The sequence below is a fragment of the Haloferula luteola genome, assembly GCF_014201715.1.
Classification (GTDB): domain Bacteria; phylum Verrucomicrobiota; class Verrucomicrobiia; order Verrucomicrobiales; family Akkermansiaceae; genus Haloferula; species Haloferula luteola.
This window is the reverse complement of sequence record NZ_JACHFD010000007.1, coordinates 115,344-173,014: the sequence shown is the minus strand read 5'-3', so window position 1 is coordinate 173,014 and position 57,671 is coordinate 115,344. Positions and strand designations below refer to the sequence as shown.

General features: G+C 58.9%; 49 protein-coding genes (2 of these 49 cut by a window edge). 24 read left to right on the top strand and 25 right to left on the bottom strand.

The window, feature by feature from the left end:
• From HNR46_RS08820 to HNR46_RS08810, 3 genes are all read right to left on the bottom strand, one after another.
• Positions 1-412 carry the 5' portion of a PEP-CTERM sorting domain-containing protein gene (locus HNR46_RS08820; RefSeq protein WP_184017878.1) on the bottom strand. The gene continues 395 nt to the left of window position 1, outside the view, so only the first 412 of its 807 coding nucleotides appear in the window; the start codon lies at positions 410-412; the stop codon falls past the left edge of the window.
• A gap of 252 nt (positions 413-664) precedes the next feature.
• The gene (locus HNR46_RS08815) at positions 665-1,489 is read right to left on the bottom strand and encodes a hypothetical protein (RefSeq protein WP_184017876.1); all 825 of its coding nucleotides are present in this window, start codon (positions 1,487-1,489) and stop codon (positions 665-667) included.
• 130 nt (positions 1,490-1,619) lie between these two features.
• Positions 1,620-2,633, bottom strand: coding sequence for a metallophosphoesterase (locus HNR46_RS08810; RefSeq protein WP_184017874.1), 1,014 nt, complete (start codon positions 2,631-2,633; stop codon positions 1,620-1,622).
• A 158-nt stretch (positions 2,634-2,791) separates the two neighbouring features.
• On the opposite strand from HNR46_RS08810, the gene HNR46_RS08805 reads away from it, so the two are divergent.
• The 6 genes from HNR46_RS08805 to HNR46_RS08780 all read left to right on the top strand — a co-directional run bounded on the left by HNR46_RS08805 (position 2,792) and on the right by HNR46_RS08780 (position 11,492).
• Complete coding sequence (locus HNR46_RS08805; protein ID WP_184017872.1) at positions 2,792-4,606, top strand: sialate O-acetylesterase; 1,815 nt, start codon at positions 2,792-2,794, stop codon at positions 4,604-4,606.
• A 19-nt stretch (positions 4,607-4,625) separates the two neighbouring features.
• Entirely contained in the window at positions 4,626-6,848 is a 2,223-nt protein-coding gene (locus HNR46_RS08800) for a GH92 family glycosyl hydrolase (RefSeq protein ID WP_184017870.1), read from the top strand.
• Complete coding sequence (locus HNR46_RS08795) at positions 6,845-7,945, top strand: glycoside hydrolase family 130 protein (RefSeq protein ID WP_184017868.1); 1,101 nt, start codon at positions 6,845-6,847, stop codon at positions 7,943-7,945. Before HNR46_RS08800 ends, HNR46_RS08795 begins: the two co-directional genes overlap by 4 nt.
• A gap of 75 nt (positions 7,946-8,020) precedes the next feature.
• Positions 8,021-8,551, top strand: coding sequence for a hypothetical protein (locus tag HNR46_RS08790; RefSeq protein WP_184017866.1), 531 nt, complete (start codon positions 8,021-8,023; stop codon positions 8,549-8,551).
• Between the two features lie 107 nt (positions 8,552-8,658).
• Positions 8,659-9,333 carry an MBL fold metallo-hydrolase gene (locus HNR46_RS08785; protein ID WP_184017864.1) on the top strand — a complete coding sequence of 225 codons (675 nt, stop codon included), beginning with the start codon at positions 8,659-8,661 and terminating at the stop codon, positions 9,331-9,333.
• Positions 9,334-9,407: 74 nt separating this feature from the next.
• Positions 9,408-11,492, top strand: a complete 2,085-nt coding sequence (locus HNR46_RS08780; protein ID WP_184017862.1) for an endonuclease/exonuclease/phosphatase family protein — start codon at positions 9,408-9,410, stop codon at positions 11,490-11,492.
• 19 nt (positions 11,493-11,511) lie between these two features.
• On the opposite strand, the gene HNR46_RS08775 is transcribed toward HNR46_RS08780, so the two are convergent.
• Complete coding sequence (locus HNR46_RS08775; protein ID WP_221285083.1) at positions 11,512-15,336, bottom strand: S8 family serine peptidase; 3,825 nt, start codon at positions 15,334-15,336, stop codon at positions 11,512-11,514.
• A gap of 125 nt (positions 15,337-15,461) precedes the next feature.
• Between HNR46_RS08775 and HNR46_RS08770 the strand changes: the two genes are divergently transcribed.
• The 8 genes from HNR46_RS08770 (at position 15,462) to HNR46_RS08735 (ending at position 23,297) form a co-directional block, all read left to right on the top strand.
• Entirely contained in the window at positions 15,462-15,782 is a 321-nt protein-coding gene (locus tag HNR46_RS08770; protein ID WP_184017858.1) for a DnaJ family domain-containing protein, read from the top strand.
• A 79-nt stretch (positions 15,783-15,861) separates the two neighbouring features.
• Positions 15,862-17,307: a glycoside hydrolase gene (locus HNR46_RS08765; protein WP_184017856.1), complete on the top strand. Its 1,446-nt coding sequence runs from the start codon at positions 15,862-15,864 to the stop codon at positions 17,305-17,307.
• Positions 17,308-17,441: 134 nt separating this feature from the next.
• The gene (locus HNR46_RS08760) at positions 17,442-18,347 is read left to right on the top strand and encodes a DUF4114 domain-containing protein (RefSeq protein WP_184017854.1); all 906 of its coding nucleotides are present in this window, start codon (positions 17,442-17,444) and stop codon (positions 18,345-18,347) included.
• An 8-nt stretch (positions 18,348-18,355) separates the two neighbouring features.
• Complete coding sequence (locus tag HNR46_RS08755) at positions 18,356-20,284, top strand: tetratricopeptide repeat protein (RefSeq protein WP_184017852.1); 1,929 nt, start codon at positions 18,356-18,358, stop codon at positions 20,282-20,284.
• The gene (locus HNR46_RS08750) at positions 20,259-21,062 is read left to right on the top strand and encodes an archaeosortase/exosortase family protein (RefSeq protein WP_184017850.1); all 804 of its coding nucleotides are present in this window, start codon (positions 20,259-20,261) and stop codon (positions 21,060-21,062) included. Before HNR46_RS08755 ends, HNR46_RS08750 begins: the two co-directional genes overlap by 26 nt.
• A 1-nt stretch (position 21,063) precedes the next feature.
• Positions 21,064-21,564 (top strand): hypothetical protein, encoded by a 501-nt coding sequence (locus tag HNR46_RS08745; RefSeq protein WP_184017848.1) that lies wholly within the window; start codon positions 21,064-21,066, stop codon positions 21,562-21,564.
• The gene (locus HNR46_RS08740) at positions 21,533-22,120 is read left to right on the top strand and encodes an exosortase-associated EpsI family protein (protein ID WP_184017846.1); all 588 of its coding nucleotides are present in this window, start codon (positions 21,533-21,535) and stop codon (positions 22,118-22,120) included. The genes HNR46_RS08745 and HNR46_RS08740 overlap by 32 nt, the downstream gene beginning before the upstream one ends.
• A gap of 67 nt (positions 22,121-22,187) precedes the next feature.
• Positions 22,188-23,297, top strand: coding sequence for a glycoside hydrolase family 43 protein (locus HNR46_RS08735; RefSeq protein WP_184017844.1), 1,110 nt, complete (start codon positions 22,188-22,190; stop codon positions 23,295-23,297).
• Positions 23,298-23,368: 71 nt separating this feature from the next.
• Here HNR46_RS08735 and HNR46_RS08730 read toward each other — a convergent pair whose 3' ends face one another.
• The 6 genes from HNR46_RS08730 to HNR46_RS08705 all read right to left on the bottom strand — a co-directional run bounded on the left by HNR46_RS08730 (position 23,369) and on the right by HNR46_RS08705 (position 29,943).
• Positions 23,369-24,022: a DUF1294 domain-containing protein gene (locus HNR46_RS08730; protein WP_184017842.1), complete on the bottom strand. Its 654-nt coding sequence runs from the start codon at positions 24,020-24,022 to the stop codon at positions 23,369-23,371.
• 137 nt (positions 24,023-24,159) lie between these two features.
• Positions 24,160-24,948 (bottom strand): PEP-CTERM sorting domain-containing protein, encoded by a 789-nt coding sequence (locus tag HNR46_RS08725; protein ID WP_184017840.1) that lies wholly within the window; start codon positions 24,946-24,948, stop codon positions 24,160-24,162.
• Positions 24,949-25,042: 94 nt separating this feature from the next.
• Positions 25,043-26,005, bottom strand: a complete 963-nt coding sequence (locus HNR46_RS08720) for a glycoside hydrolase family 43 protein (RefSeq protein WP_184017838.1) — start codon at positions 26,003-26,005, stop codon at positions 25,043-25,045.
• A 62-nt stretch (positions 26,006-26,067) separates the two neighbouring features.
• A complete protein-coding gene (locus HNR46_RS08715; RefSeq protein ID WP_184017836.1) occupies positions 26,068-27,414 on the bottom strand; it encodes a cytochrome P450 in 1,347 nt (448 codons plus the stop codon).
• The gene (locus HNR46_RS08710) at positions 27,411-28,121 is read right to left on the bottom strand and encodes a TetR/AcrR family transcriptional regulator (RefSeq protein ID WP_184017835.1); all 711 of its coding nucleotides are present in this window, start codon (positions 28,119-28,121) and stop codon (positions 27,411-27,413) included. The genes HNR46_RS08715 and HNR46_RS08710 overlap by 4 nt, the downstream gene beginning before the upstream one ends.
• Positions 28,122-28,224: 103 nt before the next feature.
• Complete coding sequence (locus HNR46_RS08705; RefSeq protein WP_184017833.1) at positions 28,225-29,943, bottom strand: GH39 family glycosyl hydrolase; 1,719 nt, start codon at positions 29,941-29,943, stop codon at positions 28,225-28,227.
• Positions 29,944-30,020: 77 nt separating this feature from the next.
• Here HNR46_RS08705 and HNR46_RS08700 point away from each other — a divergent pair, with 77 nt between their 5' ends.
• Positions 30,021-31,352 carry a glucosidase family protein gene (locus HNR46_RS08700; protein WP_184017830.1) on the top strand — a complete coding sequence of 444 codons (1,332 nt, stop codon included), beginning with the start codon at positions 30,021-30,023 and terminating at the stop codon, positions 31,350-31,352.
• A 14-nt stretch (positions 31,353-31,366) separates the two neighbouring features.
• Here HNR46_RS08700 and bla read toward each other — a convergent pair whose 3' ends face one another.
• Entirely contained in the window at positions 31,367-32,344 is a 978-nt protein-coding gene (gene bla, locus HNR46_RS08695) for a class A beta-lactamase (protein ID WP_184017829.1), read from the bottom strand.
• A gap of 44 nt (positions 32,345-32,388) precedes the next feature.
• Between bla and HNR46_RS08690 the strand changes: the two genes are divergently transcribed.
• On the top strand, positions 32,389-33,594 hold the full coding sequence (locus tag HNR46_RS08690) for a PA14 domain-containing protein (protein WP_184017827.1): 1,206 nt from the start codon (positions 32,389-32,391) through the stop codon (positions 33,592-33,594).
• A gap of 27 nt (positions 33,595-33,621) precedes the next feature.
• On the top strand, positions 33,622-34,728 hold the full coding sequence (locus tag HNR46_RS08685) for an endo-1,4-beta-xylanase (RefSeq protein WP_184017825.1): 1,107 nt from the start codon (positions 33,622-33,624) through the stop codon (positions 34,726-34,728).
• A gap of 38 nt (positions 34,729-34,766) precedes the next feature.
• Here HNR46_RS08685 and HNR46_RS08680 read toward each other — a convergent pair whose 3' ends face one another.
• The 5 genes from HNR46_RS08680 to thrS all read right to left on the bottom strand — a co-directional run bounded on the left by HNR46_RS08680 (position 34,767) and on the right by thrS (position 40,614).
• Positions 34,767-36,332 (bottom strand): NAD(P)/FAD-dependent oxidoreductase, encoded by a 1,566-nt coding sequence (locus tag HNR46_RS08680; protein WP_184017823.1) that lies wholly within the window; start codon positions 36,330-36,332, stop codon positions 34,767-34,769.
• A 1-nt stretch (position 36,333) separates the two neighbouring features.
• Positions 36,334-37,140 (bottom strand): DUF4339 domain-containing protein, encoded by an 807-nt coding sequence (locus tag HNR46_RS08675; protein WP_184017821.1) that lies wholly within the window; start codon positions 37,138-37,140, stop codon positions 36,334-36,336.
• Between the two features lie 81 nt (positions 37,141-37,221).
• On the bottom strand, positions 37,222-37,917 hold the full coding sequence (locus HNR46_RS08670; protein ID WP_184017819.1) for an HAD hydrolase-like protein: 696 nt from the start codon (positions 37,915-37,917) through the stop codon (positions 37,222-37,224).
• On the bottom strand, positions 37,917-38,564 hold the full coding sequence (infC, locus tag HNR46_RS08665; protein ID WP_184017817.1) for a translation initiation factor IF-3: 648 nt from the start codon (positions 38,562-38,564) through the stop codon (positions 37,917-37,919). The genes HNR46_RS08670 and infC overlap by 1 nt, the downstream gene beginning before the upstream one ends.
• Positions 38,565-38,739: 175 nt before the next feature.
• Entirely contained in the window at positions 38,740-40,614 is a 1,875-nt protein-coding gene (thrS, locus tag HNR46_RS08660; protein ID WP_184017816.1) for a threonine--tRNA ligase, read from the bottom strand.
• Positions 40,615-40,739: 125 nt separating this feature from the next.
• Between thrS and HNR46_RS08655 the strand changes: the two genes are divergently transcribed.
• Both HNR46_RS08655 and HNR46_RS08650 read left to right on the top strand, forming a co-directional pair.
• The gene (locus HNR46_RS08655) at positions 40,740-41,969 is read left to right on the top strand and encodes a hypothetical protein (protein ID WP_184017814.1); all 1,230 of its coding nucleotides are present in this window, start codon (positions 40,740-40,742) and stop codon (positions 41,967-41,969) included.
• Complete coding sequence (locus HNR46_RS08650) at positions 41,966-43,219, top strand: hypothetical protein (RefSeq protein ID WP_184017812.1); 1,254 nt, start codon at positions 41,966-41,968, stop codon at positions 43,217-43,219. The genes HNR46_RS08655 and HNR46_RS08650 overlap by 4 nt, the downstream gene beginning before the upstream one ends.
• A 219-nt stretch (positions 43,220-43,438) precedes the next feature.
• Here the strand turns inward: HNR46_RS08650 and HNR46_RS08645 are convergent, their stop codons facing one another.
• Entirely contained in the window at positions 43,439-43,933 is a 495-nt protein-coding gene (locus HNR46_RS08645; RefSeq protein ID WP_184017810.1) for a CYTH domain-containing protein, read from the bottom strand.
• Positions 43,934-44,012: 79 nt separating this feature from the next.
• Here HNR46_RS08645 and HNR46_RS08640 point away from each other — a divergent pair, with 79 nt between their 5' ends.
• Positions 44,013-44,759, top strand: coding sequence for a class I SAM-dependent methyltransferase (locus tag HNR46_RS08640; protein ID WP_221285082.1), 747 nt, complete (start codon positions 44,013-44,015; stop codon positions 44,757-44,759).
• A 15-nt stretch (positions 44,760-44,774) separates the two neighbouring features.
• Here the strand turns inward: HNR46_RS08640 and HNR46_RS08635 are convergent, their stop codons facing one another.
• Positions 44,775-47,363 carry a hypothetical protein gene (locus HNR46_RS08635; protein WP_184017808.1) on the bottom strand — a complete coding sequence of 863 codons (2,589 nt, stop codon included), beginning with the start codon at positions 47,361-47,363 and terminating at the stop codon, positions 44,775-44,777.
• 233 nt (positions 47,364-47,596) lie between these two features.
• Between HNR46_RS08635 and HNR46_RS08630 the strand changes: the two genes are divergently transcribed.
• Both HNR46_RS08630 and HNR46_RS08625 read left to right on the top strand, forming a co-directional pair.
• Positions 47,597-48,139 carry a hypothetical protein gene (locus HNR46_RS08630; RefSeq protein WP_184017806.1) on the top strand — a complete coding sequence of 181 codons (543 nt, stop codon included), beginning with the start codon at positions 47,597-47,599 and terminating at the stop codon, positions 48,137-48,139.
• A 36-nt stretch (positions 48,140-48,175) separates the two neighbouring features.
• Positions 48,176-48,460: a hypothetical protein gene (locus HNR46_RS08625; RefSeq protein WP_184017804.1), complete on the top strand. Its 285-nt coding sequence runs from the start codon at positions 48,176-48,178 to the stop codon at positions 48,458-48,460.
• A 41-nt stretch (positions 48,461-48,501) separates the two neighbouring features.
• Here HNR46_RS08625 and HNR46_RS08620 read toward each other — a convergent pair whose 3' ends face one another.
• The 5 genes from HNR46_RS08620 to HNR46_RS08600 all read right to left on the bottom strand — a co-directional run bounded on the left by HNR46_RS08620 (position 48,502) and on the right by HNR46_RS08600 (position 53,760).
• Positions 48,502-52,248 (bottom strand): FtsK/SpoIIIE domain-containing protein, encoded by a 3,747-nt coding sequence (locus tag HNR46_RS08620; protein WP_184017803.1) that lies wholly within the window; start codon positions 52,246-52,248, stop codon positions 48,502-48,504.
• Positions 52,232-52,447: a hypothetical protein gene (locus tag HNR46_RS08615; protein WP_184017801.1), complete on the bottom strand. Its 216-nt coding sequence runs from the start codon at positions 52,445-52,447 to the stop codon at positions 52,232-52,234. The genes HNR46_RS08620 and HNR46_RS08615 overlap by 17 nt, the downstream gene beginning before the upstream one ends.
• Positions 52,444-52,956 (bottom strand): hypothetical protein, encoded by a 513-nt coding sequence (locus tag HNR46_RS08610; protein ID WP_184017799.1) that lies wholly within the window; start codon positions 52,954-52,956, stop codon positions 52,444-52,446. Before HNR46_RS08610 ends, HNR46_RS08615 begins: the two co-directional genes overlap by 4 nt.
• Before the next feature lie 7 nt (positions 52,957-52,963).
• A complete protein-coding gene (locus HNR46_RS08605; RefSeq protein ID WP_184017798.1) occupies positions 52,964-53,236 on the bottom strand; it encodes a WXG100 family type VII secretion target in 273 nt (90 codons plus the stop codon).
• 86 nt (positions 53,237-53,322) lie between these two features.
• On the bottom strand, positions 53,323-53,760 hold the full coding sequence (locus HNR46_RS08600) for a nucleoside deaminase (protein WP_184017796.1): 438 nt from the start codon (positions 53,758-53,760) through the stop codon (positions 53,323-53,325).
• An 85-nt stretch (positions 53,761-53,845) separates the two neighbouring features.
• Here HNR46_RS08600 and HNR46_RS08595 point away from each other — a divergent pair, with 85 nt between their 5' ends.
• Positions 53,846-54,925 carry a TIGR00730 family Rossman fold protein gene (locus HNR46_RS08595; protein WP_184017794.1) on the top strand — a complete coding sequence of 360 codons (1,080 nt, stop codon included), beginning with the start codon at positions 53,846-53,848 and terminating at the stop codon, positions 54,923-54,925.
• A gap of 55 nt (positions 54,926-54,980) precedes the next feature.
• On the opposite strand, the gene HNR46_RS08590 is transcribed toward HNR46_RS08595, so the two are convergent.
• Both HNR46_RS08590 and HNR46_RS08585 read right to left on the bottom strand, forming a co-directional pair.
• Positions 54,981-56,081 (bottom strand): pyridoxal-phosphate-dependent aminotransferase family protein, encoded by a 1,101-nt coding sequence (locus HNR46_RS08590; protein WP_184017792.1) that lies wholly within the window; start codon positions 56,079-56,081, stop codon positions 54,981-54,983.
• A gap of 16 nt (positions 56,082-56,097) precedes the next feature.
• Entirely contained in the window at positions 56,098-57,273 is a 1,176-nt protein-coding gene (locus tag HNR46_RS08585; RefSeq protein ID WP_184017790.1) for an adenosine deaminase, read from the bottom strand.
• Between the two features lie 94 nt (positions 57,274-57,367).
• On the opposite strand from HNR46_RS08585, the gene uraH reads away from it, so the two are divergent.
• Positions 57,368-57,671, top strand: the 5' portion of a protein-coding gene (uraH, locus tag HNR46_RS08580; RefSeq protein ID WP_184017788.1) for a hydroxyisourate hydrolase. The gene runs 20 nt beyond the window's last position; 304 of the gene's 324 nt are visible here — the first part of the coding sequence; the start codon lies at positions 57,368-57,370; the stop codon falls past the right edge of the window.

Sequence of the window (57,671 nt, the reverse complement as noted above, 5' to 3'; positions counted from 1 at the left end):
TCAACCACGTTCCATTCGAGCCAAAATCCGAACTCGCGGGCCGATCAAACGCCTGGAGATAGTCCGTGGTCGAAGTGAAGGTGCTCAGATCACTATCGATCCGGAAGTCGAAAGACAGCTGATGGACAGCCGACAAATCCACCGAGCCTGAGGTTTCGTAGGCCCGCTGCACACCCCCCTTGGACGTCCCGCTGCCTCCGATAAGGACGGTGCTCAAATAATCCCCACCTGAGTTCAGGGGGCTGCTGCCGAGAACTGAACTCGAAAAGCTCGTTCCCCCACTGGTCCCCGCGGTGTTGGATTGCCAGGCCCCCGCCCATCCGCCTCCAGCGACTCCCGTAAACTGATCCACAGAGTCACTGCCATTTCCGCCGGAAAAATCTGCGGTGATCGCGCCCTTCAAACATGGCACTGTCCCCCCCGCTAAAAGGGCAAGAGAAAGAAACGAGGAAGCCCTGAGGCTCCCTCCTGAAAACTGAAATCGCTGGGTTGGCTTCATATTGAGGGACACATGGGTTCATCATCCTTCTTGTTCCGAAGGACGAAGGTGAGCTTGGGCAGAAAAGGATCCGCCCATCTCCTCATGCGACTCTCGTCTGCCAAACCCGACAAGAGAGTTCACTGGAGGCGAAGAAATCCGCGAGTTCTTCGCCTCCGGATCGTGTCACTCGTTCTCGCGAACTCGGTAAAAGCGCGATTTCACACTGCTTTCCACGGCCTCAGTGTAGCTCGTGGTCTCGCCCTCACTCGCTTCCACCGAGGCATCGATCGCCATCAATGATCCCTCCGTTAGCGAACTCCCCGCTTCCAAGGTGTAGGTTTTACCCGGCTGAGACGTCCACTCCACCGTCACTTCACCGCGTTGGACGTTCCGCAAAATCCCGACCACCCGCAGCGTTCGGATCTCCCCCGAACTCGTTTCGTACGTATAAGTCACCACAATGTTTCCCTCCACCGAGGCCACGAGATCCGACATGTTGTTATAAAACACGTTCATAGGACTGTCGTAGATCACCTGGTAAGGAGAGTCTCCCGTCACCACCTCAATATAGTCCTCATCAAACGGCTCGGAGACCTGAAACAATTCGTCCAACGGACTGATCGAAAAAGGCACCTCCACCTTGGTTCCGGTCAGCCCCCCGTTTCCATATCCTCCTCCGGCTGAGGCGAAATACAGGTCATTCAGAAAGAAATCCCCACTGATGGATCCCGATGTCGAACCGGAAGTCCCGTTTTCTCCCACGGTGCCCCCAATCGCCGCATCCATTTCCGCACTGACCGAAAACGAAATCAGTGTGCCCAGTGCCTCATCAAAAGGTTGGAGGGTCGCCACAAAATAATCGGATCCCACCAGTTGCTCATTTCCACTCCCTTGATAGGGAGCATCCGCATTGGATTTGGAAAAATAAGTCGGGTGAACTTGAGTCGCCGCCGGCAACAGAGACACAGCGGGAATCACAACCATCGGCCATTTCAGCAGAGTCTTCATCCCTGCCGCAAAAGCACATTTTATACCATCTCCTCCGTGCATCAGACTTCTTGAATCCGTGACGGAAGGAGCCAGGAAACCCGAGCTAGCGGTTTATTGCCAGAAAGCCTTCGGTCCCCTCTTGGAGCCATCAGCTCTTCAGCGGAAGAATCTTCATTTTCCCCAGAAGATCCCTCTCAAAGGCATGAATCAAATCTCCCTCGGCATTGATAAAGTTCACCGCCACCCGATCACGGGTCACATGAATGTGATTGAAGCCACGGGTCTTCATCGAGAAATCCTCACCCGCCTCGGCCACATCATGACGACTGGCACCACCACCTCCAGAGACGATGAAATCCTGCTTCAGTCCTTCGGCGCGAAGATGCTGGAGGGTATGATCGTGCCCTGCGAGATAGAGCGAAATCCGAGGATCGTGGAACGCCTCCTTCCATTCCTTCATGAGATGCTTGCGCTCGCCTTCCCGCCCAGGATTGGCATGGGAGAACACCGGATAGTGGGACACCAGCCACATCCAACGAGCTTTCGTGGGCCGGTCCAGTTCCTCCGCTAGCCAACGCCGCTGGGCGATCTTTTCCTGAGGAGTCATGGCCCCTTCGAAATAGTTTCCATCCAGGAAGATGATCTTCACCATCGGATCCTCCTTCGGACCGAACTCCCGCGCATACCACTTCGCGGGCATCTTCCACCGAGACCCCGGATGCGCCACCGAATAGGCGAGCTCCATCTCAGCCTTCGCACGCCCCTGCTTCGAATCGTAACCCGGGCCGTAATCATGATTCCCTAGAACCGCATAGAACGGCGCATCCAATTTCGACTTCGGATAGTAGCCACTGAATCGGGGGTGAATGGTATCGGGAGTCAGGTGACCGTAAAAGTTGTCTCCAAGCGCCAAAACTGACGCCAAGGGCGCACCAAGCTGATCCGCAAATGCGACCATCGAGTCAGCCACTTGCCGCTGCTTCCCATTGTTTGTGCCGAAATCGCCGACCGTGAGAAAATGGAGACCCTCGCCGCCGACCTGGGACTTCAGCCGGTCGGCGGCGTGCACTTTGAAGGGCTGCATGCCCGCAAGCAGGCCGGAACTGAAAAGAAGCGTGGTTTTGAGGGCGTCGCGGCGGGTCAAAGAGACGAGGTCAGACATGATGCTGGTCGGGCTGAAAGGCCCATTTCTACGCGCCCATCGGCTCCAACATTTCGCCCGATCCTCCGCCCCCCGTGAACCCAGAGAAATATCTGAAAGCCAGCCACTGAATCACTCGTTCAGTGATCGAACGTCGAACCTTGGCCCAACCCATCCCCATGAATCGCTCTTTGGCTCTCCTACCCCTATTGGCTGCGACCCTGAACGCAGCGGTGCTCGATCCCGTGTTTTCGTCCGGCATGGTGCTTCAGCGCGATCAACCCCTCCGCCTCAGCGGCAGCGGAAATCCTGGCGAGACCTTGGAAGTTCGACTCGGAGAGCAGTCGGCCACCACCGAAGTGGACGAGCACGGCCGCTGGAAGACCGTCTTGTCCGCCTTCCCGGCTGGTGGTCCCTACCAATTGACCGCCGGGGACTCAACGGCCCAAGACGTATGGATCGGAGACGTGTGGTTGTGCTCCGGGCAATCCAATATGCAAATGGGTGTTCGTGAAATCGAGAGCGCCCGCGAATGCTTGGCCGCCCGCCCGACCCAGGTGAGATTGCTAACTCTCCCTCGCGGCGGTGCGGATTCCCCCCGATATGAAGGCCCTGCAGAATGGGTCGCCCCTGACGCCACCACCTTGGCGGATTTCTCGGCCGTCGCTTGGTCGTTCGGACTGGCCCTGCGCGAGGATCCCACGTTGGCCCATGTACCGATCGGCCTGGTGAACGCCAGCTTTGGAGGCACTGCGGTGGAAGCATGGCTCGCCTCCCAACCCGAGGTCCCCAAGGAGCAGATCAGTGGCTCGATGTTCGACATGGCGCCGACCGTTCTTTACAATGGGATGATCCATCCCATCACCCCCCTCACCGTCAAAGGAGCCCTATGGTATCAAGGAGAATCGAATTCCGGGCACCCCGAGGCCTACGCAGAATTGCTTCAACAGATGATGCGCGATTGGCGACGGGCGTGGCACCAACCGGAAATGCCCTTCTTCATCATTCAGCTGCCCGCCTTTAGCGGCCGCATCAACGGGCTCGATTTCTCCTGGTTGCGCGAAGCCCAGGCAAAAGCTTGCCAACAAACCGATCACGCCTGGTTAGTAGTCACCTACGATACCACCGATGGCTTTGACCTTCACCCGAGGCAAAAACGCGAAATCGGGCGACGTACCGCTTTGCTTGCCCGTCGTGAGGTACTCGGTGAATCCCTGCCATCCCAGGCGCCACAACTGGAATCGGTCCATACGGAAGCTTCTCAACTGCACCTGACTTTCGACCAGCCCTTGGTCGTCAGCAAAGGCTTTCACCCAAACGGATTCATACTAGCCGGCAAAGACGGGGAGTTTCACCATGCGAAAGCCGTCCTGCATGGAGACGAAGTCATTCTGGAATCCGACGCCGTCAACGACCCCCAGTGGGTGCGATTCGCCTGGGGGCCGATCCCCGAAGCCAATCTCACCAACTCTGCCGGCATCCCCCCCGTGCCGTTTCGCACCGACTCACTGCCTCCAGATTCAATGGTCTTCCAACCGCTGCCCACAAGCTACCAACTCGAAACCCCAAGATATCGGCTGGAAACGGGCGCACTCGGCGCCGTCACCTCGTTCCAAGTTCAAGGCAAGCCTTTCATTGCCAGCGGACCTGGAGGAGGCACTTGGATCCCCACTCCCTTTGGACCGCGAAACCTTTCCTCCACCATCGTGGACGGCCCTCGCCGCCTCATCCTCTCAGAAAGCACGATTTCGCTGACTCTCACCGGCGATGCAGCCACCTCGCTCTGGATCGTCGCCAACGATGGAAACGACCCCATCGATTTTCACATCGCTCTCGATCCTGCCGTCTCCGTCGATCTCAAGGGCACCACCGCCAAGCTCACTCGCGACGGCACCTCGGTAACCATTGAGGGGATCAGTCAGCGTGATGGCGAATCAACCCTGATCGTAAAAGTTCCAGGTCATGCCCGACAGGAAATCCGATGGATCCCGTAATTTGCCATCACCCGTCCCGATGAGAATTCCGCTGATGGGCCTCTTTCTGGCCACCCTTTCCCACGCCGCCGCGCCATTGACCGGCGATCCGGTGGACTGCGTGAACCCTCTTTCCGGCACCGATGGCGATGCCGAGTTTTCCCGCGGCAACACCCTTGCTGCCATTGTCGCTCCGTTCGGAATGACCACTTGGGCTCCCCAAACGGAAGAAAATGCGGGACCTTTCTACCAGATGAAGCACCAGCAATGGGAAGGCCTTCGCGCCACCCATCAGCCGAGCATCTGGATTCGCGACTACGCCAATTTTTTGATCACCCCCGTGGTGGGACCGTGGAAAGGAACGGTGAGAGATCGCGCGTCCACCTTCAGCCACGATCGCGAGGAGGCCCGCCCCTATCACTACTCGGTTTTTCTCGATCGCTACGAGACAACCTTTGAAATCACTCCCAGCGAACGTTGCGCGCTGCTGAGAATCACCTACCCCGCCACCGACCAAGCAAAACTGGTCTTTCACACTGAGGGAGAGTTGGAAATCGACGCGGCTCGTGGAGTGCTACGAGGAAAAGCAACGCATGTCACCTTTGGCGCACCGGACGGGTTCGGCAAATACTTCGTCGTTCATTTCGACCACCCGATCGCATCCAGCGAAATCGAGCGCGATGGCAACATCAGCACCCTGGCGGTCGCCTTCGCGCCCCTTGCAGACGGCGATCCCGTGCATGCCCGAATTGGAACCTCGTTCATCGACTCCGCCCAGGCAGAGAGGAATTTGGCCTCCGAACTCCCCGACTTCTCCTATGAAGCTGCCAAGCAGAGAGCCCGCGAAATGTGGTCACGCGAGCTATCGCGCTTTGCGATCCAAGGTGCCAGTGACGATCAAAAATCCACATTTTATACCGCCCTCTATCGGTCGTTCCAGTTCCCCAGGATGTTTCATGAACGCAACGCCGAAGGTCAATGGGTTCACTACAGCCCATTCGCTCAGGGACAAACCTTCAAAGGTCCGCTCTACACGGACAACGGACTATGGGATACCTACCGGGCGGCGTTTCCCCTCCTTTTGCTGGCCGCTCCCGACCGCTCCGCAAGCATCCTTGAAGGTTGGCTGAACGCCTATCGTGAAGGAGGTCGGCTTCCGAATTGGCCGAGTCCCGGGAATCGCCCGTGCATGATCGGCTCTCACAGCGACTCCATCTTCGCCGATGCCTGGGTGAAGGGCCTGCGCACCTTCGATCTCACCGACGCCTGGAATGCGACGCGGAAGAATGCCTACGAAAATGATCCGGCTGGTTGGGCTGGGCGCGATCACCTCGACGAATATCGCGAGCTCGGCTTCGTGCCTGCCGATCGTCGCAAGGATGCTGCAACCTCCTGCACCCTTGAGTATGCTTACGGTGACTACTGCGTTTCTAGGATCGCCCGCGCGGCAGGCCATGAAACAGAGTTCGAGGAACTGATGAAACGTGCCGGTAACTACCGCCACGTCTGGGACCCTGAGACAGGGTTCATGCGCGGTCGCCTGTCCGATGGGAGCTGGCAGGAGCCCTTCGATCCTCTCGCCTGGGGAGGGGCCTTTGTCGAAGGCAACGCCTGGCAATGGCTGTGGTCGGTTCAACACGATCCGTATGGCCTAATCCAATTGCTCGGTGGCCCTGAGAAGCTGGCCTCCAAGCTCGACGCCTTTCTTGCCCTGCCATCCACCCCCGTCGTGGGCAGCTACGGCCATCTTATCCACGAAATGCGCGAAGTTGAGAAAGCCGAGATGGGCCAGTATGCCCACGTCAACGAGCCCGATCACCACGTTCTCTTCCTCTACTGCTTCGCCGGACAACCTTGGAAAACGCAGAAAGCGGTTCGCCGGGTAATGGACGAGCTCTACGATATTCACGGGATGTTCGGCGATGAGGATACCGGGCAAATGTCGGCGTGGTATGTTTTCAATGCCGCTGGATTCTATCCCTTCTGTCCGGGTTCTCCTCACTACCTGATCGGCAGCCCGTTGTTCGAGGAAACGTCCCTTCAACTCCCCGGGGGTGCTTCCTTCACCGTGCGCGCCCACCACAATCAGCCCGATCACCCCTACATCCAATCCGCCCGTCTCAATGGGAAACCCTTCACCCGCAGTTGGATTTCGCACGAAACACTCACTGCCGGAGGACTCCTCGAATTCGAGATGGGCCCGCAACCCAATCCTCAATGGGGCAGCCAACCCGCCGATCTTCCACCCAACGACTTCCGATGAAATTCATTCCCACCCGCCTGTCCACCCTGCTCTTTGCCTTCCCGATTCTCCATGCTGCCGACTTGCCTGCTTGGGCTCTCGGGCCTTTCGAGCGCCCCACCGACGCCCAGCCGGTGATCCGCCCCATCTCCGAATCGCGGTTCAAAGATCCGATCACCGGCACTTCGATCGCCTGGGAAAAACTGCACACCTTCAATCCCGCTGCGGTGGTTCACAACGGAACGATTCACGTCCTCTACCGCGCTGAAGACGACAGCGGAGACATGAAAATCGGCGGCCACACTTCTCGCTTCGGGCTGGCAATGAGCGAAGACGGCATCCATTTCACTCGCCGCGACACCCCGGTTCTCTTTCCCGCCGAGGATGCCCAAAAGGCCCACGAATGGCCCGGCGGATGCGAGGACCCTCGCCTCGCTACTCATCCGGACGGGGGCTACGTCGTCACCTACACCCAATGGAATCACCAGGACTTTCGACTCGGTCTGGCCACCTCCAAAGACCTGATTCATTGGCAAAAACAAGGATCTCCCTTCGAAGGCAGTGCCTACGAGAACCTCCGCACCAAGTCGGCCGCCATCGTCCATGAACTCCGCGATGGAGTCTTGGTGGCCAGCCGCATCGATGGCAAATTCTGGATGTACTTCGGTGAGCGGCAGATCAATATCGCCACCTCCGAGGACCTTATTCATTGGACTCCAGTAGTCGATGATTCGGGTGAGCTCCTTGTTTTGATCCGGCCACGCAAAGGGAAATTCGACAGTGCCCTCACCGAAGTCGGCCCCCAAGCCGTCAAAACCGAACAGGGCATCGCACTCATCTACAACGCGAAGAATGCGACCGACAGCCATCGAGATCCCAACCTCACCCCCGGTGTCTACGGCTGTGGGCAGGTCGGCTTTGACGCCCAAGATCCCACACGAGTGATCGGCCAGCTCGACGAACCTTTCTTCCAGCCCGAACTCGATTGGGAAAAGACCGGCCAGTATGCCTCAGGCACGACATTCGCCGAGGGCCTCGTCTACCACAAAGGCCGTTGGATCATCTACTATGGCTGTGCGGATAGTTTCGTCGGGGTGGCTATGAGCCCTATCCGATAGGCCGGAAATCCCCATAAATAGGTGAATCATCCATTGCACTCGCCCTCATCGTCGCTCAGCCTCCTCCCGCAACCTATGGACACAATTCCGTCAGACACCCTGCAACAAGTCATCGCCCTCCGGGCTGAAAACGGCCTCGAAGCCAACGAATCCGCCGTCTACGACGACCTTGCAAAAAGCAAGTGCAAGTGGACGCTCGCCGAAACTCCACGCTATCGTCAAGCGGGCCGCTCACCGATTTTCATCTCCGGAAAATACCTCACCGCGACCGGCATCTGCCCGGCTACCGGAGAGAAGGATGACCGCGCTCCCAAGACTTCCACACGTGCCGCCAGCACCAGCAGCGCGTCGAAGCCGGAATCAAAAATCGACGAGACGGTGTTCTACAAAGTCCTCCACGGCAAAGGCTTCTCGGTGAAAATCACCCAGGACCTGCTCAGCGGAGCCTTGGAAACTCAAGTGCCTGCTTCCATCACCAACCTTGGCCTGAAGTTTGCCCCGATGCCGTCCAACGCGACCGACATCCACGTGGTGCAAACCTCGCCCCAGGTGCAGGTGTCGATGCCGCTCGACAAGTTCCTCGAGCTGGCAGGCATCAAGCCCTGAATCCCTCTTTCGGCGGGCAGGATCTCCTGCTCGCCGGAAAAGTCCTCACTTTTCCCGGCATCTGCCGTGGATCATCCCCATCGGAAGTGCGAGGGGTGGGAGCGAATATGGACGAAATTCTTCCCCACCTATGGCACCAGCACTTCCGGTTTTCGGTGCTCGGCGTCGACATCGGCCGCAATGTCACCGCCATCCGCCTCTCCGATGGAGACGTGCTCGTCCACTCCACCGCCCCTTTCACGTCCACCCAAGTCGCTGAAATCCGAGCCTTGGGCCCGGTGCGCTGGCTGACCGATCCGATGATCGATCACGACACGTATTCCCGCGAGGGAATCGCCGCGCTCCCTGAAGCTGAATACTTGGCCCCGCCCGGATTGGGAAAAGACTGGGAAGCCCCACCTCGGCCTCTCCTTCCTGCACCCCTTGCCTGGGAGGGTGAACTCGAAGTCCTCCCCCTCGAAGGCGCGCCTGGGTTCTCCGAACACGTCTTTTACCATCATCAAAGCCGCGCCTTGATTGTGTGTGACTTGCTCATGAATTTCTCGCCCCGACGCCCCATCTGGCAGCGGTGGCTGCTGGGAGCCTTTTTGATTCCCGCCCTCAATCCGGGAGTCTCTCGGCGACTTAAAGGAGCCATCACGGATCCAGCAGCCTTCAAACACTCCCTCCGGCGCATCATGGATTGGGACTTTCAAGCCATCCTCGTCGGGCATGGAGAACCTCTCCTTCAGGATGCCAAGTCGCGGGCAGCCGCGGCCTTCCGCTCTGCCGGCTGGCTCTAAAATCCGCAGAACCACGGGCTTTCGCGGGATTTCCAATCTTGCTCACCGGAACGTTTTGCCTTCAATGCGCGGCGTTGAAAGCCGCACTTCCATTCTTCTCAGGGCTGGGGCTCACCCTCCTGGCACTGCCCCTCCGCGCGGATATTGCGGAAACCTTCGACGCAGGTTGGTCGGATGCTTCCTACTCCAATATCTCGACTTGGGACCATAGCGGCGTCGGGATTTGGGAAAGCAACGACGCGGTAGTGGCCACTCAAAACGCCCGCACGGGCAGCTCCGTCCGCCTCAACAAAAGCTCCGCCGCTTATCTCGAATTTAAGGGCTCCGACGGTCAGGGAGTCGATGGAGGTATCGGCACGGTATCCTTCTGGGTCCGACATTGGAACGGTGACGGCACTGAAATCACCTTCGCCATCGAGGTCAATGCCTCCAACACTGGCTGGGCCGAAGTCGCCACCGGAAGCACCTCATCCACCAATTACGAGGAGTGCCGTCGATCCCTGAACCTCACCGGCGACGACCTCCGCATTCGCATTCGTCCTACCTCAGCTCCCGAGCGCCTGGTGATTGATGACTTCTCGCTGACCACCGAAGGAGGAGAGCCAGAACCCGACCTGCCCGAGATCGCCTTTGCATCGCCGACCTCGACTTTCCTCGAATCCGGTGGAGCTATGAGGATCCCGGTGACCCTATCAGAAGCCGCGACCGCCTCCGCCCAAATTCAGATCGTAGGTGGCAGCGCCTCGACTCCAGACGATTTCGTCCTGCGCTCCACCACCGTTACGTTCGATTCCGATACCACCACGCAATGGGTCGAACTTGAGGTCACGAACGACGACCTCGCTGAAGGCCCCGAAACCATCGATCTCCGCCTGACTGCTGCCAGTGGTGCGACGGTCTCCACGACTGGGCATACCGTCACCCTTCTCGACGACGATAGCGCCTCTTCTAACACCGGAGAAACTCTTGTCATCGCCTCAGCCAACATCACCAGCGGTAATTACCAGGAATATGAAGCTGCTGGAGATCGCATCCTTCAGGCGATTGGCGCCGACGTCATCGGCATTCAGGAACTGAATGTTCCCGACTCTGGCGGAGTTCGCGATTGGGTCGATCGGGTGTTCGGCGCGGATTTCCACTACATGATTGAACCGGGCAGTGACTCCATCCCCTGCGGAGTCATCAGCCGCTACCCCATCACCGCGTCAGGAGAGTGGGACGACCCCCAGGTTTCGGATCGAGATTTTGCCTGGGCGACCATCGATATCCCTGGCGAGAAAGATCTCCATGTGATCAGCGTCCATCTCCACGGTTCAGGTGGCACCGGATCGAGAAACACGGAAGCGGGCGTCCTCGTCGAACGAACCCGGGCTTCCTTTCCAGCCGACGACTACATTGTCCTTTGCGGAGACTTCAATACCACCACTCGCACCGAAAGCGCCGTCACCACCCTCAAGCAAATCTTCTCCGATGATCATGTTCCGGTGGGTCGAGACGGCAACGACAATACCAACCTCAACCGGAACAAACCTTACGATTGGGTCATGCCCAATGCGGCGCTGGAGGTCCTTCATCAAGCCTATACCATCGGCGGCATCACCTTTCCCGATGGATGTGTCTTTGATACCCGAGAGTGGAGTCCGACCCCAAGCCCAGCGCAAATCGGCGATTCCGGAGTGAGCATGATGCAGCACATGGCAGTCGTGAAAGCCTACCAACTGCCGTCAGAGACTGAGAACTCTCGGACTTCCCACGGCACCCCTCAGTCGTGGCTCGAACTTCACCAACTGGGCCCCGACTTTGAATCCTCTGACTTGCTCGATTCAGACGGCGATGGTCAGCTCAACTGGCAGGAGTATCAGGCCAATACCGACCCCCTCGATCCTCAGTCCCACTTTTCCATCCTCTCCGTTCAAGCAGCTCAAGGGGGTGTCAGCGTGACCTGCTCCACCCGCCCGGGCAGGGCCTACACCATTGAATTTTCAGACGATCAACTCACCGAGTGGACTCCTTTCCTTCAGAGTTCCTTGGCGACCTTCGTCGAAACCTCAGCCGTGTCGGCCACCCACACTTTTGTCGACGATTTCTCAGGAACCACCAGTGGGGCAGCGCCGATTTCGGGCCGGCGATTCTATCGAGTCGGCGTGGCCATCCCTTGATGACCACCCGACGCCGTGATCATTCCACCCGAATGCGCACGAACCGCCGATTTGTTCCCGCAGGAACCGTCGCAGTCATGGTCGCCTGGGCACCGGAGGATGCGGTCATCTGAGTCTCCACATCGTCCGTCTGCCATTGGACGAGATCGTCGGACCACTCCACCACTCCATCAACGTCGAGATTCGCCAACTGACGGGGGAACGAAAGCACCCACTCACCGTCCACCGATTCCCAAGTCACCAAAGCTTGGGCGATTCCAGGGTCGGAGCCGAAGTAATACTCCAACAAATTGCTGTAACCATCTCCGTCGGGATCACCCGTGGGATCGATCGAATCCAGCGTGAAGCCCGCGATCCATTCCTGATAGCTCAAGCTCTCGGTCACAGTGAGGGTGAAGGACTGCGAAACCACTTCACCGAAACCATTCGCTCGCTCAATCGTCACGGGATAGGCGCCCGATGCGCCGGTAATCGTCCCCGAAATCGTACCTGTCGCCGCGGCGAAGGTAAGACCTTCCGGAAGTGTGACTCCATCTGCCAATCGAAACACCGCAGGCTCCCCAAACACACCACTGCGCAAATCCGCCACAAAAGCCGCGTTGTCCATGGGATTTCCAGCCGCCGGGGTCACCCCGACGGTAGATCCATTCGCGGCGATCGTGGTGGCATCCGTCACGGTCCAATTGGCTGATGTCGCCAAGCCTGATTCGGTATTGGATTCGTAGTAGAGCGCTTTTCCCGAAGAGATACCCGCACCACCGAAATGGAGCGCGAGCTTGGTCGCCGAACCGTAGGAGAACGAGGTCATGACGGCTCCGGAAGCATCCTTCAAAAGCACCGCATCTCCACTGTTGGAATATCCCGGCCAGGTTCCAGTAAAGCGACTCGTGTCGGTACTGGAAACGACCAGCGCTCCATCCGTGGCGTCGCCATCATCCGCCGGCAATAGTGAGTCCTTGGAAAGTCCATAATAGACGACCACCAAGGTTCCCGGACTCAGGTCATCCCATACCTCGCTGTCGGCAAACGTCAGGGAATTCCCCGCCGCGTCCATGAGGCTCCAATTCCGAAGCGAAGCACGTCGCAACATCAGGATCTCCACCCACTCGGCCAATCCACTGCTCGATTGGCTGAACTCATTGACGATGGCCTGCTTCTCAAAGTCGCCATCGTCTCCTCGCAGCACCAGGCCACTCGTGTAGGCGTAACTGCTGCCCATTTCCACCCACTCGACCGGGCGCTCGAACACGTTGACCGGCCCCAAATCAAGCGGATCAGAAATGAGGTTGCCGTCGCTCGCCGTCACCCGGCACAACCACAATTTGCCAGCTCGCGAGGCTTCCGCCGGCAGGGTGTCCGAGGTCTCCCCAGAGCCATGCCACGTCAAACCATCGGTCGAATACTGCCAATCATAACTCACGGTCACATCCGCGCCCTCAGGGTCGGTGGCCACCAAGCCCGTCACGACCAAATCCTCATCGGAATAAGCAGGATCGACTGGGAGAATCTCGCCACCCGAGAAAATCGGCGCACGGTTCTTCACTTGGATGGTCACCGCCTCGGATTCTTTGCGAGCCCCCTCGGAATCCGTCGCGAGGACCGTCAACACGTGCTCCCCTTCGGCCGGGGCAAAGGTAAAGGAAAACGGCTCCGTCGTATCGGTCGCAATCGTTGTCCCGCCATCGCGGAGTTCCACACTGGCCACCGTGCCAACCTCCCCGAATCCGGTCAGGTCCGTTGCACTCACCAGCACTTCCACCTCACTCCCAGGGCTAAATTCCTGACCGTCAGTCGGCGAATCAATCGTCACCGTCGGTGCAGGATTCACTGGGCCGGCCACCGTGCCATTCAAGGTGATGCTCGCTGCCTTCAAGGTGCCGGTGTCATCCGGAGCAAGGTCCGCCACTTTCAAAGTCCACACCCCCGTCGAACTCTCGCCCCAATGCCGGACACTGGTGAAGGTCCAGGCGCTGTAATTGGCCGCACCATCTTCGTGATTCTCCGCCAAACGACTGACCGTGCCCGAGGGTGAGGTCAGCGTCACTGCGAGGTCGCCTCGAAACGTGTGGTTGACCGTTAAGGTCACCTCCACCTGCTCGCAGCGGACATTGGTCTCCGTGAAATCGAAGGTCCGCGTCACACCAGTCGAGCTTTCGTCAGGAATCGAGTCGGAAAGCCCGGTGAGGCTCGAGGTCAAGGTGGTGGCCTCCTCAAGAAGGGTCCAAGAGTCCGCCAACGCCACAGCCGCTTCGGCATCGACCAAGCCTGCACCGAATTTGTGGTTGAAGTGGAATCCTCCCCCATTGGTCGTCCAATCGGAATCCGTCGGCCGGAACTTCGCTGCACTTTGAATCAGAATCTCCTGAACATCTCGCCAACCCAACGAGGGATTTCTTTCCAACATCAGGGCCACCACGCCGGACACCACAGGCGTCGCCGACGAGGTCCCTCCAAATTCATCGGTATAGTCTCCTCCCGATGCAGAACTAGAGGTGTTGTACCCCTGGTTTCCCGACCGGTCCGTCGTCGTGATCCCCATCGCCGATCCAGAGCCATCCGACGGCGCCGCCACCAGGATATTGGCTCCAGGCTCCGCATAATAAGACTGCCGGCCCAGTGAATCCACCGCAGTCACCGCAATCGTATGAATATCATTCGCATAGCCATCGTAGTTGGAGTTGTCGTTCGCCTCCAAACCGTTGCCTGCTGCCCACACAAAAATCGTCCCCAGTCCGCCGCGCCCATTTTCGGCAGCGTTCGCAAAAGCCGCACGAGTCAAGGGGCCCGGCGCTTCCAGGGTCACTCCATCATCCGCGGGACCCCAAGAGTTGGATTTGATGTCGATGAGATCAGGCAAATAATTCATCGCCGAAGCCTCCTGGCTGTCCGTCGTCGCCGCGGCAATCAACCGCATCCCAACAAGCGTCGCCTCTGGTGCGGTTCCCGTGACACCAATCCCATTGTTGCCCCGCGCCGCCACATTTCCTGCACAAGCCGTCCCGTGATCATCCCCCGAACCCGGGTTCGGGTTGTCGTCATTACCATTCCAGTCCCAGTCGTTAACGGTGTCGATGTTCCCGACAAAATCCGGATGTCCGGTTTCTACCCCATCATCGACGACCCCTACGACCACACCCCCACCTCGAATCCCGCCCGTTCCACCATAGGCCCACACCGGTTCAACACCGATATCCGTTCCGGCACTCGAACCATTCGCTTGCTGATATTGCCATTGATTGACCACCAATGGGTCGTTTGGAAGCGACCGCGGGGTGTGCTGGCGGGCGAGTTGAACCTCCGCCATCGCAATCGACGAATCGTCACGCAGCCCATCGACTGCCGCCAGCGCGGCCATGGGATCCTCGGCACTCAGCACGAGAAAGCCGGGCGCATAGTCAGGCCGTTCTTTGACCTCCAAGCCTGCAGGCAGATCCGGCTCCCGGACGCCATCCGCCAGTCGCACAGTGATGTCTCGTGTCACTGCCCACCAGCGGTCGGGTTGCGCCTCGGGGCGACAAAGTGGCAGAACCTGCCCCCCCATCTCCGAAATCCGCCGCGCTAAGGTTTCTTTCGTCGCGACCGGATCGAGAACCACAACCTCATCCTTTCCATCCTCACCGCGAACCAAAACCCGATCCAAAATCAGATCGAACGACGTCGAAGCCCCCTCGGGACCGTTCGCTTGAAAGGGAGCAGGCTCCTCAATCGATCGACCCGAAGAAGGACGATCGTCCCGACTGGAAGCGGGCTGCGGTAAAGTCGGAACGTCAGACGATCCGTGCCTCAAGAGGACCGCGGAGATCGCCGCGAGGCCCACAGGGAGAATGAGGTGCGCTTTTTTCACAATGATATTTGGAAGATGCTTCAGAGCTTGGAAGGAAATCCGACCGGGGAAAAGCCCCCATTGCGCCTGCATGTTTTGCATTCCGAGCGTGCAACCCATCACCGAATGAGCGAATCCCGCTGGGGATGAGCGAACTTTCCAAGATAGGCGAAAGCCTCATTGATGAGGCGATCGCCTCCGGAGCCCTTCAACCCCCACCCGCGGGTACTCAGACTGACCACGAGAGCTATTTTGCCACTCCCGTGGAATGGAGAGCTAGCTTTTCGATTTTGAAGGGCAACGGCTTCACTCCCCCGGAAATCGAGTGGCTCCGCCAGGCAGAACGCCTTGAGTCGGAACTGGTGGATTGCACCGATCCTCAAGAACGTCTCCGCCTGCGGCGTGAAATCGCCGAACGACGCGCAGGATTCCAAATGGCACTGGAACGATCGCGAGGCCGACCCTGACCCAGGAAGACCACAAGAAACGATCAGTGATCGATTTCCTGATGCATCCGGCGCGTCACCTGCGTATTGGGAGGCACACATGACGTTTCGAGGAATTCTGACCCCTTTGCTATCCCTTTTCGCCCTCTCGGGTGCTGCCCACTCCGCCACCCGGGACATTCACATCGACCCCTCTGAAGACCGCGGCACCTGGGAAGCCTGGGGATGCTCGCTGGCGTGGTGGGGGAAGGTTTTCGGCGACCGCGAGGACCTCGCCGATCTGTTCTTCACCACCCAAAATGTCCCTATCCTGGGTGCCGAGCAACCCGGTCTGGGAATGACCTTTGTTCGCTACAACGCGGGTGCTTGCTCTTGGAAGGAAGTCGAGGGACGCAAGATGGGAGTCTCCAAGATCATCCTGCCCTATCGTCAAATGGAGGGATTTTGGCTCGATGGTGCCGACCCCGATCCCGATTCCGCAAGTTGGGATTGGTCCGTCGATGCCAATCAGCGGCAGATGATGCAGATGGCCAAAGCACGCGGCGCCACTCACTTCGAACTCTTCTCCAATTCCCCCATGTGGTGGATGTGTCGAAATGACAACCCCTCCGGCGCAGCGGATGCCAGGGCCGACAATCTACGAGAGGATCAGTATTCCAACTTCGCCCATTACCTCGCAACGATCGCCCGGAAAGCTAAGGATGAATGGGGGGTTCCTTTCACCACCGTCTCTCCCTTCAATGAACCGATCTCCGCGTGGTGGTTTGCCGATTGCAAACAAGAAGGCTGCCACGTTTCACGCGAAGCACAGGAGAAGATTCTTCCCCTGGTCCGCAAAGCCCTGGATAGCGAAGACCTTCACGATCTCCCCCTCGCCGCCTCCGATGAAAACACGTACGACGAGGCCATCGATACTTGGCGCAGCTTCCGGCCTGCCGTGCGCAAGCTGGTCGAGCAAATCAATGTCCACGGATACCAATATGGCCAGGGCAGCCGCGATCGTCTCCAGCGAATCGCCGAGAAGGATGGCAAAAAACTATGGAACTCGGAATACGGCGATGGAAATGGCGACGGCATCGAAATGGCTAAAAACCTTCTTCTCGATTTCGAATATCTCCGACCTACCGCTTGGGCCTACTGGCAGCCTCTCGACGGTGGGGGCTGGGGTCTCATCGATGCCGATATGCCACGTGCCGAACTCAAGGCCGTGAATCCGAAACATCACGTTCTCGCCCAGTTCTCCCGACATATCCTGCCCGGTATGAATATCATCGGCACCAGCTCTCGGGAAGCCGTGGCGGCCTACAGTCGCGACCTTCGCCGACTCGTTCTCGTCACTCTCAATGAGGGCGACGAAAAAGAGATCTCCCTGGATCTTTCCTCGTTCCGCACTGGCCAAGCCGCCGCCGCTCGTTGGATCACCGAACCCCGCGGGGCCGCACGATACGAATTCCGCCGTGACCTCCAGGTGGAGCAAGGCGCCATGAAATGCACCCTTCCTGCCGACTCCATCGTGACGGTCGAAATTCGCAATCTGGATCTCTAACCATCACTTCGTGTCACCACCCCGCAATTGAGGGAAACGTGATCGTGGCATAGCCTTTCACGCCCTCCAAAGGCAGGATGACGCTCGTCCGCAACGGGATCCCCCCCTCCCCGTCGGGCGTTCTCCCTGCCCCCATGAAAACATCCCCCCTAATCTCTCACTCCCCCGCTTCCTACTCCCGAGGGCTCTTCCTCCGGGCCATCGCCCTCGGGCTTGGCACTGTCAGCTTGACCGCAGCGCAGGCTCAGACCGAAGCCAGCTTTCAAGACGCGGCCCGACCCTTCGGACTCGAAGTGGCGGGCCCTGTGATGGCCGCAGGCTCAGACGAAGCCTCCGCCAGTTTCCAAACCACCGACCTCCCGGTCCTTCTCAACTTCGTCAACCAGAACCTAAGTGAGGCGACCGCTCTTCAGGACATCTCCGCCGTCAGCTTGGATCCCGCTGCGCTCACGCTCGGCCAGGATTCCTCCGTGCGCGTCTACTTCCTTAGCGAAGGGGCCGGATATCTGAACACTCTCGGCTACACGACCGAGAGCGTCGCCAACGGAACCACCAGCGATCCACTACTCATTTTCCCCGACGCATCCTCGGACAACGTCTACTATTCCGACCCGACATCTTCCGATATCACCCGCAACGACAGTGTGCCGATCACTCCCGGCGACTTCGTCGACCTCGGCACAATCGCCGCGGGGAACTTTCTCGACTTCTTCCTCATCGCCAACGGTGCCTATGGTGGCAGCGATGTCTACACGGCCGATGCCGCATCCAATCCGGATTCTCTGCAGCACCTCGTCGCCTTTGCCCTTGAGGGCAGTCCCTACCTACTCATCGGATTCGAGGACCTCTACGGCGGAGGCGATCTCGACTTCAATGACCTCGTCATCGCCATCGACATCGGCGCTGCCAACGTCGCACGCCTCGCCAATCCCGAACCGTCCTTCTGGATCATGATGGCCGCGCTCGTCGGCATCGGCTTCTGGCAACTTCGGCGCCAACCAAAGGCGGTGCCCGTTCCGGTTCGGATCACGGATTCCTGACCCCACTCATGAAAACGTTTCTCAGGCTTGCACTCGCCGCCATTGTCCTCGCCATCTTGGGGACGGGCGGCTTCTACCTCCATCGCCAATCGACTCAAAAGGCCGCGCAGGTGGCTCGCCAAGGGGTGGTCGATCAAGCCAGGAAACTGCTTCAAACGGAGAACCCGGGTGAGGCCCTCAAGCTCCTGCAGGCTCATTTCAAGGCCGACCTCGCGTTTTCCGATATGGCAGAGTGGCCGAGCCTGATGGTCAACGCTGCGGCAGAGTCGAGAGACTACGGACAATTGGAGTCCTTGGTGGGTCGCTATCCATTTACCCTGCGTGAATGCGAATCCGCCGCTCTTTGGTGGATGCGCATGAAGCTCCACCGCGGGCAATGGGACACCGCCCTGCCTGTGCTCGAACTTTGGCCGCCAGAAAAGCGCCAGCAACCCCACGCTTGGAAGCTCCTCGAAGCGGATCAATGCATCCACGATGGCCGTCGCCGCGAAGCTCGGGAATCTCTCGATACCTGGAAGGCCGAGGGCAATGACGAGGTGAATCGCCAGCTTCGGCTCGCCCTGCTCGCCGATAAGGATCCCGCCACCGTCACTCGCGCCCTGAATGCCGCCTTCGCGGAGAATCCCCAATCTGTCGATCTTCGAGCGACCGCGGCTGGCTACCTTGAAAGCTTCGGCCGTCTGAGTGATGCGCGCCGCGAGTACATTGCCGCCTATCTTCTCGAGCCCTCAAATCCTCTCCATGGCGAGCAATTGGCACGCTTCTACCTGCGCACTCGCGCTTTGCCCCAGGCCATCGAAACCTGGCGCCAGACGTATGAGAAGACCGGCGACGTCCGCAGTTGGTTCAATGATTGGTTTTGGGAACGCGTGACCCAATCCCGCGGCCAACCTCTTGCCCCGCGGGCTGGCGAATGGTGGGGAGGCGTCGCCCTTGACCTCGCCAACACCCCCATCGATGCCTTCCTGCCGGAGAATTTTCTGACCCCCAACGCCGAAGCTCCTGCGATTCTCGCCGACAATGAAGCCTTTCAGTGGCTCACGATTCTCGAGCAAATCCGCACCGGTCAGGAAGCTGCCGCTCGCGCCACGCTCGATGCCATCAAGCTCGCGCCCGATAGCACCGCACGGGATCTCCAGACCCTACTTTCAGCCCTTCTTGATTGGCGGGCAGGCGCCTCCTGGCCGGCCGAATTCACGCTCTCGACCGACCGACTCAATCACCGGTTTTTCGCGACATTGGCGAACCTAAAACCCGGTCAATCTCCTTCCCTCGAGACTTTCCTGCGTTCATCCGCTGCTCCCGCCGCCCTGATCCTCGCTCAAGGTTGGACGGGGGCTGCAGATCGTCTGCTGGCACCTGCTGATTTCCCCCTCGCAGCCGACCTCCCCACTGAACTCGATTGGTTGCCCTATGCCCTCACCAAAATGCGCACACGCCAGGCCGGTGCAGAAATGGCGCTGCAAGTTGCCGCGCAGTATCCAAACGACCTCGCCGTCCAAGGGCTCGCCGGTGAGTTGCTGCTAAGCCTCGGCAAGACCGACGAAGGTCTCGCTCAACTTGAATCCGTCGCCTCGGACACCCAGGGCCCCGGAACTCGAGCCAACTACCTGCTCGCACTCGCCGAACTGGAGCGCCGCGATTGGAAAGCCTTCGATGCACGACTCGCCGCTCGCACGGATCTCGCCGACTCTGTCGGTGGCAGAGAACTCACCGCCCGTGCCGCCCTCGCCCGCAAGGATCCCGATACGGCCCTCGCGATCTATCAGGGCCTCGGCACCGACTCGATCGAAGGCCTGGTCTACCGTTTCCGCGAAGCTCTCGCCGCCGACCAACGGGACACCGCCCGCACCCTCCTTCAGGATCTCCTCCGCCTCGCCCCGAACGAACCGATCTTCCATCAATGGCTCCATGAGCTCGACCGCACCAACACTTGAAGGACTTCGTCCGTTGGAACGCAGCTCCGTAGCATTGCTCGGCGTCATCTTTCCGCTCATCTGGGCGCTGGACCGCCGATGGTGGCAGCTTTCGCCTGATGTTCTCGTCATCCTTGCCATCCTTCCATTGAGCTGGCGTTTGGCCCGCCAACATTCCGCGGTCCAACCTTCACGGCCCCGTTTCACCTTACCTGCCGCCATCTTGCTGGGAATCGGCATTCTTGCGAATCAGATGACCCTCATGGCGTTCGGCTGGTCCTGGCTGGCGGTCAGCTATTTCCTCCCCGCCACTTCCATTTCACCCGCCCGCCTCGGATGCCTGCTTACCGGGGCCTTTCCCTGGGTGCTCACCGATGGCGATCCCATCGGTTGGTGGTTTCGCCTGACCGGCGCCCATCTCACCGCGCTCACTTATGAAGCAGCCGGATACCACGTCGTCGCCCACGGCACCGAGCTGGTGGTAGGAGGCATTCCCATCTCTGTCGAAGCTGCCTGCGGCGGCATGAAACTTCTTCAGGTCCTGATGAGCGGGGGCGTCGCTCTGACCGCCCTCCAGTTCCCCCGCCAACGCGGCTTTTGGATCATGGTCGGACTGCTCCCCGTGCTCGCATGGTTGGCCAATACCTTGCGCATCATTGTCATCACGGGCTGGAGCCTGCGATTCGGCATCGATGCCGCCGCCGGCGCCTTCCACACTTGGGGCGCCATGGGAGTCATCGGCACCATGCTTGGCAGCTATCTTGCCCTCTCCCACTGGATCTCCAAACGTTTCGCCTGACGTGTCCTCCGCCTCAAGATTCTCGGAAAAGCGGATCGTCGCCCTGATTTGCTTGGCAATGGCCGCCATCGCGCTCGCCATGTCAGTCCCCTTGTTCAAAGCGTGGTTGCACGACCCTACGATGAGGTTGGGCGCGCCAACTTTCATTTTATGGTGCGCCGCTGTCATCCTCCAGTGGCAGAAATCCCCGATATCGCTGCGCCCATCCACGCTCGCGTCCATCGCGCTATCTCTCGGCATCCTCGGAGAAATGCAGGCGCTCATCTACCTCGCCCTTGCCTTGCTGATCTGCCAACCCATTCCTCACCCGCTCACCCGCCTCGGCCTTACCGCCGCTGGGCTGCTTTGGATGCCCGCGTGGTACTGGATTCTGCGTCCCTATGTAGGAACCACTCTCAGCCCTCTCAGCCTCGGCCTCGCCGCAGGGCTCTGCCTCCTTTCCATCGCCCTCCGCTTCTACCCATCGCGCCATGAGTTCGAAGAAAAACCTGCTCGTTTTTAGCGGCCTCCTCGGTCTCATCCTCCTCGCCCTCGCCCTCCGCCATCTGGAGTTGCCGGACGCCACGGATCGCATCGCCCAGTTTCCCCGCGAAGGGCCGGGATTTACGTCCAAACCGGTCGAACTAAGTGAATTCGAGAAAGACACCCTCGGCGCCGCAAAGGGCTACAAATCCATCTATCTTTGGAAGGGGCTTCGCTACTCCCTCACCATCATTGATGGCACTCACAACCGCCAAGTCGTCCACGATCCCCGCTATTGCTTCCGCGGTGCCGGTTGGGAAATCGACGAAGAGCAATCTCATGATCTTGCAGGAGGCCACGTCCGACAACTTCATCTCACTCGCGATGGTATTTCCACCGAGGCTCTTTTCTACTACTCCGATGGCCGCCACCTCTTTGACTCCCCCATCGAGTACTGGTCGCGAACCACCCTCCGACGCTGGCTCCGCCAATGGGGCGGGGAAGAACCCGTTCTCGTGATGGTGCAGCCTGTCGACCCACGGGTCGAACTTGGCCCGGCACTCGAGGGCCTGCTTCCGCTGCTGGGCGCCCCCTGACCCCTCTGTTCGTGCGGTTCGTTCGGCGGATTCTTGCCAAACCAAGCTTCGCCCGGATGATAGCGGAATGAATCGCGCCTTGGCCTTGCTCACACTGATCCTCGCCGTCGCCCTTCCAGGCCGGGCGGCGGACCAATTCACGCCCGGAGAAATCTGGCCCGATGATCAGGGCGTCCACATCAACGCCCACGGTGGCGGCGTGCTTTTTCATGAGGGCACCTACTACTGGTTCGGAGAACACAAGATCTCGGGCCCAGGCGGCAACTCCGCTCAAGTCGGGGTAAGCTGCTACTCCTCCACCGATCTCTACAACTGGACGAACCAAGGCACCGCCCTCGCCGTCGAAGAAAAACACAGCAGCGAAATCACCCGCGGCTGCATCATCGAACGCCCCAAGGTCGTCTACAATCGTAAGACCAAGAAGTTCGTGATGTGGTTCCACCTCGAACACCGCGGCCAAAGCTACGCCACCGCTCGCTGTGCCGTCGCCACCGCTGACCAGGTCACCGGTCCCTATCGTTTCGTCGAAAGCCATCGACCCAACCGAGGCGAATGGCCCCAAAATTATGACCGCCGGGAAACCAACGATCAGTGGGTCGAGTATCTCAAGCGAGATCGCCGAAAAGGCCAGATGGCTCGCGATATGACGGTCTTTGTCGACGACGACGACAAGGCCTACATCATCTCCTCTGCAGAGGAAAACTACACACTGAACATCTCCCTTCTCACCGACGACTATCTCGACTTCACCGGCACCTTCTGGCGCATCTTTCCAGGCGGCCACAACGAAGCGCCCGCCATCTGCAAGCACGATGGCAAATACTGGCTCATCGCTTCTGGCTGCACCGGCTGGGACCCCAACGAAGCCCGCTCCTATGTCGCCGACTCGATGGCCGGGCCTTGGACCTCCTTGGGCAATCCTTGCTCCGGGCCCAACGGAGCCGGTGGCATGGGGCCCGAAAAAACCTGGGGAGGACAGAGCACCTACATCCTCCCGATCCACGGGAAGCCCGGCCAATTCATCGCCATGTTTGACGTTTGGCGCCCCAAAGATCCCATCGATGGCCGCTACCTTTGGCTCCCCGTGAACTTTGAAAACGATCGGATCAAGATCGTTTGCCCCAAATCCTGGTCGCTTAGCGATCTCGATCTCGTTTCCGAAGCCAACGCCCAGTAAGGTCAGTCACCGGAAACCCAGCAACGATCCCCCAAAAGGAAAGAGCGGCATGATGATGAACCTCAAAGGCGTCATTCGCTGAACAGCCGACCCACGCCCTGACGCCACACTTCCCAGTGGTCCCTCATGATCCACGCAAAAGCGATCAGCTGATGGATCGCGACGATCAACCAGAACAAGACTTGAAAGGTGGATTTGCGAGTCTTGTGCCGGAACCAGGCTTGGGCCAAAAAACCACCTGGCCAACCTCCCCAAAACTCCCAGAAGTGGAGCCTCGATTCAGGAATACGCCAACGATGAGATTCGGCTCGATGCTTGTCTGCTCGATACATCGCCCATGCGACCACTGAACTGACCGCCATCCCACTCGGGACGATCCAAAAGGGAGCTCCAGGAATTTGGCATCCTGCTGAAACGGGTAGAACTAAAAGAAGTAACAAAGAACTCCACCGCCCGATGGAGACCTTCCCTCCCGAGCGGACGAGGTGGACCTGCCGAGCACACGTTCTCCCCTGGAGATCCAGTCCCACTGCAAACTCGATTTCGTCCCCGTCCATCGGCCTGCGCCGTCGCGGCTCAAATTCCTTGATGTGGACGAAGATCCGATGCTTGCCCATTTCGACCCACCCATAGCCCCGGGAATCGTCCCATTGCTGCAATCGTCCCGTTTTTCTCTCCGGACGACTGACAACTTGGGGTGAACTTGGACGGTCGATGCAGTTCATGTCTCAGCCGCATTTCTCACGGGTCTTCATCCTGCGGATCATTTGAAAGCCGATTCTTCCCTTCAACCAACACAAATCCCCTTGTCGAAATGGGGCGAAAACGGTCGACCACCTTCTCGGCGTCCAGTGAATGGCGATCAACAACTCCGCCGACGCCGCAGGAACAAAAGGCCCGTCGATAGACTGCACAGCAGCAGCGAATGAGGTTCGGGCACCACCGCAGTGGTGACGAATTCATCCATGGTTCCCGCAATATCCGTCACCCCAAAAAAGGTGTAAACTTCCCCGTCGGCTGAAAGGGTCGCATTGTCGAAAGTCGAACTCGCAGAGACCAAGGTCGAGGTCGGGGCACCCGTTCCATCCACCGCCGAAATCGAGGCCGTCGCGGTGTAGCTGATCCCTCCGTTGAAGGTCACATCCAAAGAGACATGATACCAGGTATTCAGCCCCAGAGTGGTCAAGGTCTGATCCCTAATCACCGGATTCACACCAGGCTCGGTGGTCGTCACATTGATGCCTCCCGAGGCGAAAATAGAGTAAATAGAACCAAACAGGAAGGTACTGTCCCCAGCATTCTGAATCGCGCTAGGAACCGTCCCTGTCATGAACACATCAGGTGAATCCGCCACCCCGATGGTAAATTGAGAGGCGGTGGAATTCCCAGGATTCCACAGGATGCTGGTGCTCCAGGAACTCAGGTCCCCAGAAAAGCTCTGAGGAACCACGAAAGCATGCGCCCGAGTGGCCGTCAGATTGTTCACACCATCAGACCCATCGAAGCCCACCCCAGTTCCGATCACCGAAATCCCGGTCGTTCCCCCGGCCACCGTGAATGAGTTGCTGAGATCGTCGACGGATTCAAAATCCACCGAAAGAACTGCCGAAGCGGGCAGCGATAGCACGAGAAAGGCAAGGACGGGTTTCATGGGTGATGGACCGGTAGGTTGACCGGAACCCCCCTCAACGAAACTCCTTAGTTCTATCTTTCATGGATGACGAACTAAAGAGATACCCCATCCACTACTCTACTTTAGGAACACTGGTAGTGGTCCGCACCACCTTCTTGATCGAGCCGTCCTCTTGATATTCCAACTTGTCCACGCACAAGGAGCGGCGAAATACAGTTCCTCCCGGGAGCTGCGCATTGTGATAGACAAAATAGGTCTGCCCTTTGAATTCCACAATCCCTTGGTGATTGGTTTCCGACTTCGGGAGCAAGTCATGGATGACCCCTCCATAGGTCCATGGCCCCGTAATGCTCTTGCTTGTAGAGTATTCTGTCGTCGATGGATAGTGAGAGGCGTAGGTCAAATAATACGTCTCGCCTTTCTTATGGACGAAGGGGGCTTCAAAAAAATGGTCCGCTTCAAGCGTCTGCACCTCACCATCGAGTTCAAGCAGGCTGTCCTTCAGTTTGACCCAGCGCCCCGCATTCCACGACCCCCAGAAAAGATAAGCCTGCCCGTCGTCATCAATGTAAACCGCTGGGTCGATGTTCAAAACCACCGAGTTCGGCGTTTCATCCGTGATCAGCGCCTTGCCGATGGCGTCTTTAAAGGGACCCGTCGGACGATCGGACACCGCCACGCCAATCGCAAATCCTTCGTGAACCTTGACGTCCTTGTGACGGATGGAAACAAACCAGAAAAACTTCCCTTCGTGCTCAATCACATGGCTCGCGAAGGCGTCCCCTTTTGACCAGGAAAAGTCTTTCCAAGACAGCAGGGGACCATGCTTCTCATAGGTCACCATGTCCTGAGTGGAAAAGCAGTACCAGTCGTTCATCACGAATCCTTTACCCTCCTCAGTCTGCTCATCGTGCCCAGTGTAAATGTAGAGCGTGTCACCGTGAACCATCGGGCAGGGATCAGCGGTGAAAAGATCCGTAACGATCGGATTTCCCCGCGTCTCCGCGGTTTCTTCGGCCACCAGAGAAAAGGGCGTCGAACAGGCGATGAGGAGGGGGAAAAGCAGTCGTTTCATGGCGCACTCAGGCATGGATGCCTCCCAAAGAAACGTTTCTCCTCAAAGAAGTCCAGTCATCGCTACGTCCGCGCGGACCAACGCAAGCGCATCCCATGCTTGGGCCGCAGGGTGATCAAAGGTGCAGGCTCTACCGGAAACTCCTCCAAGGGAGCCACCTTCAAACGCCTCAGGAATCCCACCGTCATGATGACCAGCTCCTGAAGGGCAAATTGATTGCCGATGCAGATGCGTGGCCCCGCCCCGAAGGGCATGTAAACCCCATCAGGACAGGGCTTGCCCTCCAGAAAGCGGTCCGGCCGAAAGAGCTCGGGGCGATCCCACCATCGGGGATCGCGGTGAAATTGGAAGATCGGCACCAGCATGGGCATCCCCGTCGGAATCCGATACCCTCCCAGTTCGTCCGCCTCCACGCAACGACGCCCAATGGACCAAATCGTCGGATAAAACCGGAGCGATTCATCAATCACCGCTCTCACCAGCGGGTAGGCATTCAATTGGCCCTGCTCCAGGGCATCACCCGCGGCATCCACTTCTTCATGAAGGCGTGCTTGGATTTCCGGATGCCTAGCCACCAAATGCAGGAGCCAGCACATCGCGTTTGCGGTCGTTTCATGACCCGCGACGTACATCGTCATCACTTCGTCCCGCAATTGGGCATCGGACATGCCCCGCCCGGTTTCCTCATCACAGGCAGAAAGGAACATTGCCAGCAAATCATCATGCTCGTCCGGCTTCTCTCGTCTCCGCGCGATGATGCGATGCACGATCGCATCCAAATCGCGGCGTGCCGCCACTTCCTGAGCCGTGAAAGGTGTGGGGATCTTCCGCGGCAGAAGGAATCGCCAGGGTTGGCGCAGCATCCGCAAAGCTCCCTCATTGAGTGTCGCAATGTGCTCCCCTACCCGATCGGCACCCTCATCGCCATCGGTGCTGAACATCGCCCGGGAGATGATCTCCAGAGTCAGCCGCGAAAACACCGGGGCAAGGTCTCGGCCATCCTCTCCCGCTGCCAATCGGTCCACCGCATGATCAGTGCAGGCAACCATCATGCGGAAAATGGCATCGAGACGACGTCGGTGAAAAGCGGGCTGGGTCATCTTGCGCTGTCCCCGCCAAAACTCGCCACTGCTCGTCACCAAGCCATTTCCCATCAAAATCCGGAGCAGCGCGTACGACCGACCCTTCTCAAGATATTTGGGATAGCGTTCGACCAATACCTGCCTCGCCAAGGTCGGGCTACCCACCACGGTCACCCCACCGAACGGAGAATGAATTGAAAACAGATCTCCATATTCCGCCATCCACTGCGGGATCCATTTCAAGGGGTCGCGCTGAATATAGAATGCCGAGCCCATCAGCCAATGCCTTGGGCTTTCGACCGATGGAGGTGGATCGGAGATTTTCATGCTTGGGATGGAATGAGACCCCGGACAACGAGGCCAAGGGTGGCGGTTTCGATCTCTTCATCCGTGAGGTCGGACAGTCCGGGATCTTGAGGCCGCTGGAGGTTCGCCCAAGTGATCGCCTGAATCGCCACCGCACTCCGCGCTCGGAGGTTGGGCACCGGCGCCATGACTCCTCCCACGATTCGACGCTCAAGATAGAGACACAGGGAATCGAGAAGCTTGTTGCGCAGGCCCAAAACGAAAATTTGCGCCAATCCAGGGAAATCGAGGGCCGATCGCATCAGCAGCAGCAATCCCCGACGATGGCGATGGATCAGCCCGTATTGCTCGCGCAGCACCCCTTCCAGTTCGGCCACAGGGTCTTCGACGCTTTCTGCATCCATCGCCGCCTCCAAAACCGGCCAGCTCACCGCATCAAAGCACGCCTTCAAATAACCCAAGGTCGAACCCGGCTCCGGTGTTTTCACCGGCACTTCCAAATCCGCCATCCAGGCCGCATCCGGCTCCGAGGCATGCCGCACCACCAAATCAAACAAGGCCTCTTTCCCTTCCACATACAAATACACCGTGCCGACCGCCACCCCCATCTCCCGGGCCACATCCGCCACCTGCGATCGCTCAAAGCCCTGCCGACAAAACACCTGCAATCCCGCCTCGGCCAACTCGGCAAGCCGCTGCGCTGATAAATCCGCTCGAAGTCGTGGCATGGCATCTTGCTAAAATGAATGAGCCGTTCAGTCAACATCCGACTACCGAGCCTTTTCTCCTCTCTTGAGGGCTTCATGCCACTTCAGCCCCTTCAGGCTAGCCTCAGGGCGATGCCTCTTTGCTCACGGTCAAACGCCTCAGCAGATACTGACCATATTCCGCCCCGTCGGATTCCAGTCGAAAATGGTAACCCCAGAAACTCACAAAACGGGGATCCTGAATGGACCACTCGATGACATGCCAGCGATCCTCCTCAGGGATGGTTCGCCAACTCCCGGCGGTTTTGAAACCATCCGGCCCTTCATAGACGAGCTTGAAGCCCGCGTTCACAGCCGGATCCTTGCGCCGAACCTCCGCCGTGATTTTGAGTGGAACGGATTCGTCGCCCAGGAACGAGGGATCGACCATCAACAGATTGCCCCCTGGTGCATCCCCTGCCCGTGCTGAGCCACCGTAGTTGACGATGGCCTCGGCCACCTCCGCGCCACCTCGGGAATGCAGACCTCGCTCCGGCGGGTCGAGTGCGTAATCGATCTTCACCTCCTGAGCATCGTGGTACGTCCCCGGGTCCCCCGGCCATGGAGGCAATGCTTCCGTCACGGCGGTCACTCGACCGAGGTCCTTCGAGGGGACTTGAGACAAAAACACAGGCGACGTTCCGACCACCAACGAAGACGCCCGCCCTTCTCTCCCATCGCGAGCGTGAACGAACTCCACTTCACCGGAAAAACTCAATTCCTCTCGACCACCCCGTGGGCACCAGGCGACCACCACATCTTTCCCGTCGCACTCAAAGAGCCACCCATAGGTCGATGCCCCCAGCACCGCCCAGCCCCGTGGCTGAGGATGGAGCCCCAACGCTTGAATCAGTCGCCCGTATGCATGGTAGGCGGCCCGCGGCCGTCCTTGCCCATCAAGCAAGCCCATCGGCCCACTATCGCCATCGCGCCCCTCGAACCACTGCAGGTTCTCCAAACCTTGAGCCATCCCGATGACGTAAGCTTTGACCAAAGCATCCGCCTGCTTGGCTTCGCCATGGCGACCCGCATCCACCCCCAGCTCGGTAAATACCACGGGGACGTCTTTTCTCCCTGGATTCACCTCGGCCAACATTCGGCGCACGGAAGGGACCAGATTGGCATAGATCGGCTCCATCCCGATGTCAGCCACGATCCCGTCGAGAACCTCATAGGGATGCAGGGAAATCCAATCGAAATGATCCGCCGCACCCGCCTCGATCGCTTGCCGTAGATAGACCAAGTGCGCTGATTTCGTCGTCAGACCGATTTGCGCATCGGGGTCAACTGCTTTGGCAGCATCATAGGCCGCGACGACCAGTCGCGCGTAGTCGGCAGCCGTTTGTTGAGGCCCAGTGAAATTGGGAGGCTCATTCCAGACTTCGTATCGACGGATTCTCCCGCGAAAATGACGCACCACCTGCCGGACATACTCCGACCATCCATCGATGAAATTCACCGGCAAATGCCCCGGGGGATCCTTTTGATTCCATGCCGGATTCCCCAGGAGAAGGGTCCCCGTTTCGATCCCTCGCTCATGGAGGTAACTCCACTGAGCATCCATATTTTCCCAATGCCACTCCCCGGGTGTGCGCTCCAGTTCCCCCCACCCACTCATCAGACTGCGCTGATCCTTTAGCCCCAACTCCACCATCTGAGGAACCCACCGTTGGTAGTCCTCCACCGAGCGGCCATTCACATGGCAGGAACCCACGCCAAAGGGAGTGCGCGTCTCCTCTGCAGCGGACACTTCCATCCCCACGCTTCCCAAGGCCACAAGCGCCAGCAGATGCCATCGGTTCATCCTCTCGCATACGCCCTCGACCACCCCCGGCTTTCCTTCCTTGAGAAAGAGAGCCGGCTCCGCCGCGTATCGAGCTGATGCTTCGCGCCCTGCTCGCTCTCTCCCTCTTAGCCACCCCCTTGACCGCGGGCCCCTTGGAAAAGGTCGCCGCTGAACGGATTCAAGCCGACCGCGATCTCGACGACGTTCTTCAGAAAGCCAAAGACCTGCTGGGGCGGGGATTCAATGCCGGATCCGGCTATGGCGAAGTCTGGATCCGTGACTGGGCGTCGTTCATGGATTTGTCCTGCCAAGTCAACGACCCCGCCCGCGTCCACGATGGATTGCTCCGGCTCCTCCGCTTTCAGCGAAGTGATGGCAATATTCCCGATGGTGTTTATCATCTCAACTCGCCCCCCGAATATCCCGCGGAAGCTACCGGTCTCCACACCGTGGATGCTGGCTGGCGGGAGGTCATCACCCACCCTGAAATCCACGATTTTCAGGCCTTCAAAAACAGCGTCGAAACCGATCAGGAAAGCTCGTTGGTGTTGGCCCTAAAGTCCTACATCGACGCCACGGGAGATCGCGGGATTCTTGAGGAAATCGTCGAGGGGCAAACCGTCAAACAACGGGTCACGCGTGCCATGGACTTCCTCCACCGCGACCGTTGGTCCCCAGAGCACCATCTCATCTGGGGTGCAACCACCATCGACTGGGGGGACATCGCCCCCGAAGACGATCCCGGTGCCGTGCTACGTGGCAGCTCCCATCGCGCGATCGACATCTACGACAACGCCCTTTTCATGCTGGCCCTTGAGGCACTGGCTCCTCTCCTCCATGAATCCGAAGCCGCCGGCTGGCTCGCCCTTCGCGAGGAGATCCGCCAACACGCCCGCCAGCACCTATGGGACGCCAGCCGTCAAAAATTTCGCAACCACCTCTATCTCGGCGACAGCCCATTTCCTGCAGACTTTGACGAGGAGGCCATCTGGTATCAGGGCGGCACCGCCGTGGCGATCCAAGCCGGAATCCTTACCGACGACGAAGTACGATCTTCACTGGAATTCATGCGCCTCAATCGCGCCGCCGCCGGAGCACGCACCATCGGCATCACCAACCATCCCCACTACCCAGCCGGACTGTTTGCCAACGATCATGTGCTCCCGGGAGTTTACCAAAATGGAGGCGACTGGGACTGGTTCGGCGGTCGCATGGTCCAGGCCTTGATCTCCCGTGGAATGGGCGCAGAAGCCTACACCGAACTTCTCCCCATGGTCCACCGAGTCCAGCGGCATGATGGCTTCTTCGAGTGGTTCGACATGCAGGATCATCCCCAAGGTTCCGGAGAATTTCGTGGGTCCGCGGGCGTTCTCGGCAAGGCCATCCTGATGCTTCAGCAGTGGGCGCGCGAATCTCACGAGCCGTGAGACCCCAGCGATCCTTACTCCCGGATCACCGCATCCAATGCCGCCCTCCCCGCGTCGGCGATCACCGCATCCCGCTCCGCCGGGGAAGCTTCCATGCGATCCGTGAACACCACCACAATCACCGGCTCACCGGGCTCGGGCCAAACCACCGCCACATCGTTTGCCGCCCCGTGGCCTCCTGTTCCAGTTTTGTCTCCGACTTTCCAAGTCGGATCCAGCCCCGCGCGGATCCGTTGGTCGCCTGTGTGATTGTCCACCAGCCAGCTGAGCAGTTTCTCACGAGATCCTTCATTCAAAACATCTCCGAAGAGCACCGTTTCCCATGTCGACGCCATCGCCTGTGGGCTCGAAGTATCTCGCGGATCTCCTTGGAGATTCTCGTTGAGGGTCGGTTCATTCCGATCCAGCCGAGTCACCTCATCGCCGGTGCCGCGCAACCACGCCGTCAATCCCTCCGGCCCGCCGCAGGACGCCAACAACAAGTTAGCCGCGGGATTGTCGCTCCACGTCACGGCCGCCTCCGCCAATGCGGCGACCGAAAGGCGCCCTGCTTCGAGCGCCTCTTCCTTGCCGGTCACTGGCGCCCAATCCAGCAAATCCGATTTTCCATAGGCGATCTCTTGATCCCAACGCAGCGTCCCTTTCTCCACCTCAGACGCAATGGTCGCCGCCAGCAACAACTTGAACGTGCTGCACATCGCAAAGGCTTCGTCGCCTCGATAGGCCACTTCCTTTCCCCCTTTCACCTGCAGAGCGGCTACCCCCAGGCGTCCTCCATGCCGAGCTTCCAAGGCTTCCATTTTTTCGCTCCAGCCTTCTTCCGCGGCCGCGGCCAAGCCGATGCTACCCAGCCCCATGATTGTCAGCACTTTCATCGTGCTCACCAGAAGCGCGACCGGAGCATCCTCAAGGAAAAAGATGACCTTCCCATCTCCGTCATGTGCCGGAAAGAACTCCCAAGTTTTCTTTCTCCAGTCCGTTTCCTGGGACATGCTGGTGCCAGATCCAACGGCCTGTCCCGTAACCCAGCCGCTTCATGAGCTTGCATGTCCAATCGACTCCGGAGGCTGAGGCCCACCTCCAGAGCGACCTCAGGAAATCCAAGATCGCCTCACTCATCGTCGCACTGCTTTCCTTGCTGCTGCTGGGAATCTCACTCGCTCTGATTCTCGTCCCCCCTCTGATCAAGGAAACCCCCGTGCTGATCACCTACGTACCCCCCGTCCGGGAAATCCAGAAATTCGAGGAAAAGCCGAAAATCCATCCACTTCACAGCTCGCCTTCTGCCCCTTCTGCGGTCTCATCCCCGGTGATCGCTGCTCACGCCATGAGCGCGCTGGCCATCCCGGTGCCGGAACGGGATTTCGGTGGACCCACCCCCGATTTTGGAGCCTTCGACTGCCTTGGCAACGACTGGGCCCACGGCGGCATCGAATCCACCGGAGGAGAAGGCCTCGGCAGTGGCGGAATGTTCGGCCACCTGGTCGGCCCCGGCCTCATCGGCACCTACTATGATCTGAAGGTCACTCGCGATGGCCAACCGTCCGAAATGGCACTGCAGGATTTCGAAGAGGACGACCTTTTTCGCCGTGATTACATGGAGCATCAGGTCAATCAAACCTACTCCGATACTCTCCGTGAAGCCATCTCCCAAAAGCTTCCCAAGTCTTCCTTTGAACGTTACTTCCGAGCCCCGTCCCACCTCCGCATCACCCAACTTTCAATCCATCAGATCCTCGCCGATGAGGCGCCCAAAGCATTTCGGGTGGAAGAGAAAGTCCGGGGTCGCCGATGGGTCATCATCTACCGGGGAACCGTCACCCCACCCGTCAGTGGTCGCTACCGCTTCGTCGGATTTGCCGATGATGAACTGATCGTCATGGCCCGCTCCCAAGTCCTGCTCGATGGCGGCCTGCAATCGCCCCTGCCCGATGCCAGTGAGCGCACCTTCTACCATCAAGAGCACCTCGGCGGAACGTGGCCAAGCTACGAAGGCACTTGGTTCGATGTCACCGCCGGCGAGGAACTCGACCTCACGATCCTCACGGGCGAACGTCCCGGGGGAAACTTCAGTTGCTACCTCCTGATCGAGAAAGACGGCGAAGACTACGCCCCCGACGAAAGTGGCGCCCGCAAGCTTCCACTTTTCAAAATGGCACCCAGCTCGGCCCCGCCCCGCGGCGTGGCCTTGCCCGACCTCGCCCCCGACACTTCTTGGTCGATTTGGCCCGGGCGCGAATAGCCCCTCCACCCCAACCTTCCACCCTCCATGAAACGCCTACTCGGCTTTCTCCTTCTCCCCCTGCTCGGTCGCGCCGAACCCACTCTGCGCGAATCCTTTGAAAAGGATTTCCTTGTCGGTGTGGCCCTGCCCTCGTCGACAGTCGATGGACGCGAAGTCGATGCCGCCACCGTGGCAGGCTCTCAATTCTCCGCTCTCACGCCCGAAAACGACATGAAGTGGGCGAGCCTCCACCCCCACCCGGAACGCTACGATTTCACCCGAGGCGATGCCTACGTCCATTTTGCCGAGCAACACCACATGAAGCTGATCGGCCACACCCTCGTTTGGCACAGCCAAACTCCCGAATGGGTGTTTCAAGGCGCGGAAGGCCAACCAGCTGATCGCGAACTTCTGCTCGCCAGGATGAAAGATCACATCGACACCGTCGTCGGCCATTTCCGGGGGAAAGTCCACGGTTGGGACGTTGTCAATGAAGCCCTCTCCGACAGCCCCGGAGAGGATCTCCGCGACAGCCCGTGGCGCCGCATAATCGGCGATGATTTCATCCAGCAGGCATTTCACTTCGCCCACGCTGCGGATCCTACTGCCCAACTCTACTACAACGATTACGGCCTTGCTCAGCCCGAAAAGCGCGCCCGCGCCGTGCGCCTCCTGCAAAGACTCATCGATCAAGACGTGCCCATCTCCGCCGTCGGGATGCAGGGGCACTACTCCCTTTCCTGGCCAGATCCTGCCGAAGTCGAAAAGTCCATCATCGCCTTCCATCAACTCGGCCTCAAGGTCATGATCACCGAACTCGACATCGATGTCCTCCCGTCGCGCGGTGCCTCCGGTATCGCCGACATCGCTCGCACCGAAGCTTCAGATCCTGCCCTCAATCCTTTCGCAGACACCCTTCCCGCGACCGTTTCCCAACAACTCGCCGACCGCTACACCAGCCTGTTCCAAGTCTTTCTCCGCCACCACCACGCCATCTCCCGGGTGACTTTCTGGGGCCTCCACGACGGCCGGAGCTGGCTCAATGACTTCCCCATCCGGGGCCGAACCAACTACCCGCTACTCTTCGACCGCTCGCTCCAACCCAAGCCCGCTTTCGAAGCAATCCTCCGGATCGGTTCAACCCCTCGCTGAGGATTCTCGCCAAGATGGGCTCCGAGCGCCAAAGAGCATCATCCGGTCACCGCCTCGGCCACCCGCATCCCATCCAAAGCCGCGCTCACAATCCCACCGGCATAGCCCGCGCCTTCGCCGCAGGGAAACAACCCCTGCAACTCCGGATGCTGCAAACTTGAGTCCTCTCGAGGAATCCGCACTGGTGAACTCGTGCGCGTTTCAAACCCGAGCAACAAGCCCCCCCCTCCCGCATAGCCGCGAATCTTGCGGTCAAACAATTGCAGCCCTTCACGCATCCGAGACGCCACCGCCCCGGGAAGAATCTCATGCAAGGGCGCACAACGTGCCCCCGGAAAATAACTCATCTCCGGCAAATCATCCGAAATCCGACCTTTCAAAAAGTCCGGAACCCGCTGCCCCGGCGCCACCTGGCCTCCCCCTCCGGCCAGCTTGGCCGCCTGCTCCAACGCTTTCTGGTAGGCCAATCCCGCCAGGACACCGTGCTCTGCTTGAAACTTCTCCGTGTCTTCCGGTTCAACCGTCACCACCAAACCCGAATTCGCAAAAGGAGAATCTCGCCGCGCGAGACTCATTCCATTCACCACCACCTCGTCATTCTCTGTCGAAGCCGGCACAATGAATCCGCCAGGGCACATGCAAAACGAGTGCACTCCCCGGCCGCGGATCTTGGTTGCCAAGGCATACCGCGCCGCAGGCAACTCGCGCGGCCTCTCATCGTCCTTCCCCAAATGATACTGACAGCGGTCGATGAAGGGCTGTGGATGCTCGATCCGCACGCCGACCGCGAAGGGCTTCTGCTCCAACAGCAATCCCTCCTCCGCCAGCATCCGGTAAATGTCCCGCGCACTGTGACCCGTCGCCAAAATCACCGCTTCACCGGTGACTTCGCCGCCCCCTGCCAACCGCACTCCCGCCACCTTGTCACCCTGGCGCAACAGTCCGGTGACTTTCGCTCCAAAGCGCACCTCGCCTCCCGCAGCGCGAATCGACTCGCGCATGGCCATCACCACCTTTGGCAGCAAATTCGAGCCAATGTGTGGGTGCGCATCGATCAGGATCCGTTCCGGAGCCCCGTGAGCGACCAAAATCTCATACACCTTGCGCACCGGACCTCGCTTGGTCGCCCGGGTGTAGAGCTTTCCGTCCGAAAACGTGCCCGCCCCCCCTTCACCGAAGCAATAATTCGAGTCTTCGATCACCCTTCCCTCCCTGAGAATCGGGGCCAAATCAAAACGGCGTGCCGAGGCATCCTTCCCCCGCTCCAGCACGATCGGCTTCCAACCCCGCTCCAGACAATTCAACGCCGCAAACAACCCCGCAGGTCCACAGCCGACAATCACCACCTGTCTCGCCGAGGCCGCCAACGGAGGGCACTCCCAGACCGGAACCCCTTCTTCCGGCAACGCTCCATCCACTCCCACCACCAGGCGCAGCTGCACCTTAACCTCTCGCTGCCGGGCATCGATCGAATGCTTCAGCAATCGCACCTCCGCCACCGACTTCACCCCCAATTTCCTCGCAGCAGCCTTCTTCCAAGCATCGCCATCTTCCGAGGCCGCCAAAGGCAACACCACATCCACCGTTTCAATCCGCACGCTCATGTCAATTTTCCGGAGCTGGCGCCTCCGCGCCACCGTCCTTCTCCACCGCCCCTTTGAGCTCATCCCATTGATTGAGCAACACCCGCAACTGACCATTTTCCTCTGAGGCTTTCAACGCCGCCATGCCACCCTGAGCGAAAATGAAACCAGCCGACGCCATCGACAACGCCGTCCCCAACCAAAAAATCACCGCCAATACGGTCCCGATCCCATCCATCCTCTTGGTGTGTCCATATCCCGAGGGACAGGCAAACAGACGGTATTGAAGCCATAGATTCAATATCGGCACCCACAGCAACAGCACACACCATCGGTGCATCGCTAGATTCTGAAACCTCATGAGCGTCACCCACAGCATCACCAGCGGGACAACCAGAAACAACAAGGCGGCATACGGCTCATGCCCCTGACCCAAGCGCGGTGCCACCATCGGGATCAGCACCGAAATCCCCGCCACAAGCAGGCCAGGAAACAAAGTCATGCCGAGAAACCACGTCAATCGAGTCGCACCCGGCAAATCGAGCTTCTCCGCACCGGTCTTCTTGAAATCGAACTCTCCACTCTCGGAAAATTTCTCATCACCCATCACCGGCGGAGCCTCCCATGCCGAATCGCCCGCAGCCCGCCGCTCAAAGACTCCTTCCACTTCCCCCGCTGGAACCCAATCCGAAAGACCTCCGCCAAAGAGCATGTCGGTCCGAGGTTCCAATCGGCCCTCTTTGGCGGACTCCACGACCTGCGCGAAAGTCACTGGACCAAACGTATGACCACCGCGGGAGACCCACCATTCGTCCTTTTGCTCCGACATTCCTGCCGCCTTCTAACCCTCGTCGCACTTCAGGTCAATGCCACCCCGCCCGAGCCAAGCAGCAAATCGGACCGCGAAGCCTCAACCCCCTTCGACTACCCCCTCCAAGAGATCCGCCCATCCCTTCGGATCGCTCAGATCCTCAACCACCCGCCATGCCCCTCGCAAATCCGCGGCCGGCACATGACCGGTCGCCACCGCCAAACAACGGGCTCCGATCGCCGCGGCACAAGCAATGTCCTTCGGAGTGTCACCCACCACCACGATCTCTTCTGCCCCAAAGCTTCGCCCAGCGTGGGCGGCCGCCTTCGCCAAAGCCACCGGGCCGAGCAAATTGCGGTCAGCATGCTCGCAGCCAAAAGCCCCGAACTCGAAAAATCGCTCCAACCCAAAATGACGGACCTTCAACCACGCCCCCTCTTCAATGTTGCCGGTGAGCAACCCCACCGCCACTTCCTCCCGCTCCGCCACCCGCTCCAATAGCTCCACCACTCCGGGCAGAACCCGAGAGGGGAAATCCCCACTCTGCAAGTGCTGCTCCAGACGCCTCAGGTAAAAAGCGTAGAAGCGCTCACGATCTTCATCGTTCGCCTCCCGTCCAAAGTGCACGAAATAATCCCGCAGCAGACCTGAGTCCGTGGCCCCGCGCAAATCCAGCGCCGGGCCCCGATCTCCAAACACCTCTTCCGCCGCATCTCCAAGGGCGACCAAGCCGGCACCTCCGGTATCCACCAGGGTGCCGTCAATGTCGAACAACCAGAGCGCGGCTCGCGACATCAAGCTTTCGCCGTCTCGTCGCTCTCTTCCTCTTCTTCTTCGTCGTCCGAGGAAACGATCACATCCTCGTCTTCCTCGTCCTCGTCGAAGTCGTCTTCTTCGATCAATTCCCCGTGGAAGAGCTGGAAGCGCCGTTTGCGCTGAGACTGCGGCAGTGGCGACAGCGTCATCCCCACCATCCGGCCCTGCAGACGCGGCTCCTGATCGACATGAGCCATGGTCTTCAAGTCCTCGATGATGCGCTTCATCTTGTCGAATCCCAGCTCACGGTGGGCATTCTCCCGACCCCGGAACTGCAGCACGACCCGCACCTTGTGACCTTCGTCCAGGAACGTCTCGAGACGGTTCAGCTTGATGTTGTAGTCGTGCTGCTCCGTGCGAACCCGGAACTTCACTTCCTTCATCTTGGAAGCACTCTGCGACTTCTTCTGAGTCTTTTTGAGCTTGGCCTGCTCATATTTGTACTTCCCGTAGTCGATGATCCGGCACACCGGCGGATCAGCCTTGGAGGCGATCTCCACCAAATCGAGCCCGACCAACTTCGCCTTCGCGAGGGCCTCTTGGGCGCTCATAATTCCGAGCTGCTGGCCGTCCGGCAGGACGACGCGGACGCGAGGGGCGCGAATGCGTTCATTGACCCGCGTCATGTCACGCGGCTCCCGTTTGAAGCGTTTCTTTGGCTTAGCTATGGTCTTGGTCGGTGTAGGTTCAATGCGACGCGCTGAGCTTCATGACAGGCATGAAACCCAGACCGCGAAGGTCGTTCCGGAACGATCAGCGTGAACAACCATCATACGGAGTCACGGTGCTGGAGCCGGGTCATCAAAGCGACCGGCTGGCAATTTCTTGGCATATCGTTCCAATGAAATCATCGAGCGGCATGGAGCCGAGATCGTCCCGATCCCGGTGGCGGACACTGACCGTGCCCTCTTCCACCTCGCGGGCGCCTAGGACGAGCATATAAGGCACCCGCTCCAAGCGAGCAAGACGAATCTTAGCCCCCACCTTGTCAGAACTCCGGTCGAGCGACACCCGCACCCCCGCTTCCGCCAATTTCGCCGTCGCTTCCTCCGCCGCGTCCAGGAACTTATCCGAAATCGGCAATACGCGCACCTGCTCCGGCGACAACCACGTCGGGAACTTGCCCTCGAAGTGCTCAATCAACAGACCAGTGAATCGCTCCAACGAACCAAACGGCGCACGGTGAATCATCACCGGTCGGTGCGTCTTGTTGTCCGCACCGACATACTCCAAGCCAAACCGCTCCGGCAGGTTGTAATCGACCTGCACCGTCCCAAGCTGCCAATCGCGACCGATCACATCTTTCACAATGAAGTCGATCTTTGGCCCGTAGAACGCCGCTTCTCCCTCTGCTTCGGTGTAATCAACATCGAGAACTTGCACGGCCTCCCGCAGCGCCGCCTCGGCCTTGTCCCAATTCTCCGGGGAGCCCACATACTTGTCGCTATCCGGGTCACGCAGCGAAAGTCGCACGCGATAGTTCGCCATGCCCAAGGTGTTGAGCACCTTTTTCACCAGACCTAGGCAGCCCTGAATCTCCGTCGCCACCTGCTCCGGCGTGCAGAACAAATGCGCGTCATCCTGCGTGAAGCCACGCACTCGCGTCATGCCACCCAGCTCCCCACTCTGCTCCCAACGGTAAACCGTGCCGAATTCCGCCAATCGCACCGGAAGATCCCGATACGAGCGGTGCTCGCTGGCGTAGATCTTGATGTGATGCGGGCAGTTCATCGGCTTGAGCATGTACCCTTCATATTCCCCGTTCTCGAGGCCGTTGATCAACTGGTCGCAGGTCGCATTCTCATCGCGCAGCTTCTCAAGGATGTTCCTCTCAGGAATCGGCGCATATTGGCTCTCCTGATAGTAGGGGAAGTGCCCCGAGGTTCGATAAAGATCGAGCTTTCCAATATGCGGCGTGAAGACCTGTGAATAGCCCTGCTTGTCGAGTTCTGCCGTGATGAAGTCCTGCAGCGCCCGGCGCACCAGACCGCCCTTCGGTTTCCAGAGAATCAGCCCCTGACCCACCGCTTCATCGATATGGAACAGCTGCAGCTCGCGGCCCAACTTCCGGTGGTCGCGCTTTTTCGCCTCCTCCAGCCGCATCAAATGCTGGTCCAGCTCATCCTTCGTCGGAAACGCCGTGCCGTAAAGTCGTTGGAGCTGCCCTTTCGTTTCGTCCCCCATGTAGAACGACGATGAAATCGACATCAGCTTCACGTGCTTCGTCTTCGCCGTCGAGCCGACATGCGGGCCCGCACACAAGTCGATGAACTCGCCGTTTTGGAAACAGGAGATCTCCTCGCCTTCAGGAATCTTGTCGATCAGGTCGAGCTTGAAACGGCTGGCGTTGCCCGGTCGTTCCGAAAGTCCACCGAGGCGTCCGCTCTCGGCCATCAACTTCGCTTCATCGCGGGAAATGATCTTCTTCTCAAACCGCTGGTTCTCCTTCGCGATCTTGCGCATCTCCGCCTCGATCTGCTCGAAGTCTTCCGGTGTGATCCGGTGCTTCATCTCGAAGTCGTAATAAAAACCATTCTCCACCGGCGGGCCGTATGCGAATTGGGCATCCGGCCAAATGCGGAGGATGGCGGTGGCCATCACGTGGGCGCAGGAGTGCCGGAGGCGCTCCAGATCGGACATCTGCTCACGTTCTTCGAGGGTCTTCCGTTCGGACATGCGGCCCCGGACAAAGCAGAGGAACGAATAACTTGCAACCGTGGATCGGGACAACGGCCGCCATGACATTCACGATCAAATCGCTGCATTGACTTCAACATCTCCCTTCCTCCCAATTCCCTACGATGAAAATCCCCATCCTGCTCTTCGGAATCGGGCTCCTCCTAGGCGGGATGGCGAGTCGCATGACCCAGCCCCCCCTCTCCTCTCCATCCCCTCCCGCTGCCTCTCCTCGAGCGATTTCCGAAACCCCTCCAAACCTCGAGGAGCTTCGTCAGATGTTGCTTCAGGCCGATTCCGACACCCTGTCCCTCTTCAGATTGAATGCCGAATCCCCCTACGCGCCGTTTCTTGCTGACTGGGATCTCGATGAAATCCGCGCCGCCCTCGACGCCGCCGCGGCCGATCCCCAACTCGTCCTCGGCGGGGACGAGACCGGACTCGCCGCCAGCGCCCTGCTGAAAGAATGGCTCCGCCGCGACCTTGATGGCGCCTGTGCCTGGTTCGATGCCCAAACGATCCCCGCCGTGCAACGCCGCCTCGCCATCATCATGAGCATGGGCTGGCCCCCTGAAGAGTCGGCCGCAGGGCTCGAATTCCTCCTCAGCCACCGGTCATTCTTCGAAACCACCTCCCCGTGGGCCATCATCGAAAAGAACATCATCGCCTCTGCCGAACGCGGGGCCTCCTCTCTCATCCATCTGCTGGAGCACCTGCAGAGTGAAGAACTACCCACCGACTTCATGCTTCGGACAGACTTCCCCCCGGGATTCGACTACCCCACCCTCGTCCAATCCGAATCCTTCAACCGCCTGGCGTCGGACTCCATGCAGTTGTCCATCCTTGCCGAATGGCTCAACGCCGACATCGGCCCGGCGGTCGCCTTCCTGTTGGAAAAAAACGGAGTCCAAGGGCTCGCCGATGCCACCCGCGGGCTCCCATTCACCATCGACCCTGAAAAACGCAACCGCCTCTGGAGCGACTTAGGTCCCTCCATTCAATCCCTTCCAGAAGATCAACAAACCGCCTTCTTTGATCAGGCCAGTTCGCGCCTTCGATCCTTTCCCGAAGCCGCTTCCGCCTTCGCCAATCACCTCAACGATTCCCCCCTGGCCGACGATGCCCACGCTCTCGCCGCCCACGCTCTCTTCCGCCACGACCTGACGACCGCCCTCCAGCACCTGGATGCCATTCGTGATCCCGCCCAGCGACTCCGCATCATGGAAGAAATCCCGAACCGTTCCGCCATGATGAAATCGTCTCCCGAACAACTCCAGAACCTCCACGACCGGCTCGTCGACTGGGGCGCCTCACCCTCCGAAATCTCCAACCTTCTTGCCCCCTTTTCCCCATGAAACGCGCCCTCCTTTCCGTAGGCTCAGGGCTTTGTGGCTTGGCCTTAGGCTGGTTCATCGCCCCCGCTTCATCCCCATCACCCCATCAGGTTGGCCAAGGCGCCCATCCTTCGCCCCCTCGATCATCGCGGCCGAGTGGCCCCACCTCACCGACCTCTTCGACTCACTCCCTCTCCCACCTGCGAAGCCTCATTCGACAAGGCACGCCTCACCATGAGTCGCTTGCTCGCCACCTCGAACACCTCTCTCTCGACGAACTGCAGGCCCTTTTTCAACTCCCCGAAAATCAATCCGGAGACTCCCTCGATGCTTTCCGAAACCGGATCCCTCTCATCGCCCAGGAAATCTTTCGCCGCCAGGGCTTCGACGCCTTTCCTTGGGCCATCGAGACCGATCCCCGCCTCCGGCCCGCCCTTCTCAGCTCCCTCTTCTACCCGGCCTCCGAAGCCTCCCATCAGCTCGCTCTCGTTTGGCTCAAACGCCTCTCCGAGGACCCGGAAAACCATCTGGAAAGCAGCACCATTCACTTCGTCGCCGCCGCCGAAAAAGGGGCCGCCCATCGCAGTGCCGAAGATCTCGCCGCATTCTACAACAGCGATTTTCCATCAATGGTTCGCGGCGACCTCGGAAGTGTCTGTTCCTTTCCAGATCCCTTTGATTTCTCAAAGCTCACCCGTCTCACCCAGGACCCCTCTCAACTGATCTCCGCTGTCACCGTTTGGGCCTCTCGCGATCCCGACGCCGCCCGTCAATGGGTTCTCAGCCTCGAAGATCCGCGCCTCGCCGCTCGGTTTCTCCACCCCATGCTCTCGGGAATCGCCGCCAGCGAAGGCGACGCCCAGGCCGCGCACCACATGGCCACCTGGCTTGATCATTTTTCCGACGATCAACGACGCCAAGCCCTCGTCTCCCTCCGCGGCACGGCAGCGGTCTCCGGCCCCGAAGCCCAGTCCATCCTTCAAGCCCTCCCCACCTCGCAGGATCGCCTCACCTATGCCTCCCAAGTCCTGTCTCCTTGGTCTCCCTCCTCCACATTCGATAGCGTTCTACATTGCTTTCCCACCCCCGCAGCCCAAACGGAGCTGCTCCTTCACATGGCGCCATCCTGCCGCCTCATGGTCTCGCGAGGCGGTGAAGCCGCCGACCGCGTCCTCCAACAATTCACACAGGCTATGGACCGCCATCAACTCCCCGAATCTTCCCGACAGCAGGTCCTGGACTCCCTCTACCTCGCGCCCGAAGAACCCTGATTCCCCCCAACTCAAAAAACTTTTCAAAAACTTTGAACGTTCGCATGGGCGAAAGGTCTATCCCCCTGAACACCGTGAAAGCGGATTCAATGTAAGGGTAACAGCAATGTCGAAATTCCCATGGGTGTGGGACTTTTGACGACCTGAGGCCGCCGGGCGTGGGACCCCGGCGGCTTCGCTTTTTTCTGCGAAGCCAATTTTGGGCCAAGTCGAGCTCCATCAGGAGACTTCTTCATGAATTCCCCGCACCTCCGGCCACTGCTGAAAGGGGTACTTCACCAAGTTCGAATTGAAATACCTTGGGTCGTCACTGACCTCGCGTCCCACCCAGGTTGGAAGCTCGATCCCCTGCTCCGCACTCTCCAACTCGATTTCAGCGACCACCAATCCCTCATTTTCGCCGAAAAACTCGTCAACTTCCCACACGCTCCCCGCGCTCGGCACCCGATACCTCCGCTTTTCGATCAACGGCCGCTCGCACAATTTCTCCAACAACTCCGCCGCATCTTCACACGGAATGGGGTATTCGAACTCCAGTCGGGAAATGCCCTCGCTGCGTCCCTTGATCGTGAGCACGCCCCGATCTCCCTCCAATCGCACCCGCACGGTTCGATCAGGGTGACCATTCAAATACCCCTGCCGGAACAGCACCCCCTGGCCTTCTCGCCAGTCATCCCCGACTACCAAAAATTTCCGCTCAATCTCGCATCCCATGCCCCACCCTAGGCACTTTCCCCCCTCGACCCGATGAGAAAATGGGGAACGCAATTCCCTCGTCCTCCCGCCTCTCATCATGAATCCTCCGTCGGCTCCGCGACCCATGCCCCTCATGCACCCGTCCTCGCTGATCGACGAACAAATCGCCTACTATCGGGCCAGAGCAGGTGAGTATGACGAATGGTTCCTCCGCACCGGCCGATATGATCGAGGAGATGCCCACCGGAGACAATGGGGCGAAGAACTCGACGTCATCCGATGCCACCTATCTTCCCAAGCACCCCTCGGGACTGTCTTGGAAATCGCCGCAGGCACCGGCCTTTGGACCCACCATTTGGCGGCACTGGCGGAACGCCTCACGGCCATCGATTCCTCCAACGAAACCCTATGCCTCAATCGCCAGAAGCAGGGTTCTTCCACCGTTCAATTTCAGAAGGCCGACATCTTCCAGTGGGACCCTCCCGAACGTTTTGATTCCATCTTCTTCGGCTTTTGGCTCTCCCACGTCCCGGAGACTCATTTCCAACCCTTCTGGGAAATCGTGCGCCGTGCCCTCAAACCTCAGGGCAGAGTCTTTTTCGTCGATAGCCTTAAGACCCAAAGATCAACGGCTCTCGACCATCAGCCATTGGATGATTCAGGCATCGTCGAACGCCGGCTCAACCACGGAGAAACATTTCACATCGTGAAGCGCTTCTTTGACCCAGAGGCATTGATGGCGAGACTGGAGAACCTGGGATGGTCTGGCGAAATCCACACCACCCCCGAGTTTTTCTACTATGGTTCCCTCCGACTGCGGGACTCCGTCGAGTGCCCTCGCTGAATCCGCGCAGTCCCCTTACTTTTCGAGGCGGAAAAACTCCGTGCCTTCTGGCTCAATCAACAACTCATTTTGGTCTCCAACCAAAACGGGCACCGGCCCAGGGCTCCAGGTCCGCAAATCCGGTGACCGGCTCAGCGACCAATCCGGGACATTCTCCCAGCTGAGACGGAGGCTTTCACCCGATGCACGTTCCAGCGAGAGATCCGGTGCCGCAGCCTCATCAAAGACGACGTCACCTCCAGTGAACCCGTCAACGGTGATCGAATAAGATCCACCTTCGTTCGCCCCATCTTCACCAACCACGACAAAGTAGTTTCCACCCACAATCGCGACAAAACTCCCCGAAACGCCCGTCGAGCCTACGCCACTGAACACCAACTGCCCGTCTGCCGAATACACTTCAAGGTGAGGATAAAAGTAACTATTCGACGACGTCTCCGCTAGATTCAGGGAAATCGAATCTCCGATCGCAGCACGAAACGCATACAGCTCAAGGTTTCCCGGCCCAATCCCGCCATTCATCGAAACCCCTGCTTCCAGAGATCTTCCCGCCGTCTCAAACGCCGTTCCAATCACCGCGAGTGACACCTCATAGGAGTTTTCTCGGGTCCCCTCCACCTCACTCACGATCGCCGTATAGTCCCCGGAGACACTGGCCACAAACGTCACCTCCGTACCAGGATCCCCGGACGCGTACGCCACGCGGGCACCAGCCGGATCAAAAATCTCAAGCTTGGGCTCGAAATAACTGTCGGCCGAAATCTCGCCGAATCCAAACTTCACCGTTTTCCCTGCCTCCGCTTCAAAAGACCATAAATCGAAATCTCCATAATTGAGCATTCCCGAGGCCGTCGAACCATTCGCCAATGGCCCGCTATCCGCCATCGCGGTGAAATCCCTCCCCGCCACCGCCAATGACAGTTGGTAGGAGTTCTGCCGATCGGTGTCCGATTCGTAGACGATCACTCGATACTCCCCGGTCTCACTCGCCATGAATCCAACGGCCGCTCCCACATCGGAGACATCCGAGGCCACCAAAGTCCCCGAAGGGGCATACACTTCCAGGACCGGAGCGAAATAGGAGTCCGGCGAAATCTCCCCGAATCCCAACCGCACCGATTGGCCGAGGGATGCTTCAAATCTCCAAAGGTCAAAGTCGCCAAAATCGATCGATCCCCGAACATCCGCTCCATTGGCAATCCATCCATCACCCAATTCACCCACAAAGGCTCCCGCGGAGATCGCTAGCGATACCCGATAGGAATTCTCACGGTCCGTGCCCGATTCGCTAAAAATCGCCGTAAACACCCCACTCGAAGTCGCCGTGAAGGCCACCGAAGCCCCCTCTGAGTCCAAATCCCAAGCGACTCGATTGCCGATCGGATCGAAAATCTCTAGGAAGGGATCAAAGTAGGAATCGGGAGAAATCTCTCCAAATCCGAAGCGAATGACCTCCCCGGCATGCGCCTCAAAGGTCGCCAAATCAAAATCCCCATATTGAGTGATCCCGTTCACGTCCTCACCATTGCCAATCGAGAAGGTCGCTGCATCCGCAGAGGACACATGCCCGCCCAGCGCGAGGAAGACCCGATAGGAATTCTCACGATCATGACCACTTTCACTGACAACCGCCGTGTAAGTTCCCGAGCGGTTGGCAGAGAACGCCACGGATGCCCCGACCCCATCTTCATCGACCGCCACCCTTGCACCGCTGGGGTCAAAAATCTCCACCAGCGGAGTGAAATAACTATCTGGGCTCACTTCACCCATACCGAAGCGAACCGCTTGTCCCGCCACCGCTTGAAAGGTCCACACATCAAAATCGCCAAATTGGATGGTCCCTCCGAGCTCCGCTCCGTTCGTCAAGATTCCATTGTCCACCGAAGCCGCAACGACCGGATCCAGATTTACCAGTGAGATTCGATAACTGTTTGCTTGGTTGCCCGTCTGCTCAGTCAGAATCGCCCGATAAACTCCTGTTTCGGAAGGAGTAAAGGCCACCGCAGCCCCTTCCGAATCCACATCCGTCGCGATGAGCTCCCCATTGGGAGCAAAAACTTGCAATCGCGGTTCGAAATAAGAATTGGGGGTGATTTCTCCGAAACCCATCCTCACTGGACGCCCCCGAGTCCCCTGAAAAGTCCAGGAATCGATGTCCCCGATATCCATTGTTCCCGTGAGATCCTGACCATGGGTGATGACCCCACTATCCCCACTCGTCACCGAAGTCCCACTACCGAGAAACAGCTGAACCTGCCACCCTCCGACGTTATTGTTTCCTGTCTCGTTCAACCGAATCCGGTAAGTCCCCGAGTTCACCGCCTGATAGAAAATCAGCCCTCCGGTTGTCGTAGCAACCGATCCCACCACCTCTCCCCCAGGAGCCAGCAACTCACTGGTGATACTGACTGAAGAACTACTCGCCAGGGAAGCCACACCGATCCGGATATGTTGCCCACCTTCAGCGTAAAACGTCACTTCATCCACTTCGCCAAGAGTCGCGATATTCCCGGAAGCCGTTTCACCCGAAGACAAAGCGAGCGCATGGGAAAGCAAACCGCTGACAAGAAACCAAAAAAACCAACCACGTATCATCGAAAGCATAGACAAAAGTTAGATAGCGATACCCATCCATGAACCCACCCCCCAACAAAGCAAGCCTCTTCTCGTGACAGCTCTTTTCTTCAACAATCAAAAATATCACCCAACCCAAGACCCTCTTATCTTTTCATGATCCTAATCTTCACCCAAAACCTTTAATATTCAAACTTTACGGGGATACCTTCTCCTGGCGAACTCATTCACCGATCACCGAATACCGGTTTTTGCTTCTCACCATGAAACCCACCTTTCTCGTCCTTGCCTGGACTGGGTGCCTTCCGCTGGGGGCAGCGCCCCCAAACGTCGCTCTTTCCTGCGAAGGAAGATTCCAGATCCTCCAAATCCGGGGAGAGCATCCCAAAGAATGGCTGCGGTTCGAACGCCCCGAATCCTCCGACGTTCCCCTGCAAGCCTTCCCTTGGCCTGGGCTTTACTTTCTCTCCCCAGACGGACGATGGCTTTGCCGCATGCAAAAAGTCGGATCGGGCGACGCCATCGCGATGCTATATCAGATTGAGTCCAACGGACGCGTCTCAGAAGTCCTCGGATTCGACGCACAACTCTGGAAGGAGTGGGATGCCGCCACCCGAGTCAAACATCTGGCTCTCTTTCATACTGGAATCGCCTCGATCTCATGGAGCACTCCGACTCAGCTCCTTCACCTCACCCTATCAGGCAAGGATCCCGCAACTGACGCCCCAATCATGGAGCTTCCCATCGAATACGACCTTGAAAGCCATCAAGTGCACTCCAGAACGGTGACTTCTGATTCCCCTTGAGCCCGAATTCCGACTCCTAGCCCTCTCGTCTTTTCCATGCCTCTGGATTCATTTCTCGGAGAGATCCTCTTCCAAGCACTCCTCGAGGGTCTTCTCGCTCGCTTCTTCTATGGCAGCGGTTGGGTCGCACTAAAAGTTCTATCAGGTGGGCGACTCCGAATGGCTCCTTTTCGCGAAATGCGCGAACTCAAACTCAAGAAAAATCGACCTTCGCCCCCCGAACATCCACCGCGTCTCACAGCCAAGTTCGTCTGCTTGGTCGGCATGGGAGCTTGGGCTGTCACGGGCCTTGGAATCTACTTCGCGATCCGCGCCCGTTGACTTCCATCTCTCCCTGACCGCTTCACCTGCCGAGGATCGCTTCAGCGGACCCGTGCATAGGGCCGAAAGGTTTCCACCGTCGCCATCGCTTCGTCATAGAGAACCCCTCGATGCAATCCGAGCTTGGAGGCGATTGGCGAATCGATCATTGCCGACGAATCCGCCGCACTCATCTGGAACAGCACCCGCATTCGGAAATCGGAGAGCAACTTCCGTGGAATCCAACGCGAGACGTGGCTCCATGCATCCGCCGTCACGATCAGGTGGATGCCCGCCGCCGGACCCTCGCTGATCAAACTCTGGAAGACCTTCGCCGTATTCACAGCACCGGACGAATCGTCATCGAAGGAAAAGCGAAACTCATCTTCCTCCCGCAGTCCCTTGAAACGCTGAACATCCCGCACCAAAACAAATACCTCTTCCTCCGTACCTGCCTCGAGCCTTGCTTGCAAGGCGGCCATCCCTTTCTCCAAATTCGTGGGCGTCCACACCTCCACTGCCTGTGGGAGCGCAGCTGCCAGCCTGCCCAGTTCTCCATCCGGGCCTTCAGGGTCGAGAATCACCCACCGTGCACTCTCTGGGGTATGAAGCGCTGAGAGGGAGCGTAGCACGGATTCGAGGAGCGCTTTCATGCGTTCCTCGCCTTGCCCCACTGCCAAGAGGTTAGCTCCGCTTTGGGCCGGAAATTTCACTTCCGTGGGCCCCTTGATCGCATTCGGCGCGCCTAGCCAAACCCGGCTCACCTCAGGGGCTTCTCTGGGCGATTGAGCCATCGCCTCCTGCCATCGCGGATTCTCCGACAATTCAGCGGGAGCATTTCCCTCGTAGACCACCGGTAATGGCAGCGAACAGCCCCGCTCCCGAGCCATTTCCGCAACCGCTTCCAGTCGCTTGCCCCGCTCCTCCTCGGACAACCACACGGTCTGGAATGGACTATTGTTGGCCACCGCTCCCGCGTGATCATTGTAAATCCCCTCGCCGGGTCGCGTCAGCAGCCGGGGTGCCGGATTGTCATCATCCATGATCAAATAGGCATCGGCTTCATTGCATTGCAAAGCGATGCGAATCACCATCTGACCCAAGGTTGCCCGAGCTAAAGTGTAAGCACCTCCTAAGGTTTGAGATCCCAGAATCACATGGATCCCAAAAGCCCGTCCTTGGCGCACGATTCGATCGAGCAGCAACGATGCCTCCTGAGAAGTGCCATCGTCCTCCGTGAAAAACTCCTGAAACTCGTCGATCAACAGCAACGTGCGCGGCAGCGCCTTGCCGGTTGCCTTCCGGTAACTTGCCACATCCTGCGCACCGCAGGCCCGAAACTGCTCACCTCTCTGGCGCAGCTCCTCATCCACCCGCCGTAGAACGCTCAACCCGAACTCTCGGTCACTTTCCACTGCGACCACCCGCGCATGGGGCAATCGGTGCGTGCCGTACGCTTTGAATTCCACGCCCTTCTTGAAATCGATCAAATAGAACTCCACCTCTTCCGGGCTGCAATGCAACGCCAGGTTGGTGATCATCACGTGAAACAACGTGGATTTCCCCGAACCCGTTTTGCCCGCGATCAACGCATGCTGCCGGGTTCCTTTGCCCATCGCCAACACCTGCAACTTGCGGGCTCCTGCGCGGCCGATCGGAACTCGCAACTCTTCGGCCGTGGTCTCCGTCCACAACTCCCCCTGAGGCGCGATCGCCGAAAAAGGGACTTCAACACGGTTCGAATCGACGTGAGCCCGCCCGATCCGATGAACCCATTCCGACTGCCATGCTGCTGGCGGAGCGGAGTCCAACACCACCTCTCCACCCATCTGGGCAAGGCGCCAAACCCCTCCGTCTTGGCGGAGCACAAGGCAGGTTCTCCGCAACTCCTCATCCAACTTCACATCCTGAAGAGCCGCCTCCATCTGAATCACCGGGTAAACCCCGCATCTCGGCCCACCCGCCAACAAACTCCGCAAACGCTGCAAAGCCGTTTCACTGAAGTGAGTGGGAAATCCGGCAATGAACACAAATTGGTACTTCTCCGCCATCTCACCGGCGCTTCGATTGTACTCGGAAATCGTTTCGAATTCATTGCGGAGATACATCTGAATGACCTTCTCCACATGTTCATTCAGCTCCCCAAGTCGTTCGTCAATTTGAGGGGCTTGCGTCCAGATTCGGCCGTGGATCAGCGTGTCCTCATAGTCGGCCAAATGCATCAGACCGGCAAAATCACGCCCTAGTCCCACGGGGTCGATGACCGTAAATGCCGACTGCCCCACCGGTCGCGAAGCCAGAATCCGCAGGGCGAGCGCATTCATCGCATCTGCCGCTTCCGCCGCGCCACCTTCCAAGAGCAAGGCTCCATGGGACGGGAAACCCAAACTCAAGGGAACCACCAGCTCTTCAGGCAAAACGAAGTGCTCCTCGGTGGGAAGATCCACCCCCCAATCCGCACGAGAAATCTTCAATGTCCCCAAGGGAACCACCTCCTCCGCCGCCACCGGTGGATCCCAATCACCATCCGCCAATGGCCGCCAATCCGGAAAACGTCGTTGCCGATCACCCTCCCCATCGACGAGAGGGGTCAACGCCGCCGTGACCTCCTTGGTCCATGTCGAGGCGAGGCCTTCGAGCACCTCCTGATACTCCGCTTCCGAAGCGGCATCACCCGCAACCCGTTGCTCGTCGCCCTTCTCTGCGATCGCCACCTTTTCCGCCTCAAAAAGGCGCCGCTGTTCCAGCGCCTCCGCCTCACGTCTCGCCATCCGCACCGCGTGAAGACGCTCCTCCCATTCCGTCAATCGCTCCCACTGCGCCTCGAGCTTTTTCCTCCCCACCGCGATCTTCTCCTGAGTATCGCCATCGGACTCCCGTAGCTTCTCACTGAATCCGGCGCGCAATCCCGTCGACTCCTCACCGACCTCTGCCTTCAGAGCTTCCACTCTTTCGACCATCGCATTCACCGCCATCGATCCTGCCAAGCGGATTCGCTGAAGATCCAGCGCGAGTCTCCGAGCCTTCGTCCACACCATTCCCAACGCCACCAGATACACCACCGTCACGGCTCCTACCGCCCAGGCTGCCGGCATTCCCCAAGCTTCCACCTCGGCAGGGCGACCCGACAACCCTACGGCGGCTCCCACCGCCGCCACCCACCACAACGGCAGCGGCAGAAATCGAAATACCTTCGCAGGCCAAGCTCCCCTCACCTCCTCCAAGGACTTCTCCGCCGCCGCCCTCAAAGAACCTTCGGAATCTCCAGACACACCCACCCCCTTCCCCACCATCGACTTGGCAAAGAAGGGCTTGAAGCCCCACAGATATTTCAGAGCTTGAGCCGCCTTATCGTTGGCATCAGCTCGATCTCCCGCCGCCTTTTCTCTCAGCGCCTGAAGCTCCTGTTTGGCCCGATCGTAGGTCGCCTGAAGCTCCTCATGGCGCTTCAGCATCTCCCCTTGCGCCTGTCCGAGAAGACGATCTCGCTCCGCCGAAATCCGGTCCGTCAACGCCTGCCGAGCAGAGTGGTATCGCTCCTGAATCCATGCACTCCGACGCTCATGGAATGCCTGCCCGGCGGCCTCCATTTCCGCCAACTCAGCTTCCATCCCAATCCTCTTCCCTTCCATCTCGGCGTCTGCACGCTCCTGCTCGAGACGGATCGATCGCCGAGTCGCCAGAATGCTATCATGCCTCGCATCACGGGCTGCTTCCTCACGCCGAGCCGTTGTCTCGATCGCCCCCTTTACCTTCGCCAGCGTTCCCAGCACATAGCCGGGCTCCAGCGGATCATTCACAGTCGCCATGGATTTTTGAAATCAGTCGTTCGAGGTCAGCCATCACCCGGATGGCGCGATCGGCCTCCTCAGGCAGCCCATCGAGAAAATGGCTGGCAAATTCTTCCGCTTTGGCGTCCTTCCAGGATTCTCGGACCGCCTGCCAGCGCACCATCAATTCGCGGGTCGCGTCGCGGACCACCGCGGCCGATGCACCTGCCTGGTTCACGGTGCTCCCTCCTCTTCACTCGAAGCGCGAGGCTGCGGTGTCCGCCCCGCATATTCATCAAGAGTTCGAATCATCGCATCCAAACTCGCCAGCGCCTTCGGCACATCGATCGCCAAGCGATCGCGCAGATGATCCAATGGAGACAGCGCAGGTGCCACCACCCCGTCGAATCGCCGCGCCCATTGGCGAGTCATTTCCAGCTTGGCCTCCGCCTCTTCGAGGGCCCGAGCCGCTTTTTTCTCCACCATCTTGGGTGCCGCCAGATCATCCCGCAGGCCGGAAAGCTGGGCCGTCATCAATTCCGCCTTGGCCTGCTCCCAGCGCCGGGTCCGACGCCTCACCTCACCTTCCCACGCCATCCGGCGATCATGCGTCAACCATTCGCGCAACCGCTTCACATCAAAGGAGACATCGTCCAAAGCCGTGCCCGTGCGCTGGCCATACCTCGCCAGCGCCGCGCGGAACTCTTCCAACGCCTCAATCGATGCTACCTTCGCCGGTCCCGCCATGGCCCACTCAGCGTTGATCGAGGTACTGTTGGATCTTTTCCGCCTTGCGGAGAAGATAAGGGGCATGGCGCTCGGCCACCTCGTTGAACCGCTTCAACCCTTTCATCGTCTGGAGAAATTCGACCGCAAACTTCTCCTGCTCCTGATCCTGCCAACTCTCTCCCAATGATGAATAACGCGCCATCAATGAAGCCGTGCGATCCCGCAACTCCTCATTGAATCGGTGCAATTCCACCGCAAAACGGCGCAATTCTTCGGGGTCGACGATCGCTTGAGCCATGAGAAAAACCTAGTCGGGTCCTCCAACCCCACAAGAAGCAATCTTGTTGCCCTCCGTGCGGAGTTTCCCTGACATCCGATTCCCCCTCACACTCCAATATCCTCATTCCAGAGCGTCGGCTGAGCCTCGATGAAACGAGTCATCAATTCCACACAGCGCTCGTCCTCCGCCAAAACCACCTCGACGCCTCGCGAACGAAGCCAATCCTCTTCGCCCAAAAAAGTCCGGTTCTCTCCCACGATCACCCGTGGAATTCCATACAGCAAAATCGCACCACTGCACATGCTGCAAGGCGACAAGGTCGTGTAGATTTCGCACTCTCGGTAGACAGCCGCCGACAGACGCCCCGCATTCTCCAAGGCGTCCATTTCTCCATGCAGCACCACGCTCCCGCCCTGCACGCGGCGGTTGTGCCCACGTCCAATGATTTCACCCCGATGGACCAGCACGCTGCCGATCGGAATGCCCCCTTCTTCAAGACCCAGCCGGGCCTCCCGGATCGCCTCTTCAAGAAATCGATGCATGACGGCATGATTTTCGCTATAATACCCCACCGTGCCAGCGGATTCCGTCGGTTCGGTGATTTCAAAACAGCTAACCCCACGTACTATGGCCAAAGTCCGACTCTCCGGCACGGTGCGCGGAGCCGACGACCCTCATCGTTCGGTCCGCGCCCGACTCCTCTACCTGCTCTTTGATGCAGGATGGGACATCTACAACTCCAACGGCGACCAGCGCATCACCCTCGGCAACATCGAAAAAAAGATCACCGAGGCAGAAGCCTTCGTGTTCACCCCCGGTGCGAGCCTCGAGGACATGTTCAAGGCGGTCTCGGTATTCGTGGGGTATCAGACGCTCGACAAACACCTCGCAGGAAAGCCCACCGTGCTCCTCAATAGCGACCGCTCTTGGGACCCGTTTTTTGGCGTGCTTTCCCACCTCCACAAACTCGGCACGATCAAACAGGAATTCCGTGAATTTCTGCTTTCAGCAGACACTCCGGAAACCGTGCTCACCACCTTGAGTGCTGCCAGCCAGACCGGAGTGCCCGATGCCGGTCGCGAAAAGCTCGCCCACGCATCTTCGCCGCTTGCCGTCACCGACGAACCACCGCCATCCGACTTGCTCGGGAACATCTGCGTTTTCTGCTCGGCGACCCTTGAGGAATCCTCCTACCTCGAAGATGGGGAAAACCTTGGCAGACTCATCGCCCATCACGGATTCGGTTGCGTTTCCGGTGCCGGAAAATCCGGCATCATGGGTGCGGTCGTCAAAGGGGCTTCGCAAGCCGGCGGCTGGACCGGTGGCTCGAACGTCCCCCACATCATTGAACTCGAAGGCCTCCCGGAAGGCCTCTCCTCCTTCTGGCTGCGGCCCGACATCTACACCCGGATGGAAGTGATGATCCAACACTCCAATGCCTTCGTCATCATGCCCGGCGGCGCCGGCACCTTCCAGGAACTGCTCGCCCTGATGATCTTCCGCCAACAGGGGAACCCACTGATGAAAGACAAACCCGTCGTCATCTACAACCGGCAGAATCGTGCAGGCATCGGCTTCTGGGATCCTCTCATCGATCTTCTCGATGGCGTCTGCCAACCGGGCGAATTCGTTGTCGCCACCCAGCTGGAGGACATCCTCCCCGCGATTCAATCGCGGCTTCCGCAAGCCATTTCCGAGGCCTGCTGAGCCATCCATCCCTGCTTTCCGAGTAGGAAAGCAGGGCCACCTCCGGCGGCACGGATCATTCCAGGCAATCGACCAAGGCCGCCAAAACGAGGTCCACATTCGCCTGAGTGGCGGAGTGCCCCATCAGCCCGATCCTCCAGGCCTTGCCTGCGAAAGGTCCCAAGCCTGCGCCGATCTCGATGCCATAGGTGTCCAGCAAACGTGCCCTCACCGATCCATCGTCCGCGCCATCGGGGATACGCACGCAGTTCAGAGTATGAAGTGAGTGCTCAGGAATGTACGACAGACCCAGTGATTCAAGACCGGCACGCAGACGCCGATGAAGATGCGCATGGCGCTCCCACCGAGCCTCAAGGCCTTCCTCAAGGACGATTTCGAGTGCCTCCCGGAGCGCGTAGATCATATTGACCGGAGCCGTATGATGGTAGGCTCGCTTGCCCTTCCCTGAATAATAGTCCTTCAGCATGGTCACATCGAAATACCAACTCTGTGGCTTGGTCTTCCGCGACTCGATGACGTCAATCGCCGCCGGAGAGAAAGAAACAGGAGAAAGACCCGGTGGACAAGACAGGCACTTTTGAGTCCCCGAAAAGATGGCGTCGATGTTCCATTCGTCCACTTTCACCGGGTGCCCCCCAAGTGAGGTCACGGCATCCACCACCAGCATGATCCCCTCATCATGAACGATCTTTGAAATCCCCTCCAGCGGCTGATGCGCACCCGTCGAGGTCTCCGCATGCACAATGGTCAGCACCTTCGCCTTTGGCTGTCGCTGCACCTCTTCTGCAATCTGCTCGTCGGTGAAGATTTCTCCCCACGCGACCTCCAATCGGTGAACCACCACTCCCGCGCGTTCCATCACCTCCGCCATCCGCGCGCCAAAGACGCCGTTGATGCACACAATCGCCTCATCCCCCGGTTCCATCAAATTGGTCACCACACACTCCATTCCTGCCATGCCCGTTGCCGACACAGGAAAAGTCAGTCGGTTCTCCGTCATGAACACCTCCCGCAGCTTCACGCAGGTCTCGTCCATGATTTCGATATAACGGGGATCAAGATGCCCCAATGTTGGAGCACCTAGAGCCCGAAGAATTCGCTGGGGGACCGTACTGGGGCCGGGCCCCATGAGGATGCGTTCTGGAAATGCAGTCATGGCAAAATCAATCAAACTAAGGGGAAAAACTGGGATCGAACTCACCGGAAAACGCCCGAGCCGTCAATTCCGCGAAAAGCACACCATAGGCCGGCAGCAGACGACGATGAATCAATCCCACCCGAACCGCGTGGGAGACAAAGGCGCTCTTCATCGCATTCATCGTCATCTTCTCCAAATCCAACAGGGAAAGACCGAACAAAGACGTCGCCAATGCCAGCTCCTTCGACAGCTCCGTGTCACTCATCAATCGGTCATCCGTATTCAGAAACACCCGGAATCCCATCGCATGAAATCCTTGGAAGGGATGCGCTTCCAGAGAAGGACAAGCCCCCGTGTGCACATTGCTCGACAAACACATCTCCAGTGGAATCCGACGATCGAGAACATACTGAGCAAGTGTTCCCAATTTCCAAGAGCCATCGGCACCAACCGCCATATCATCAACCAGTCGCGTGGCGTGACCCAAACGGTGAGCCCCACACCATTGCAAGGCTTGCCAGATGCTCTCCAGCCCAAACGCCTCGCCCGCGTGAATCGTGATCGAAAAGTTTGCACGGTGGATCGCTTGAAAAGCCGCCAAATGCTTCTTCGGCGGATACCCAGCTTCTCCCCCTGCCAAATCAAATCCCACCACTCCGCGGTCCCGCCATCGAATCGCCAGTTCGGCAGCCTCCAGCGAATCCTGACGATCCCGCATCGCACACACGATCAACCCCCATTCCACGCCAAAAGCACCTCGGCCACGCTCCAAACCCGCCAGCACTGCTGCCACCACTTCATCTTGGCTCAGCCCCCCCGATGTATGAAACACCGGTGCAAACCGCACTTCGGCGTAGACCACACCATCCGCCGCCATGTCCTCCAGGAATTCGTAGGCCACCCGCTCCAAATCGTCCGCTCTCTGCATCACCGCAGTGGTATGCGCAAAACCTTCCAAATACTCTGGAAGGTTGCCTCTCTGCGCACCCCGGTGAAACCAGTTTGCCAAGGCCGCTGGATCCTCTGTCGGCAATCCCCCATAGCCCGTTTCCCGCGCCAACTCGATCACAGTCGCTGGGCGCAACCCCCCATCCAAATGCTCATGGAGCAACACCTTCGGCAACCGCCGGAAGTCGAGGGCTTCCACCAAAGCCGCCCCTTCCGGCAGAGGACACACCGGGAGACTCTCCGGATATCGCTGCTCGATCATCTCCGCATTCTAGCAGAACCCACCGGCAAGTCACCGGGCAAATGCGGCTCCCGTCCTCTTGCCTCCCGGCCCGCTTTCTGCTCAGTTGCAAGGGATGTCCAAGATTTCCACGCATGCCCTCGATCTCACCCGTGGCCGACCCGCCGCGGGGCTCGGTGTGCGCCTCCTCCATCAGGGAAAACTCCTCACTGAGATCACCACCAACGCCGATGGCCGCAGCGAGGCCCCCCTCGCCCTCGACCCGGCCACGGGGGACTACCAGATCGAATTCTCAGTGGGTCCGTACTATCGCCAACTCGGCATCGATTCCCCCTTCCTCGAGACCGTTCCCATCGCCTTCCGCGTGACCGCCGGGGAGTCCTATCACATTCCTCTTTCTTTCACCCCATGGGCCTACA

Coding starts and splice junctions, on each gene's coding strand:
- HNR46_RS08815 (WP_184017876.1), bottom strand. CDS start 1,489: ATGAAGACTCTGCTGAAATGGCCGATGGTTGTGATTCCCGCTGTGTCT.
- HNR46_RS08810 (WP_184017874.1), bottom strand. CDS start 2,633: ATGTCTGACCTCGTCTCTTTGACCCGCCGCGACGCCCTCAAAACCACG.
- HNR46_RS08805 (WP_184017872.1), top strand. CDS start 2,792: ATGAATCGCTCTTTGGCTCTCCTACCCCTATTGGCTGCGACCCTGAAC.
- HNR46_RS08800 (WP_184017870.1), top strand. CDS start 4,626: ATGAGAATTCCGCTGATGGGCCTCTTTCTGGCCACCCTTTCCCACGCC.
- HNR46_RS08795 (WP_184017868.1), top strand. CDS start 6,845: ATGAAATTCATTCCCACCCGCCTGTCCACCCTGCTCTTTGCCTTCCCG.
- HNR46_RS08790 (WP_184017866.1), top strand. CDS start 8,021: ATGGACACAATTCCGTCAGACACCCTGCAACAAGTCATCGCCCTCCGG.
- HNR46_RS08785 (WP_184017864.1), top strand. CDS start 8,659: ATGGACGAAATTCTTCCCCACCTATGGCACCAGCACTTCCGGTTTTCG.
- HNR46_RS08770 (WP_184017858.1), top strand. CDS start 15,462: ATGAGCGAACTTTCCAAGATAGGCGAAAGCCTCATTGATGAGGCGATC.
- HNR46_RS08765 (WP_184017856.1), top strand. CDS start 15,862: ATGACGTTTCGAGGAATTCTGACCCCTTTGCTATCCCTTTTCGCCCTC.
- HNR46_RS08760 (WP_184017854.1), top strand. CDS start 17,442: ATGAAAACATCCCCCCTAATCTCTCACTCCCCCGCTTCCTACTCCCGA.
- HNR46_RS08755 (WP_184017852.1), top strand. CDS start 18,356: ATGAAAACGTTTCTCAGGCTTGCACTCGCCGCCATTGTCCTCGCCATC.
- HNR46_RS08750 (WP_184017850.1), top strand. CDS start 20,259: ATGAGCTCGACCGCACCAACACTTGAAGGACTTCGTCCGTTGGAACGC.
- HNR46_RS08740 (WP_184017846.1), top strand. CDS start 21,533: ATGAGTTCGAAGAAAAACCTGCTCGTTTTTAGCGGCCTCCTCGGTCTC.
- HNR46_RS08735 (WP_184017844.1), top strand. CDS start 22,188: ATGAATCGCGCCTTGGCCTTGCTCACACTGATCCTCGCCGTCGCCCTT.
- HNR46_RS08730 (WP_184017842.1), bottom strand. CDS start 24,022: ATGAACTGCATCGACCGTCCAAGTTCACCCCAAGTTGTCAGTCGTCCG.
- HNR46_RS08725 (WP_184017840.1), bottom strand. CDS start 24,948: ATGAAACCCGTCCTTGCCTTTCTCGTGCTATCGCTGCCCGCTTCGGCA.
- HNR46_RS08720 (WP_184017838.1), bottom strand. CDS start 26,005: ATGAAACGACTGCTTTTCCCCCTCCTCATCGCCTGTTCGACGCCCTTT.
- HNR46_RS08715 (WP_184017836.1), bottom strand. CDS start 27,414: ATGAAAATCTCCGATCCACCTCCATCGGTCGAAAGCCCAAGGCATTGG.
- HNR46_RS08710 (WP_184017835.1), bottom strand. CDS start 28,121: ATGCCACGACTTCGAGCGGATTTATCAGCGCAGCGGCTTGCCGAGTTG.
- HNR46_RS08705 (WP_184017833.1), bottom strand. CDS start 29,943: ATGAACCGATGGCATCTGCTGGCGCTTGTGGCCTTGGGAAGCGTGGGG.
- HNR46_RS08700 (WP_184017830.1), top strand. CDS start 30,021: ATGCTTCGCGCCCTGCTCGCTCTCTCCCTCTTAGCCACCCCCTTGACC.
- bla (WP_184017829.1), bottom strand. CDS start 32,344: ATGTCCCAGGAAACGGACTGGAGAAAGAAAACTTGGGAGTTCTTTCCG.
- HNR46_RS08690 (WP_184017827.1), top strand. CDS start 32,389: ATGAGCTTGCATGTCCAATCGACTCCGGAGGCTGAGGCCCACCTCCAG.
- HNR46_RS08685 (WP_184017825.1), top strand. CDS start 33,622: ATGAAACGCCTACTCGGCTTTCTCCTTCTCCCCCTGCTCGGTCGCGCC.
- HNR46_RS08680 (WP_184017823.1), bottom strand. CDS start 36,332: ATGAGCGTGCGGATTGAAACGGTGGATGTGGTGTTGCCTTTGGCGGCC.
- HNR46_RS08675 (WP_184017821.1), bottom strand. CDS start 37,140: ATGTCGGAGCAAAAGGACGAATGGTGGGTCTCCCGCGGTGGTCATACG.
- HNR46_RS08670 (WP_184017819.1), bottom strand. CDS start 37,917: ATGTCGCGAGCCGCGCTCTGGTTGTTCGACATTGACGGCACCCTGGTG.
- infC (WP_184017817.1), bottom strand. CDS start 38,564: ATGACGCGGGTCAATGAACGCATTCGCGCCCCTCGCGTCCGCGTCGTC.
- thrS (WP_184017816.1), bottom strand. CDS start 40,614: ATGTCCGAACGGAAGACCCTCGAAGAACGTGAGCAGATGTCCGATCTG.
- HNR46_RS08655 (WP_184017814.1), top strand. CDS start 40,740: ATGAAAATCCCCATCCTGCTCTTCGGAATCGGGCTCCTCCTAGGCGGG.
- HNR46_RS08650 (WP_184017812.1), top strand. CDS start 41,966: ATGAAACGCGCCCTCCTTTCCGTAGGCTCAGGGCTTTGTGGCTTGGCC.
- HNR46_RS08645 (WP_184017810.1), bottom strand. CDS start 43,933: ATGGGATGCGAGATTGAGCGGAAATTTTTGGTAGTCGGGGATGACTGG.
- HNR46_RS08640 (WP_221285082.1), top strand. CDS start 44,013: ATGAATCCTCCGTCGGCTCCGCGACCCATGCCCCTCATGCACCCGTCC.
- HNR46_RS08635 (WP_184017808.1), bottom strand. CDS start 47,363: ATGCTTTCGATGATACGTGGTTGGTTTTTTTGGTTTCTTGTCAGCGGT.
- HNR46_RS08630 (WP_184017806.1), top strand. CDS start 47,597: ATGAAACCCACCTTTCTCGTCCTTGCCTGGACTGGGTGCCTTCCGCTG.
- HNR46_RS08625 (WP_184017804.1), top strand. CDS start 48,176: ATGCCTCTGGATTCATTTCTCGGAGAGATCCTCTTCCAAGCACTCCTC.
- HNR46_RS08620 (WP_184017803.1), bottom strand. CDS start 52,248: ATGGCGACTGTGAATGATCCGCTGGAGCCCGGCTATGTGCTGGGAACG.
- HNR46_RS08610 (WP_184017799.1), bottom strand. CDS start 52,956: ATGGCGGGACCGGCGAAGGTAGCATCGATTGAGGCGTTGGAAGAGTTC.
- HNR46_RS08605 (WP_184017798.1), bottom strand. CDS start 53,236: ATGGCTCAAGCGATCGTCGACCCCGAAGAATTGCGCCGTTTTGCGGTG.
- HNR46_RS08600 (WP_184017796.1), bottom strand. CDS start 53,760: ATGCATCGATTTCTTGAAGAGGCGATCCGGGAGGCCCGGCTGGGTCTT.
- HNR46_RS08595 (WP_184017794.1), top strand. CDS start 53,846: ATGGCCAAAGTCCGACTCTCCGGCACGGTGCGCGGAGCCGACGACCCT.
- HNR46_RS08590 (WP_184017792.1), bottom strand. CDS start 56,081: ATGACTGCATTTCCAGAACGCATCCTCATGGGGCCCGGCCCCAGTACG.
- HNR46_RS08585 (WP_184017790.1), bottom strand. CDS start 57,273: ATGATCGAGCAGCGATATCCGGAGAGTCTCCCGGTGTGTCCTCTGCCG.